At 56.9% G+C, this 57,671-nt stretch carries 51 protein-coding genes and 3 pseudogenes (1 of these 54 running past the window's edge); 25 read left to right on the forward strand and 29 right to left on the reverse strand.

Annotated elements, in window-relative coordinates:
• Positions 1–176: 176 nt before the first annotated feature.
• The 5 genes from topA to PPTH39_RS22725 form a co-directional block, all read right to left on the reverse strand.
• The gene (gene topA, locus PPTH39_RS22700) at positions 177–2,804 is read right to left on the reverse strand and encodes a type I DNA topoisomerase (protein WP_095019369.1); all 2,628 of its coding nucleotides are present in this window, start codon (positions 2,802–2,804) and stop codon (positions 177–179) included.
• A 114-nt stretch (positions 2,805–2,918) separates the two neighbouring features.
• Positions 2,919–3,155: a DUF1653 domain-containing protein gene (locus PPTH39_RS22705; RefSeq protein ID WP_095002213.1), complete on the reverse strand. Its 237-nt coding sequence runs from the start codon at positions 3,153–3,155 to the stop codon at positions 2,919–2,921.
• 87 nt (positions 3,156–3,242) lie between these two features.
• Positions 3,243–4,418: an acetyl-CoA C-acyltransferase FadA gene (gene fadA / locus PPTH39_RS22710; RefSeq protein WP_095002214.1), complete on the reverse strand. Its 1,176-nt coding sequence runs from the start codon at positions 4,416–4,418 to the stop codon at positions 3,243–3,245.
• Between the two features lie 27 nt (positions 4,419–4,445).
• Positions 4,446–6,593: a fatty acid oxidation complex subunit alpha FadB gene (fadB, locus tag PPTH39_RS22715; RefSeq protein WP_095002215.1), complete on the reverse strand. Its 2,148-nt coding sequence runs from the start codon at positions 6,591–6,593 to the stop codon at positions 4,446–4,448.
• A 405-nt stretch (positions 6,594–6,998) separates the two neighbouring features.
• Entirely contained in the window at positions 6,999–7,436 is a 438-nt protein-coding gene (locus PPTH39_RS22725; RefSeq protein WP_088379313.1) for a hypothetical protein, read from the reverse strand.
• Positions 7,437–7,539: 103 nt separating this feature from the next.
• Between PPTH39_RS22725 and PPTH39_RS22730 the strand changes: the two genes are divergently transcribed.
• Complete coding sequence (locus tag PPTH39_RS22730) at positions 7,540–7,980, forward strand: universal stress protein (RefSeq protein ID WP_016780044.1); 441 nt, start codon at positions 7,540–7,542, stop codon at positions 7,978–7,980.
• Positions 7,981–8,056: 76 nt separating this feature from the next.
• On the opposite strand, the gene PPTH39_RS22735 is transcribed toward PPTH39_RS22730, so the two are convergent.
• Entirely contained in the window at positions 8,057–9,973 is a 1,917-nt protein-coding gene (locus tag PPTH39_RS22735; RefSeq protein WP_016780043.1) for an ATP-binding cassette domain-containing protein, read from the reverse strand.
• A gap of 215 nt (positions 9,974–10,188) precedes the next feature.
• Here PPTH39_RS22735 and PPTH39_RS22740 point away from each other — a divergent pair, with 215 nt between their 5' ends.
• On the forward strand, positions 10,189–12,117 hold the full coding sequence (locus tag PPTH39_RS22740; RefSeq protein ID WP_095019371.1) for a transglycosylase SLT domain-containing protein: 1,929 nt from the start codon (positions 10,189–10,191) through the stop codon (positions 12,115–12,117).
• Between the two features lie 53 nt (positions 12,118–12,170).
• Here PPTH39_RS22740 and PPTH39_RS22745 read toward each other — a convergent pair whose 3' ends face one another.
• From PPTH39_RS22745 to yegS, 3 genes are all read right to left on the reverse strand, one after another.
• Positions 12,171–12,977 (reverse strand): MOSC domain-containing protein, encoded by an 807-nt coding sequence (locus tag PPTH39_RS22745; protein ID WP_130872509.1) that lies wholly within the window; start codon positions 12,975–12,977, stop codon positions 12,171–12,173.
• 70 nt (positions 12,978–13,047) lie between these two features.
• Positions 13,048–13,983, reverse strand: a complete 936-nt coding sequence (locus PPTH39_RS22750; RefSeq protein WP_095019373.1) for a chemotaxis protein CheV — start codon at positions 13,981–13,983, stop codon at positions 13,048–13,050.
• A 75-nt stretch (positions 13,984–14,058) separates the two neighbouring features.
• Complete coding sequence (yegS, locus tag PPTH39_RS22755; RefSeq protein WP_130872510.1) at positions 14,059–14,970, reverse strand: lipid kinase YegS; 912 nt, start codon at positions 14,968–14,970, stop codon at positions 14,059–14,061.
• Between the two features lie 157 nt (positions 14,971–15,127).
• Here yegS and PPTH39_RS22760 point away from each other — a divergent pair, with 157 nt between their 5' ends.
• Positions 15,128–16,570, forward strand: coding sequence for a mannose-1-phosphate guanylyltransferase/mannose-6-phosphate isomerase (locus tag PPTH39_RS22760; protein ID WP_130872511.1), 1,443 nt, complete (start codon positions 15,128–15,130; stop codon positions 16,568–16,570).
• 83 nt (positions 16,571–16,653) lie between these two features.
• Here the strand turns inward: PPTH39_RS22760 and PPTH39_RS22765 are convergent, their stop codons facing one another.
• Both PPTH39_RS22765 and moaB read right to left on the reverse strand, forming a co-directional pair.
• Complete coding sequence (locus PPTH39_RS22765) at positions 16,654–17,880, reverse strand: molybdopterin molybdotransferase MoeA (protein WP_095020298.1); 1,227 nt, start codon at positions 17,878–17,880, stop codon at positions 16,654–16,656.
• A complete protein-coding gene (gene moaB, locus PPTH39_RS22770) occupies positions 17,864–18,403 on the reverse strand; it encodes a molybdenum cofactor biosynthesis protein B (RefSeq protein ID WP_095002222.1) in 540 nt (179 codons plus the stop codon). The genes PPTH39_RS22765 and moaB overlap by 17 nt, the downstream gene beginning before the upstream one ends.
• A 78-nt stretch (positions 18,404–18,481) precedes the next feature.
• On the opposite strand from moaB, the gene mobA reads away from it, so the two are divergent.
• Together mobA and PPTH39_RS22780 are read left to right on the forward strand one after the other, a co-directional pair.
• Positions 18,482–19,051, forward strand: coding sequence for a molybdenum cofactor guanylyltransferase MobA (gene mobA / locus PPTH39_RS22775; RefSeq protein ID WP_095023999.1), 570 nt, complete (start codon positions 18,482–18,484; stop codon positions 19,049–19,051).
• A gap of 104 nt (positions 19,052–19,155) precedes the next feature.
• Positions 19,156–19,377 carry a YgdI/YgdR family lipoprotein gene (locus tag PPTH39_RS22780; protein WP_095002224.1) on the forward strand — a complete coding sequence of 74 codons (222 nt, stop codon included), beginning with the start codon at positions 19,156–19,158 and terminating at the stop codon, positions 19,375–19,377.
• Between the two features lie 48 nt (positions 19,378–19,425).
• Here the strand turns inward: PPTH39_RS22780 and PPTH39_RS22785 are convergent, their stop codons facing one another.
• Both PPTH39_RS22785 and PPTH39_RS22790 read right to left on the reverse strand, forming a co-directional pair.
• Positions 19,426–20,316, reverse strand: a complete 891-nt coding sequence (locus tag PPTH39_RS22785; RefSeq protein ID WP_095002225.1) for a pseudouridine synthase — start codon at positions 20,314–20,316, stop codon at positions 19,426–19,428.
• Positions 20,317–20,358: 42 nt separating this feature from the next.
• Entirely contained in the window at positions 20,359–20,595 is a 237-nt protein-coding gene (locus PPTH39_RS22790) for a glutaredoxin family protein (protein WP_095002226.1), read from the reverse strand.
• A gap of 209 nt (positions 20,596–20,804) precedes the next feature.
• Here PPTH39_RS22790 and PPTH39_RS22795 point away from each other — a divergent pair, with 209 nt between their 5' ends.
• From PPTH39_RS22795 to PPTH39_RS22815, 6 genes and pseudogenes are all read left to right on the forward strand, one after another.
• A complete protein-coding gene (locus PPTH39_RS22795; RefSeq protein WP_095002227.1) occupies positions 20,805–22,538 on the forward strand; it encodes a cation:proton antiporter in 1,734 nt (577 codons plus the stop codon).
• Positions 22,539–22,680: 142 nt separating this feature from the next.
• Positions 22,681–22,995 (forward strand): ElaB/YgaM/YqjD family protein, encoded by a 315-nt coding sequence (locus tag PPTH39_RS22800; protein ID WP_095002228.1) that lies wholly within the window; start codon positions 22,681–22,683, stop codon positions 22,993–22,995.
• A 1-nt stretch (position 22,996) separates the two neighbouring features.
• Positions 22,997–23,371 carry a phage holin family protein gene (locus tag PPTH39_RS22805; RefSeq protein WP_095002229.1) on the forward strand — a complete coding sequence of 125 codons (375 nt, stop codon included), beginning with the start codon at positions 22,997–22,999 and terminating at the stop codon, positions 23,369–23,371.
• Positions 23,368–23,706 carry a hypothetical protein gene (locus tag PPTH39_RS22810; protein WP_095002230.1) on the forward strand — a complete coding sequence of 113 codons (339 nt, stop codon included), beginning with the start codon at positions 23,368–23,370 and terminating at the stop codon, positions 23,704–23,706. Before PPTH39_RS22805 ends, PPTH39_RS22810 begins: the two co-directional genes overlap by 4 nt.
• 166 nt (positions 23,707–23,872) lie before the next feature.
• A pseudogene (locus tag PPTH39_RS23940) lies at positions 23,873–23,974 on the forward strand (hypothetical protein); the annotation flags it as partial.
• Between the two features lie 487 nt (positions 23,975–24,461).
• Entirely contained in the window at positions 24,462–25,115 is a 654-nt protein-coding gene (locus PPTH39_RS22815) for a hypothetical protein (RefSeq protein ID WP_095002231.1), read from the forward strand.
• An 87-nt stretch (positions 25,116–25,202) separates the two neighbouring features.
• On the opposite strand, the gene PPTH39_RS22820 is transcribed toward PPTH39_RS22815, so the two are convergent.
• The 3 genes from PPTH39_RS22820 to PPTH39_RS22830 all read right to left on the reverse strand — a co-directional run bounded on the left by PPTH39_RS22820 (position 25,203) and on the right by PPTH39_RS22830 (position 27,973).
• Positions 25,203–26,555, reverse strand: a complete 1,353-nt coding sequence (locus PPTH39_RS22820; protein ID WP_095019392.1) for a deoxyguanosinetriphosphate triphosphohydrolase — start codon at positions 26,553–26,555, stop codon at positions 25,203–25,205.
• A gap of 218 nt (positions 26,556–26,773) precedes the next feature.
• Positions 26,774–27,316 (reverse strand): hypothetical protein, encoded by a 543-nt coding sequence (locus PPTH39_RS22825; protein WP_095026081.1) that lies wholly within the window; start codon positions 27,314–27,316, stop codon positions 26,774–26,776.
• Between the two features lie 93 nt (positions 27,317–27,409).
• A complete protein-coding gene (locus PPTH39_RS22830) occupies positions 27,410–27,973 on the reverse strand; it encodes a hypothetical protein (RefSeq protein ID WP_130872512.1) in 564 nt (187 codons plus the stop codon).
• Between the two features lie 550 nt (positions 27,974–28,523).
• Between PPTH39_RS22830 and PPTH39_RS22835 the strand changes: the two are divergent.
• The 4 genes and pseudogenes from PPTH39_RS22835 to PPTH39_RS22850 all read left to right on the forward strand — a co-directional run.
• A pseudogene (locus tag PPTH39_RS22835) lies at positions 28,524–29,106 on the forward strand (deoxyguanosinetriphosphate triphosphohydrolase); the annotation flags it as partial.
• Positions 29,107–29,372: 266 nt separating this feature from the next.
• Positions 29,373–29,999 (forward strand): annotated as a pseudogene (locus PPTH39_RS22840) (response regulator).
• A gap of 8 nt (positions 30,000–30,007) precedes the next feature.
• A complete protein-coding gene (locus tag PPTH39_RS22845) occupies positions 30,008–33,637 on the forward strand; it encodes a transporter substrate-binding domain-containing protein (RefSeq protein WP_130872513.1) in 3,630 nt (1,209 codons plus the stop codon).
• Between the two features lie 79 nt (positions 33,638–33,716).
• On the forward strand, positions 33,717–36,671 hold the full coding sequence (locus tag PPTH39_RS22850) for an HD domain-containing phosphohydrolase (RefSeq protein WP_130872514.1): 2,955 nt from the start codon (positions 33,717–33,719) through the stop codon (positions 36,669–36,671).
• Positions 36,672–36,677: 6 nt separating this feature from the next.
• On the opposite strand, the gene PPTH39_RS22855 is transcribed toward PPTH39_RS22850, so the two are convergent.
• Both PPTH39_RS22855 and PPTH39_RS22860 read right to left on the reverse strand, forming a co-directional pair.
• Entirely contained in the window at positions 36,678–37,160 is a 483-nt protein-coding gene (locus tag PPTH39_RS22855; protein WP_130872515.1) for a GAF domain-containing protein, read from the reverse strand.
• Positions 37,153–38,046, reverse strand: a complete 894-nt coding sequence (locus PPTH39_RS22860) for an ATP-binding protein (RefSeq protein ID WP_095002237.1) — start codon at positions 38,044–38,046, stop codon at positions 37,153–37,155. The genes PPTH39_RS22855 and PPTH39_RS22860 overlap by 8 nt, the downstream gene beginning before the upstream one ends.
• A 177-nt stretch (positions 38,047–38,223) precedes the next feature.
• Here PPTH39_RS22860 and PPTH39_RS22865 point away from each other — a divergent pair, with 177 nt between their 5' ends.
• Complete coding sequence (locus PPTH39_RS22865) at positions 38,224–40,572, forward strand: hybrid sensor histidine kinase/response regulator (protein WP_130872516.1); 2,349 nt, start codon at positions 38,224–38,226, stop codon at positions 40,570–40,572.
• A gap of 142 nt (positions 40,573–40,714) precedes the next feature.
• Here the strand turns inward: PPTH39_RS22865 and PPTH39_RS22870 are convergent, their stop codons facing one another.
• Together PPTH39_RS22870 and msrB are read right to left on the reverse strand one after the other, a co-directional pair.
• Entirely contained in the window at positions 40,715–41,200 is a 486-nt protein-coding gene (locus tag PPTH39_RS22870) for a glutathione peroxidase (RefSeq protein ID WP_095002239.1), read from the reverse strand.
• Positions 41,201–41,217: 17 nt separating this feature from the next.
• On the reverse strand, positions 41,218–41,613 hold the full coding sequence (msrB, locus tag PPTH39_RS22875; protein WP_130872517.1) for a peptide-methionine (R)-S-oxide reductase MsrB: 396 nt from the start codon (positions 41,611–41,613) through the stop codon (positions 41,218–41,220).
• Positions 41,614–41,835: 222 nt separating this feature from the next.
• Here msrB and PPTH39_RS22880 point away from each other — a divergent pair, with 222 nt between their 5' ends.
• Complete coding sequence (locus PPTH39_RS22880; protein ID WP_095002241.1) at positions 41,836–43,047, forward strand: pyridoxal phosphate-dependent aminotransferase; 1,212 nt, start codon at positions 41,836–41,838, stop codon at positions 43,045–43,047.
• Positions 43,048–43,360: 313 nt separating this feature from the next.
• Complete coding sequence (gene htpX / locus PPTH39_RS22885) at positions 43,361–44,248, forward strand: protease HtpX (RefSeq protein WP_088379295.1); 888 nt, start codon at positions 43,361–43,363, stop codon at positions 44,246–44,248.
• Positions 44,249–44,308: 60 nt separating this feature from the next.
• Here the strand turns inward: htpX and PPTH39_RS22890 are convergent, their stop codons facing one another.
• On the reverse strand, positions 44,309–44,968 hold the full coding sequence (locus PPTH39_RS22890; protein ID WP_130872518.1) for a thiopurine S-methyltransferase: 660 nt from the start codon (positions 44,966–44,968) through the stop codon (positions 44,309–44,311).
• Between the two features lie 101 nt (positions 44,969–45,069).
• On the opposite strand from PPTH39_RS22890, the gene PPTH39_RS22895 reads away from it, so the two are divergent.
• Complete coding sequence (locus tag PPTH39_RS22895) at positions 45,070–45,837, forward strand: DODA-type extradiol aromatic ring-opening family dioxygenase (RefSeq protein ID WP_095019382.1); 768 nt, start codon at positions 45,070–45,072, stop codon at positions 45,835–45,837.
• 99 nt (positions 45,838–45,936) lie between these two features.
• Here PPTH39_RS22895 and PPTH39_RS22900 read toward each other — a convergent pair whose 3' ends face one another.
• A complete protein-coding gene (locus PPTH39_RS22900) occupies positions 45,937–47,607 on the reverse strand; it encodes a DEAD/DEAH box helicase (protein WP_095002244.1) in 1,671 nt (556 codons plus the stop codon).
• Positions 47,608–47,979: 372 nt separating this feature from the next.
• Positions 47,980–48,735 carry a spermidine synthase gene (locus PPTH39_RS22910; RefSeq protein WP_095002245.1) on the reverse strand — a complete coding sequence of 252 codons (756 nt, stop codon included), beginning with the start codon at positions 48,733–48,735 and terminating at the stop codon, positions 47,980–47,982.
• 157 nt (positions 48,736–48,892) lie between these two features.
• On the opposite strand from PPTH39_RS22910, the gene PPTH39_RS22915 reads away from it, so the two are divergent.
• The gene (locus PPTH39_RS22915; RefSeq protein ID WP_095020307.1) at positions 48,893–50,239 is read left to right on the forward strand and encodes a class II 3-deoxy-7-phosphoheptulonate synthase; all 1,347 of its coding nucleotides are present in this window, start codon (positions 48,893–48,895) and stop codon (positions 50,237–50,239) included.
• A 124-nt stretch (positions 50,240–50,363) separates the two neighbouring features.
• Here PPTH39_RS22915 and PPTH39_RS22920 read toward each other — a convergent pair whose 3' ends face one another.
• Positions 50,364–50,543, reverse strand: a complete 180-nt coding sequence (locus PPTH39_RS22920) for a DUF1127 domain-containing protein (protein WP_095002247.1) — start codon at positions 50,541–50,543, stop codon at positions 50,364–50,366.
• A 96-nt stretch (positions 50,544–50,639) separates the two neighbouring features.
• Between PPTH39_RS22920 and PPTH39_RS22925 the strand changes: the two genes are divergently transcribed.
• A complete protein-coding gene (locus tag PPTH39_RS22925; RefSeq protein ID WP_095002248.1) occupies positions 50,640–51,497 on the forward strand; it encodes a LysR substrate-binding domain-containing protein in 858 nt (285 codons plus the stop codon).
• Here PPTH39_RS22925 and PPTH39_RS22930 read toward each other — a convergent pair.
• The 3 genes from PPTH39_RS22930 to earP form a co-directional block, all read right to left on the reverse strand.
• Positions 51,487–52,236 (reverse strand): sulfite exporter TauE/SafE family protein, encoded by a 750-nt coding sequence (locus PPTH39_RS22930; protein ID WP_198417425.1) that lies wholly within the window; start codon positions 52,234–52,236, stop codon positions 51,487–51,489. The genes PPTH39_RS22925 and PPTH39_RS22930 overlap by 11 nt on opposite strands.
• 139 nt (positions 52,237–52,375) lie before the next feature.
• The gene (locus PPTH39_RS22935; RefSeq protein ID WP_016780001.1) at positions 52,376–52,948 is read right to left on the reverse strand and encodes an elongation factor P; all 573 of its coding nucleotides are present in this window, start codon (positions 52,946–52,948) and stop codon (positions 52,376–52,378) included.
• A 49-nt stretch (positions 52,949–52,997) separates the two neighbouring features.
• Positions 52,998–54,131 carry an elongation factor P maturation arginine rhamnosyltransferase EarP gene (gene earP, locus PPTH39_RS22940; RefSeq protein ID WP_130872520.1) on the reverse strand — a complete coding sequence of 378 codons (1,134 nt, stop codon included), beginning with the start codon at positions 54,129–54,131 and terminating at the stop codon, positions 52,998–53,000.
• A 125-nt stretch (positions 54,132–54,256) separates the two neighbouring features.
• Between earP and PPTH39_RS22945 the strand changes: the two genes are divergently transcribed.
• Entirely contained in the window at positions 54,257–54,739 is a 483-nt protein-coding gene (locus PPTH39_RS22945; protein ID WP_095002250.1) for a GreA/GreB family elongation factor, read from the forward strand.
• Between the two features lie 109 nt (positions 54,740–54,848).
• On the opposite strand, the gene PPTH39_RS22950 is transcribed toward PPTH39_RS22945, so the two are convergent.
• On the reverse strand, positions 54,849–55,103 hold the full coding sequence (locus PPTH39_RS22950; RefSeq protein WP_095002251.1) for a hypothetical protein: 255 nt from the start codon (positions 55,101–55,103) through the stop codon (positions 54,849–54,851).
• 166 nt (positions 55,104–55,269) lie between these two features.
• Between PPTH39_RS22950 and PPTH39_RS22955 the strand changes: the two genes are divergently transcribed.
• From PPTH39_RS22955 to PPTH39_RS22965, 3 genes are all read left to right on the forward strand, one after another.
• Complete coding sequence (locus tag PPTH39_RS22955) at positions 55,270–55,587, forward strand: ElaB/YgaM/YqjD family protein (protein WP_095002252.1); 318 nt, start codon at positions 55,270–55,272, stop codon at positions 55,585–55,587.
• Positions 55,588–55,735: 148 nt separating this feature from the next.
• Entirely contained in the window at positions 55,736–56,938 is a 1,203-nt protein-coding gene (locus tag PPTH39_RS22960; protein ID WP_095002253.1) for an MFS transporter, read from the forward strand.
• Between the two features lie 76 nt (positions 56,939–57,014).
• Positions 57,015–57,311, forward strand: a complete 297-nt coding sequence (locus PPTH39_RS22965) for a DUF6388 family protein (protein WP_016779995.1) — start codon at positions 57,015–57,017, stop codon at positions 57,309–57,311.
• A 63-nt stretch (positions 57,312–57,374) separates the two neighbouring features.
• Here PPTH39_RS22965 and PPTH39_RS22970 read toward each other — a convergent pair whose 3' ends face one another.
• Positions 57,375–57,671 carry the 3' portion of a DUF4142 domain-containing protein gene (locus PPTH39_RS22970; RefSeq protein WP_130872521.1) on the reverse strand. Its footprint extends 222 nt past the window's final position, so only the last 297 of its 519 coding nucleotides appear in the window; the start codon falls outside the window, past its right edge; its stop codon occupies positions 57,375–57,377.

The raw sequence follows: 57,671 nt of genomic DNA on the forward strand, positions 1-57,671 counted from the left end.
GAACGTATGTTTGCCGAGGTCGATACCGACCAGTGCTAAATCGCTCATGGTGATGGTCTCCGAAAATAAAACACCCTGCGAAAGCGTAGCCCTCGCAGGGTGTGGGGGTGACCATCTCATTAACCGCGCAAGGCATACAGCCCTTGCGCGGTTTTTTATTCAGCTATCAGCTCGGATCAGGCGTCTTTGTCTTTACGCTTGTCTTCAACCTTCCAGCTCTTGCCATCGTAGAACGCACGCCAGCCAGTCGGCTTGCCATCCACTTCGGTCTGTACGTACTGCTCTTTGGTTTTGCGACTGTAGCGAATCACCGCCGGGCGACCATCCGGGTCTTTCTTCGGTGCTTCACACAGGAAATGGTACTTGGGATCGATCTCGTCCTTGTGCGGAATGATTTCAATCACCAGCGGCGCTCGGGTCTCGCGGTTCTTGGGGAACTGGCTGGCCGCCAGGAACAACCCCGAAGCGCCGTCACGCAGGATATACGTGTCGTTGACCTTCTCGCACTTGAGCTCCGGCATCTTCACCGGATCCATTTTCGGCGGCGCCGCTTCACCGCTTTTCAGCAGTTTGCGGGTGTTTTTGCATTCGGCATTGGTACAGCCGAAGAACTTGCCGAAACGACCGGTTTTGAGCTGCATCTCGCTGCCGCACTTGTCGCATTCAAGGCTCGGCCCTTCGTAGCCCTTGATCCGGTAGTTGCCTTCCTCGATCTCGTAGCCAACGCAATCCGGGTTGTTACCGCAGATATGCAGTTTGTGCTTCTCGTCCAGCAGGTAAGCGTCCATGGCCGTGCTGCAAATCGGGCAACGGTGCTTGCCCAGCAGTACCAGCGACTCGGATTCACCTTCGTCGTCGGCGGCAATTTCATCGCCCGGCACCAGGTTGACCGTGGCCTTGCAGCGTTCTTTCGGCGGCAGACTGTAGCCCGAGCAACCCAGGAATACGCCGGTCGATGCCGTACGAATCTGCATCGGACGACCACATTCCTTGCACGGAATATCTGTCATGACTGGCTGGTTGGCGCGCATACCACCTTCCGGCGCAGCAGCAACTTCAAGCTTCTTCTTGAAGTCGCCGTAGAACTCGTCCAGGACGTTTTTCCAGTCGCGCTCACCTTGCGCAACGTCATCGAGGTTCTCTTCCATGCCGGCGGTAAAACCGTAGTCCATCAGGTCGGAGAAGCTTTCAGACAGGCGCTCGGTAACGATATCGCCCATTTTTTCGGAGTAGAAACGGCGGTTATGCAACGCCACGTAACCACGATCCTGAATGGTCGAGATAATCGCCGCATAGGTCGAAGGACGACCGATGCCACGCTTTTCCATCTCTTTTACCAGGCTGGCCTCGGAGTAACGCGCAGGTGGCTTGGTGAAGTGCTGGCTCGGATCAAGTTCGATCAACTTGAGCTTATCGCCCTGGGCCATGTCCGGCAGCACATCGTCGTCGCCCGGCTTGGCAATTTGCGGCATCACACGGGTGTAACCGTCGAATTTGAGGATGCGACCTTTGGCACGCAGCTCAAAATCACCGGCCGCCACAGTGACGGTGGTCGACAGGTATTTGGCCGGCAGCATCTGGCATGCCACGAATTGGCGCCAGATCAGCTCGTAAAGGCGCTCAGCGTCGCGCTCCATGCCCGTCAGCTTGCTCGGGTGCATGTTGACGTCGGAAGGACGAATCGCTTCGTGAGCCTCCTGTGCGCCTTCCTTGCTGCTGTACACGTTGGCTGCCGGCGGCAGGTAGTCCGCGCCGAACTCGCCTTCAATGTAGGTGCGTGCCATTTCGACCGCATCGGCCGACAGGTTGGTGGAGTCGGTACGCATGTACGTGATGTAGCCCGCTTCATACAAGCGCTGGGCCATCATCATGGTTTTCTTCACCCCGTAGCCCAGGCGATTGCTCGCTGCCTGCTGCAGGGTGGACGTGATAAACGGCGCCGACGGCTTGCTGCTGGTCGGTTTGTCTTCACGCTTGACGATGCTGTAGCTGGAAGCCTTGAGCTTCTCCAGGGCAGCCATGGCCTGGGTTTCGTTCAGCGGCTTGAACGCCTCGCCTTTTTCGCGGGCAACGTCGAAGCGCACCTTGGCACCCTTGGCGGTGCCAAGGTCAGCGTGAATTTCCCAGTATTCTTCGGGGTTGAACGCACGAATTTCGCGCTCACGCTCCACCACCAGCTTCACCGCCACCGATTGCACACGGCCTGCCGACAGGCCACGGGCAACCTTGGCCCACAGCAGCGGCGAAACCATGTAACCCACTACACGGTCGAGAAAACGGCGTGCCTGCTGAGCGTTGACCCGGTTGATATCCAGTTCACCCGGCTTGGAAAAAGCTTCCTGAATCGCCTTTTTGGTGATTTCGTTGAACACCACGCGCTTGTAGCGGCTGTCATCACCCCCGATGGCTTCGCGCAGGTGCCAGGCAATGGCTTCCCCCTCGCGATCCAAGTCGGTTGCGAGATAGATGGTGTCAGCATCCTTGGCGAGCCGGCGCAGCTCTTCGATGACCTTTTCCTTGCCCGGGAGGATCTCGTACTTGGCTTTCCAGCCATGTTCCGGATCGACGCCCATGCGCGAGATCAGCTGCTTTTGAGCTTTCTCTTTTGGCGACAGGGCCGGCGCCTCGCCGGCCGCAGCCTTACCACGCTTGGCAGCAGGTTCTTTGCTGGCGCTAGCCGAACCGCTGGTGGGCAGGTCTCGGATATGGCCGATACTCGACTTCACCACGTACTCGTTACCCAAGTACTTGTTGATGGTCTTGGCCTTAGCCGGGGATTCCACAATGACCAGCGATTTGCCCATGGATCAGAAAATTCCTGAATTCTAGAAGTGAAAGGCGGTTCGCGCCTGACGCGGCACCGCTATATATAGTGGCTACAAGGTGAGGTCAAGCACAGGGTTCTGCGCGACCATGCCTTATGGCCGGGAAAAAACGCTGGGTTCGGCCTGAATCAGGGCAAAGCGCGGGACCTGTTCGCCCTCGACAATGACTGACTCCAGGAACATGCTCAGCGGGCGCACCCAAAAGCCGTAATCGCCATACAGGGCTTGGTAGAACACTACATCCTCTTCGGTTTCGGAGTGGCGAGCCACACTGAATACCCGATATTGAGGGCCTTTGTAATGTTGATAGAGCCCGGGTTGTAGCGGCATGTTGCGGCCCCTCTGCAAAATAAAAAAATAAAAACGCTTAAAAACAAAAACCGGGGCACAAGGCCCCGGCTTCCATCATCGCAACGCTTAGACGCGTTCGAAGACGGTGGAAATGCCCTGGCCAAGACCAATGCACATGGTGGACAACCCGAAGGTGCCGCCATTTTGCTTCATTACATTGAGCAAAGTGCCAGAGATACGAGCGCCCGAACATCCAAACGGGTGACCCAGAGCGATGGCACCGCCGTGCAGGTTAACCTTCTCATTCATCTTGTCGAGCACTTTCAAATCTTTCAGCACTGGCAGGGCCTGTGCAGCGAAAGCTTCGTTAAGCTCGATGAAGTCGATATCAGCCATATTCAAGCCCGCACGCTTCAACGCTTTTTGCGTAGCCGGTACTGGACCATAGCCCATGATCGCAGGATCCACACCGGCAACGGCCATGGAGCGGATAACGGCCAAAGGCTCCAGGCCCAGGTCTTTTGCACGCTGAGCCGACATCACGATCATGCACGAAGCACCATCGGTGATCTGCGACGACGTGCCCGCAGTCACTGTACCGCCTTTAGGGTTGAAAGCAGGTTTCAACGCCGCCAGGCTTTCCAGGGTGGTATCTGGACGAATAGTTTCATCGTAGTCGAAAATCTTCAGGAAGCCGTTTTCGTCATATCCCTGCATCGGGATGATTTCGTCTTTGAACTTGCCTTCAATCGTCGCCTTGTGCGCCAACTGGTGCGAGCGCACTGCAAATGCGTCCTGCTGTTCGCGGGTGATGCCGTGCATCTTGCCCAGCATTTCAGCGGTCAAACCCATCATGCCCGAGGCTTTCGCTGCGTACAGCGACATGTGCGGGTTAGGGTCAACGCCGTGCATCATGCTCACGTGGCCCATATGCTCGACGCCGCCAACCACGAAAACGTCACCGTTGCCGGTCATGATCGCTTGCGCAGCCGTGTGCAGGGCGCTCATGGACGAGCCGCACAGGCGGCTTACGGTCTGTGCAGCGCTGGTGTGCGGGATCTGGGTCATCAGCGACGCCATGCGCGCGATGTTCCAGCCCTGCTCCAGGGTCTGGTTCACACAGCCCCAGATCACGTCTTCCACTTCGCTCGGGTCAACCTTGTTGTTGCGCTCCAGCACTTTGCTGATCAGGTGCGCAGACATGTCTTCAGCACGGGTGTTGCGGTGCATGCCACCCTTGGAGCGGCCCATCGGGGTGCGACCGAAGTCTACAATCACCACGTCTCTAGGATTCAAGCTCATAATTTCACTCTCACTCTAATGGGGCGCTTAACCGAAGAAGCTCTGGCCGTTCTTGGCCATCTCACGCAGCTTCGCAGTCGGGTGGTACAGCGCGCCCAGTTCAGCGTACTGATCGGCCAGGGCCACGAACTCTGCAACACCGATCGAATCGATGTAGCGCAGTGCGCCGCCACGGAACAGCGGGAAGCCAATACCGTAGACCAGACCCATATCGGCCTCGGCTGCGGTTTCAACGATGCCGTCTTCCAGGCAGCGTACGGTTTCCAGACACAACGGAATCATCATCCAGTTGATGATGTCCTCGTCGGTCACGTCGCGCTGCTCGTAAACAATTGGCTTGAGCACTTCAAGTACGCTGGAATCAACGACTTTCTTCTGCTTGCCCTTTTTGTCAGCCTCGTAGGCATAGAAGCCTTTGCCGTTTTTCTGACCCAGGCGCTTGGCCTCGTACAGAGCGTCGATCGCCGAGCGGCGGTCGTCTTTCATGCGATCCGGGAAGCCTTCAGCCATCACGTCGCGACCGTGGTGGCCGGTGTCGATGCCGACCACGTCCATCAGGTACGCCGGGCCCATTGGCCAGCCGAATTTTTCCATTACTTTGTCGATGCGCACAAAGTCGACACCGGCACTGACCAGACGGGCAAAACCGCCGAAGTACGGGAACAATACGCGGTTGACCAAAAAGCCCGGGCAGTCGTTGACCACGATCGGGTTCTTGCCCATTTTCTTGGCGTAGGCAACGGTGGTGGCAACAGCCAGGTCGCTGGACTTCTCGCCACGAATCACTTCAACCAGCGGCATCATGTGCACCGGGTTGAAGAAGTGCATGCCGACGAAATTTTCCGGACGCTTGAGGGCCTTGGCCAGCAGGCTGATGGAAATGGTCGAAGTGTTGGAAGCCAGGATGGCGTCTTCGCGAACATGGTTTTCCACTTCCGCCAGTACCGCTTGCTTGACCTTCGGGTTCTCGACTACCGCTTCGACCACCAGGTCGACGTTGCCGAAATCGCCGTAGGACAGAGTAGGACGAATACCGTTCAGTACTTCGGCCATTTTCGCCGGAGTCATGCGACCTTTATCAACGCGACCCACCAGCAACTTGGCGGCTTCAGCCAGCCCTTGCTCGATGCCGTGTTCGTTGATGTCCTTCATCAGGATCGGCGTGCCTTTGGAGGCCGACTGATAGGCAATACCGCCACCCATGATGCCTGCACCCAGAACGGCGGCCTGCTTCACGTCTTTGGCGATTTTGTCGTAGATCTTGGCTTTTTTCTTCAGTTCCTGATCGTTCAGGAACAGGCCGATCAGACAGTTTGAAGCGGAGGTCTTGGCCAGTTTGGCAAAACCTGCAGCTTCCACTTCCAGCGCCTTGTCACGACCGAAGTTCGCGGCTTTCTGGATGGTCTTGATCGCTTCAACCGGGGCCGGGTAGTTCGGGCCGGCCTGGCCAGCCACGAAACCTTTGGCGGTTTCGAACGCCATCATTTGTTCGATTGCGTTGAGCTTGAGCTTTTCCAGCTTCGGCTGACGCTTGGCCTTGTAGTCCAGCTCACCACTGATGGCGCGCTTGATCAGGTCCAGGGCAGCTGCGCCCAGCTTGTCAGCGGTGACCACAGCATCAACGGCACCTACTTTCAGAGCGTCTTCTGCGCGGTTTTCCTTGCCGGAGGCAATCCATTCAACCGCGTTATCAACGCCGATCAGGCGTGGCAGACGCACGGTGCCGCCAAAGCCCGGGTAGATACCCAGCTTGACTTCCGGCAGGCCGATCTTGGCGCTGTCAGCCATGACCCGGAAGTCGGCTGCCAGGCACATTTCCAGACCGCCGCCCAACGCGATGCCATTGATGGCAGCGACGGTAGGTACGTTGAGGTCTTCGAAATCGCTGAAGATTCTGTTGGCTTCCAGGTTGCCGGCAATCAGCTCGGCATCCGGCAATTTGAAGTTTTCAACGAATTCGGTGATGTCGGCGCCGACGATAAACACGTCTTTACCGCTGGAAACGATGACACCCTTGACCGAAGCATCTGCCTTGATCGCATCTACTGCCTGACGCAATTCGTTCAGGGTTAGACGGTTGAACTTGTTGACGGACTCACCCTTGAGGTCGAACTTGAGTTCGACGATGCCACTTTCAAGAGCCGTAACCGTGATGGCTTTACCTTCGTAAATCATCAACTGATCTCCAGGATATGGAAGCTGAACAGTACACGTCAGAAGCTAGCGTCTGGCTGTCACTGACCTTTGCGTCAATGCTGTTGCCAATCCGCCAGGCACACCCGCCAACGCGATAATCGGGATTGAACAAGCATCGTCCGACACGACAAACACTCAATTCATACGCCCGTTTGATTTGGGTGTCGACACCTTCACGGAAAAGCGATCGATTGTCAATTGTCCAAAACAATGATGACAAAACGACCCGGCAGTCAGTTTAGACACCTGCGCTATGAGCGCCCGAAACCATTGCGGCGCCTTGCAGGTGAAAAGTGTGGGAGCGGGCTTGCTCGCGATTCAGGCGCCGCGGTTTGTCTGCCACACCCCGCCGATTCCATCGCGGGAAGCCCGCCCCCACAAGGGTCATGCCAGCGCCTTGAGCACCTCGTCAATGGCCTTGAGCACCTGAGCCTCGCCCTTCTCGCCCCAGACCAGCACAATCATTTGTTTATCGGCCTCAACCTTGTAGACATTGGCTGGCAGCTTGCGAAACTGCGCCAGCAGGCGCTCGTCCTCGCATTCTTCCTGCCAGCGATTGAGCCATTTTCCCGGTGCCGATTGCCAATAGCACCAAACATCAGGTTTAGTACTGCGGCGCGGACGGTGGTACTGCGCGCAGGAACCGGGCGGTTGCGGCTCAAGCCAGTGCGGCCACTCCTGAGGCGCCAGCTGCATGGACAACCCCATGCGCCGCGCCTCCATGCGCAGGTCCATCCGACCACTTTGCCCCCGGGACGGGCGCAACCACGCCAGGGGACTCAGAACCAGTGCCAGGATTGACACCACTATCCATACCGTCATATCTGTACTCTCACTGCTTGATAAACGCATGACCCAGACTTGAACCAAGGCTCTGGAAAAGGGCCATACTCATAATTAATCGCCATCTACAGGAGCACCCCACATGCCCTACGAACATATCCTGGTCGCCGTCGACCTGACCGACGAATGTGACCCCGTGATCAACCGCGCCAGTGAAAGCGCCAAGGCCAACGGCGCCAAATTGTCACTGATCCATATCGTCGAACCGATGGCGATGGCGTTCGGCGGCGATGTGCCAATGGATCTCTCGCAACTGCAGCAGCAACAATTCGACCAGGCCAAGGAACGCCTTGAACGCCTGATCGCCAAATACCCGCAGCTGCACAAGGACTACTGCCACCTGAACTACGGCCAGCCGCGCCAGGAAATCCATGCCCTGGCCAAAGCGCAAAACTGCGACCTGATCGTGGTTGGCAGCCACGGCCGCCACGGCCTCGCCCTGCTGCTGGGCTCGACCGCCAACGACGTACTGCATGGTGCACCGTGCGACGTGCTGGCGGTCAGCCTGAAAAAACCTGACTGAGTTTATCTGCAGCAACCACAAAAAAGCCCGGCCCCTTATAAAAGGGCCGGGCTTTTTCAGTTCAGCACGGGGTCAATCAGGCATCCAGCTCGGCCCAGCGCTCAACCAGCTGCTCAAGCTCGGCTTGCAATGTTTCAAGCTTGGCAATCACTTCCGCGGTTTTGGCCGCAGGCAGTTGATAGAAACCAGCGTCAGCCATTTCTGCTTCAACCGCAGCAATGGCCTGTTCCTTGGCGTCGATATCGGCCGGCAGGGCTTCCAGCTCACGCTGCAGCTTGTAGCTGAGTTTCTTTTTCGCCGCAGGAGCAGGCTGAGCAGCCACAGGTGCCGGTGCAGCCTCGACCACGGCCGAGTTGAGGTCGGCTTTGCCCGACTTGCTCTCGGTCACGCCCAGCAGGCGCGGTGAACCGCCCTGACGCAGCCAGTCCTGATAACCGCCCACGTACTCGCGAACCTTGCCTTCGCCCTGGAAAACCAGGGTGCTGGTCACCACGTTATCGAGGAATGCCCGGTCGTGACTGACCATCAGCACAGTGCCCTTGAAGGTCAGCAGCACCTCCTCAAGCAGCTCCAGGGTTTCAACGTCGAGGTCGTTGGTCGGCTCATCGAGCACCAGCAGGTTGGCCGGCTTGCTGAACAGCTTGGCCAGCAACAGACGCGCACGCTCACCACCCGACAGCGCCTTGACCGGCGTGCGGGCACGCTGAGGGCTGAACAGGAAGTCACCCAGGTAGCTGAGCACGTGACGGCTCTGGCCGTCGATATCGATAAAGTCGCGGCCTTCGGCCACGTTGTCGATCACGGTTTTTTCCAGATCCAGCTGATGGCGCAGCTGATCGAAGTAAGCCACGTCGATACGCGTGCCCTCTTCAACCGTACCTTCAGTTGGCACCAGGCCGCCCAGCATCAGCTTGAGCAGCGTGGTTTTACCGGTACCGTTGGCACCCAGCAGACCGATACGGTCGCCGCGCTGCAGCACCATCGAGAAGTCCTTGAGCAGGAACGGACCACCCGGGTGAGCAAAGCTGACGTTTTCCAGCACCATCACTTGCTTGCCGGACTTGTCTGCCGTGTCCAGCTGGATATTCGCCTTGCCGGTACGCTCGCGACGTTCGCTGCGCTCTACGCGCAGTTCTTTCAGGGCGCGCACGCGGCCTTCGTTACGGGTGCGGCGGGCCTTGATGCCCTGGCGGATCCAGACTTCTTCCTGAGCCAGACGCTTGTCGAACAGCGCATTGGCGGTTTCTTCCGCGGCCAGGGTAGCTTCCTTGTGCACCAGGAAACTGGCGTAGTCGCCATTCCAGTCGATCAGGCCGCCACGGTCCAGCTCCAGAATCCGGGTGGCCAGGTTCTGCAGGAATGAACGGTCATGGGTAATAAACAGAACCGCGCCCTGGAAGTCCTTGAGGGCCTCTTCCAGCCACGCGATTGCGCCGATATCCAGGTGGTTGGTCGGTTCGTCGAGCAGCAGCAGATCCGGTTCGGAAACCAGAGCCTGTGCAAGCAGGACGCGACGACGCCAGCCGCCGGACAATTCGGCCAGGGTTTTGTCGGCAGGCAATTGCAGGCGGCTCAGGGTGCTGTCCACCAATTGCTGCAAGCGCCAGCCATCACGGGCTTCGAGGTCTTGCTGGACGTGCATCAGCTTGTCCAGGTCAGCATCGGTGACGATGTTCTGGCTCAAGTGATGGTACTGGGCCAGTAACTCGCCAACACCGTCCAGGCCTTCGGCCACAACGTCGAATACAGTCCGCTCGTCGGCAACCGGCAACTCTTGCGGCAATTCGCCAATCTTGAGGCCGGGCGCGCGCCAAACAGAGCCGTCATCGGGTTTTTGATCACCTTTAACCAGCTTCATCATGCTGGACTTGCCGGTACCGTTGCGGCCGATGATGCACACCCGCTCTCCACGGGCGATCTGCCAGGACACCTTGTCCAACAACGGCATAGAGCCGAAAGCAAGGGACACATCGCTGAATTTGAGCAGGGTCATGAGCTTCTCCAAAAACTGGGCGCGCATTCTACCTGATTTGAACCCCCGGGCGGCCGGGTATTTCTTGTACGGTGCCGTCTTGCCTTCATTTAGTGCCAAGTTGCTATGGTTGGCCGCCAAGACGTTCACGCGTCGCTGGCAAAAGGCTAAGCTACGAAATAATCAGTGCAGGTTCGGCCTGCGCTCGTCACGTTTTTTATCAGTACGGAAGCCTCATGCGCAGTCGTCTCTTCAACTTTTTATCCTGCCTGCTTCTCACCAGCTGCGCCGTGCAAGCCGCCCATGGCGCAGACCTGACCCAACAACGCCAGCTCTACGACCAGGCCAAGCGCGCCTTGGCCAAAGGCGATTCCGGCCCTTACTTTCAAAATTCCGCAGCCTTGCGCAGCTACCCGCTTACGCCGTATCTGGCCTATGACGAGTTGACCGCACGCCTGAAGTCCGCAAGCAACACAGAAATCGAACAGTTTCTCGCCGCACATGGCGACCTGCCGCAAGCCAACTGGATGAAACTGCGCTGGCTGCGCTGGCTGGCAGACCGTGGCGACTGGGCCACTTTCGCAAAGTACTACGACCCCAAGCTCAACTTCACCGAGCTGGACTGCCTCAACGGCCAATATGAGTTGCAACACAACCGCAAGGCCGAGGGTTATGCCAGCGCAGAAAAACTCTGGATGGTCGGCAAGGCGCAACCGGCCGCCTGCGATGCCCTGTTCAGCCAATGGGCCGCGGCAGGCCAACTGACCGAGCAAAAACGCTGGCAGCGGGTCAAACTGGCCGCTGAAGCACGTAATTACGCCCTGGCCACGCAACTCGCCAACGGCCTCAATACGCTTGGCCCACAAGCCCGGCTGATGATTGACGTGGCGCAAAAACCCGACATGCTCAGCCAGCCGTCACGTTTTGCCCCGGCCAGCGAGGCCATGTCTGACGCCGTAGGCCTGGGCCTGCGCCGCCTGGCACGTCAGGACCCGGAAAAAGCCGCGTCCCTGCTCGACACCTACGCCACCAACATGCATTTTTCCCGCGATGAAAAAGTCGCCATCGCCCGGGAAATCGGCCTGACGTTCGCCCGCCGCTACGACAGCCGCGGCCTGGACATCATGACCCAGTACGACCCCGAACTGCGGGACAATACCGTCACCGAGTGGCGCCTGCGTCTGCTGCTGCGTCTGGGCCGCTGGGAAGATGCCTACCAGCTCACCCGCAAACTCCCACAAGACTTGGCAACCACCAGCCGCTGGCGCTACTGGCAGGCCCGCAGCCTTGAACTGGCCGAACCCAAAAACCCGCAAGCTCAGGTCCTGTTCAAAAAAGTCGCCAACGAACGTGATTTCTACGGGTTCCTGGCCGCTGACCGGGCGCAAACCCCTTATCAACTCAACAACCGGCCGCTGGTGCTCAGCCCGCAACTGATCAAAAAAGTGCGCAATACGCCAGGCGTGCAGCGCGCACTTGAATTCCATGACCGCGGCCAGGTGGTCGATGGTCGTCGTGAGTGGTATTACGTCAGTCGCCTGTTCAGCCGTGACGAAATGGTCGCCCAGGCCAAGCTGGCTTACGACCTCAAGTGGTATTTCCCGGCTATCCGCACCATCAGCCAGGCCCAGTACTGGGATGACCTGGACATTCGCTTCCCGATGGCCCACCGCGATACTCTGGTGCGCGAAGCCAAACTCCGCGGCTTGCACTCCAGCTGGGTATTCGCCATCACCCGTCAGGAAAGTGCCTTTATGGATGACGCCCGCTCCGGCGTTGGCGCCAGCGGCCTGATGCAGTTGATGCCCGCCACCGCCAAAGAGACCGCACGAAAATTCAGCATCCCGCTGGCCTCGCCGCAGCAAGTGCTTAACCCCGACAAGAACATCCAGCTGGGTGCTGCTTACCTGAGCCAGGTGCATGGCCAGTTCAACGGCAACCGGGTGCTGGCTTCAGCGGCTTACAACGCCGGGCCGGGACGTGTGCGCCAGTGGCTCAAGGGTGCCAACCACCTGGGCTTCGACGTGTGGATCGAGAGCATCCCGTTCGACGAAACCCGCCAGTACGTGCAGAACGTGTTGTCTTATTCGGTGATCTACGGGCAAAAGCTCAATGCGCCACAGCCTGTAGTGGACTGGCATGAGCGCTATTTTGATGATCAGTGACAGGTAGCCTGTAGCAGCTGCCGAAGGAACGAGGCAGCTGCTACAGGGCTTGGCTACTCCAGGATTGTTACCGGCATGCCGACTTCCAGAACGCCATTACCCTCGTTAACCAGGTTCTGACCGAACATGGTGCCGTTTTCCTGCTTGCGGTAGGTCATCAGGGTCGCCAGCGGTTCGCGCTGTTCATCACGCACCCCTGTATGCGGATCAACAGTAGTGAGGATGCAGCGCGAGCAGGACTTGACCACGCGGAACTCGACATCGCCGATGCGGATACGCTTCCAGCCGTCTTCGGCAAAGGCTTCGCTGCCTTCGATCACCAGGTTGGGGCGAAAGCGCAGCATGTCCATCGGCCGGCCGATCTTGTGCGAAATATCATCCAGCGATGCCTGGCCAATCAGCAAAAGCGGATAACCATCGGCGAACGCAACCTGGTCATCATCCCGGCCGTAGCCCGACTCCGTGGTGCGCGCCCTTTGCAGTGGCACATGCACCAGCCGCACCGGCTTTTCTACAAAGCGGCTTAGCCAGTCAGCAGCAGCATCCCCTGCATCCGGTACACGCAAGGTGTCGCGCCATATCGTCACGCCACGCAGGTCGGTGTCGGCATCCGGCACTGCGAGCTCCAGTGCCTCGAACCCTTCGGCATTCAAGGTCAAGCCACCGGCGCCATTCCACAGCGCAGACAGCTGACTCATTTTGGGGTCGGCACGCTGGGTCAGAAACCGCCCGCTGGCTTCATCCACCAACATCCAGCGTCGATCGCCCACCAGCCCCAGCTTGTCCAGCGTGGCCAGAGGCAAGCTTTCACCCTTGCCGGATTTAAGTGGAAAACGATAAAGCGCGCTTAGACGCAGCATGACTCAGCTCCCTGCGGGGTTAAAAAAGCCACAGTATACGAGCCGATCACTGATGCAAAGGTGCGGGACTTCAAGCAGGTTGTTGGTCCAGTATCAGGCGCTGACGTACGACATCCACCAGCTTGTCCGGCTGGAATTTGGACAGAAAATTGTCGCACCCGACCTTTTTCACCATCGACTCGTTAAAGCTGCCGGACAACGAGGTATGCAACACCACATACAGCGCGCGCAAACGCGGGTCATTACGGATTTCAGTGGTCAACCGGTAACCGTCCATTTCCGGCATTTCGGCATCGGTGAAGATCATCAGCAACTTGTCGGTCATTACCTGCCCGGTATCGGCCCAGCCCTTGAGCATGTTCAGCGCCTTCAAACCATCGCTGGCAATATGCATCTTGACCCCCAGTTGCGAAAGCGTTTCACGCAGTTGCGCCAGCGCTACACTGGAATCGTCGACCAGCAGCACTTCACGCCCGCGCACTTGCTCGAAGATCGGATCGGCAAGCTTCTCGCGCGAGACTTTGGCGTTGTACGGCACGATTTCGGCAAGAACTTTTTCCACGTCGATGATCTCGACCAATTGCTCCTCGACCTTACTGATGGCCGTCAGGTAATGACTGCGCCCGGCACTGGCGGGCGGAGGCAGGATGGCCTCCCAGTTCATATTGACGATACGGTCAACCCCACCCACCAGGAAGGCCTGCACCGAGCGGTTGTACTCGGTGACGATAATGGTGCTGTCCGGGCCCGGCACCAGCGCACGCATGCCGATGGCCTGGGACAGGTCGATCACCGGCAGGGTTTTACCGCGCAGGTTGACCACGCCGCACACATGGGGATGGCGGTGCGGCATCAAGGTCAGTTTTGGCAATTGCAGGACTTCTTGCACCTTGAACACGTTGATCGCGAACAACTGCCTGCCGGCCAGACGAAACATGAGAAGTTCCAGTCGGTTTTCACCGACCAGTTGAGTGCGCTGGTCTACCGTGTCGAGAATGCCGGCCATGAGTAACTCCTGGGGTAGGTACTTGATGCCTGACCTTATCGGCCGGATTCCCAGGACCTTGATATCGTTTAGCTATCAACTAACCCGCAGTTCTGACTGGCCCAGCAAAGGCGACCCCTGGGGCAAGTGGACCTTCAAAGCGCCCTTGCGCACGGCAAAGCGCATCGCATCGCCCGCAAGCGGCTCACCATCGAGGTTGATCGCCAGCCCTTCGGCGGCCTTGATCTCGACCCAGGGCAAACGCGCGCGGACAAACAGGTTATCCAGCCCCCAGCCTTCGGTCATCAGGCTTTTGAGCGTGCCGACGATTTCCGTGGGTGCAGGCAAAATGCTGATATCCAGCATGCCATCATCGACCAGCGCCTCAGGGCACAGGACTTGCCCGCCCCCGGCCTGACGACCGTTGCCGATGCCCAGCGCCAGCAACTCGCCTTGCCAGTGAAAGTCCGGCCCCTGTAGCTCGGCATAGGCCGCGTGCAGCTCAGTAAAGCGCGACAGCCCGGTAAACAGATAGGCAGCGCCGCCCAGGACCTTTTTCAGGTCTTCGGAGGTATTGGCGGTGACCTGGCTACCAAAGCCACCGGTGGCCATGTTCAAAAACAACTGGCCGTCGACTTCACCCAGATCGATGGGACAGGCTGGCACATCGAGCAAGGCCAGGGCTTGAGCGGGCTCCAGGGACACACCGGCCGCCCGGGCAAAGTCATTGGCGGTGCCCAACGGCAACAGCACCAGGCTGGCCTCGGTATCGGCCAGTGCCATCGCCTCGCAAATATCACGCAAAGTGCCATCGCCGCCACCGGCAATCAGCCGGGTGTAGCCGCCCTCCAGCGCCTCGCGTACCAGACGCTGCGCATCCCCGGCCTCCCAGGTCAGCCGCACCGCCAGTTCCCACCCCGCCGCCCGCTGCTGCTCAACGGCAGCGCGCACGTCTTCGTTGAGCGCCTGCTTGCCGTGCAAAATCAAAAAAGCCTTACCTGCACTCATATTCCATCCCTCGACATAACGGTCTGATTGCTTGGACAACAGCCAGACCGAAAAGGCCCATGCACCCGTGATTTAACCTTCACGGCTCGATCAAAAGCGCAGAACCGGTCAGACTTCAACACCTGTAAGTTGTCCAATGATTCTAGAGGCGTTCTGTATGAGCACACTGGTTCCCTGCATCATCGCCGGTGGCGCTGGCACCCGGCTATGGCCAGTGTCGCGCGAGGCCATGCCCAAGCCCTTTATGTGCCTGCCCGATGGTCAGAGCCTGCTGCAAAAGACCTTTGCCCGCGCATCCGGCCTGCGTGACGCTGGCCCGTTGCTGACCGTAACCAACAGGGAGGTGTTTTTTCGCACGCTTGATGATTACCGCGCACAGAACATGGACGACATCGAGCTGGACTTTATCCTCGAGCCATTTGGCCGCAATACTGCCCCGGCGATTGCCGCAGCCGCCTTGCAGATTGCGCAGCGCTACGGCGGTGATACGCAGTTGCTGGTGCTCCCCGCCGACCATCTGATCACCGATATTGCCGCCTTCGGCCGGGCCGTCGACAACGCCCGCAAACTGGCCGACGAGGGCTGGCTGGTGACCTTTGGCATACTGCCAACCCGGGCCGAAATCGGCTTTGGTTATATAGAAAAAGGCCAGAAGCTGAACCAGGATGGCTTTGAAGTGGCGCAGTTTGTTGAAAAACCGGACACCAAAACGGCCCAGGGCTACCTCGACGGCGGCCTGCATCTGTGGAACAGCGGCATGTTCTGCATGCGCGCCGACAGCGTACTGCAAGAATTCAGGGCCCATGCGCCTCTGGTACTGGATGCCGTGACCCACTGCCTTGATCACAGCCAGATGTTTGAGGGCAAACAACAACGCCACCTCGAACTGGACAGCCAGAGTTTCGCCCTGGTGCCCGATATCTCCATAGACTACGCCGTGATGGAGCGCTCGCAAAAAGTTGCCGTGGTGCCCTGCCAGCTGGGCTGGAGTGACATAGGCTCATGGCAGGCGGTGCGCGAGCTGACCCCGGCCGACGCCAATGGCAACCAGTGTACTGGCGAAAACGTACTGCACGATGTACACAACTGCTACATCGATTCGCCGAAACGGTTGGTGGGCGGGGTCGGACTAAACGACCTGATCATTATCGATACGCCGGATGCTCTGCTCGTGGCCGACGCCCGACGCAGCCAGGACGTCAGGCACATCGCCCGAACACTCAGACTCCAGGGCCACGACGCCTATCGCCTGCACCGCACTGTGACCCGCCCGTGGGGCACCTACACCGTGCTGGAGGAAGGTCCGGGGTTCAAGATCAAACGCATCGTGGTCAAGCCCGGAGCCGCGCTGTCCCTGCAGGTGCACCAACGGCGCAGCGAACACTGGATCGTGGTCAGTGGCAGGGCCGAAGTGAACAATGATGGCCTGGACTTCACCCTCGAAACCAACGAGTCCACCTTTATCAAACCCGGCAGCCCACACCGGCTGGGCAACACCGGGGAGGCTGAACTGGTCATGATCGAAGTGCAAAGCGGCGAGTATGTGGGCGAAGACGACATCGTGCGCCTGACTGATATCTATGGGCGCGCGCCTGTCTGAGATCATTGTGGGAGCGGGCTTGCTCGCGATGGCGATCACCCGCAATCGCGAGCAAGCCCGCCCCCACGGGTGACGCAACAGTGCTAGCCCAGCACTTCACTCAACGGGATAAACCCCACCCGGTCGCCTTCGGCCAGGGTGCAATCCTCAAGGACTTCCACCAGCCCTTCAGCCCATGCCGCGCTGCGCAACACGCCTGAACTCTGGTTTTTGTAAATCACCGCACGCCCTTGCTCCAAACGCCCGCGCAGGTACTCGCGACGATTGCCCGGCTTGGGCCAGACAAATCCTGCAGGCACCTGGAACTTCAGCGGTTCGACAGCCTGCACGCCTTGCAGGCGCAGCAGATAAGGCCGTGCCAGCAACGCGAACGTCACCAGAGTCGAGGCAGGGTTACCTGGCAGGCCGATCACCGGCACACCGCGAAAATGCCCGCAGGTCAGGGGTTTGCCCGGCTTGATTGCCAACTTCCACAGCGCCAGCTCGCCCTCTTCGCGCAACGCAATGCCCAAAAAGTCTGCCTCACCGACCGACACTCCGCCGGTGGATAAAATCAGGTCAACCGTTCCCAACTCACCCAAGCGTTGGCGGGTTGCGGGCAAGTCATCAGGCAGAATCCCCCCATCGACCACTTCACAACCCATGCGCGCCAACCAGCTGCACAGCACTATGCGGTTGCTGTTGTAGATTTGCCCCGGGCCTAACGGCTGCCCGGGCTCGATCAGTTCATCGCCAGTGGATAACACCGCCACCTTGACCCGTCGCATCACTCGCAGCTCGGCGCAGCCCAGGGATGCTGCCAGCCCCTGCTCGATCGGCCCCAAGCGCGTCCCCGCAGTAAGGACTACCTCACCAATGGTGGTTTCCTGCCCTTTAGGACGAATGTTCTGACCTGCACGCAAGGCATGGGTAAATACCACTCGTCCGTCGGCCTGCACCACAGCATTTTCCTGCATTTCGACGCAGTCCGCGCCCGCAGGTACCGGGGCACCAGTAAAAATGCGTGCACAGGTGCCTGGCGCCAGTGGCTCCGGGGCAGTACCGGCAAAAATTCGCTGGCTAACGGTTAGCGGTTCCCCGGACCAGTCGCCCAGGTTCAACGCATAACCGTCCATTGCACTGTTGGGCCAAGGGGGAAGATCAAGGCTTGCAATCAAGTCGTGGGCCAGTACGCGGCCATCCCCTGCGCCCACCGGAACCGATTCGGTGTCAAGGATCGGCGCCGACTCAGCCAGTGCCAGCAAACGCTCAAGTGCCACCTCGACGGGCATCAGCGCGCCAGTTCGGCCCGGCTTATCCACGGGTTTCACAGGCCGGTGCCTGCTTCAAGTGGGCGACGAAGTTGCAGGGGCGATGACGGGAATCCAGTTGCTCGGCCAATATCCCGTCCCAACCGGTGCGTACAGCGTTGGTCGAACCCGGCAGGCAGCACACCAGCGTACCGTTGGCCAAGCCGGCAAGAGCCCGGGACTGCACGGTCGAAGTGCCGATATCGGCCACGGAGATCTGGCGGAACAGTTCACCAAAGCCATCTACTTGCTTGTCCAGCAGACAACTGACGGCTTCTGGCGTGCTGTCCCGTGCAGTAAAACCTGTGCCGCCGGTAATCAGCACCACCTGCACCCCATCGTCGGCGATCCAGGTGGCGACCTGGGCGCGGATTTTATACAGGTCATCCTTGAGCAACACCCGTGCCGCCAGGTTGTGCCCGGCATCACGCAGGCGATCGACAAAAACCTGACCCGAAGTGTCCGTTTCCAGAGTTCGAGTGTCACTGACGGTAAGAACGGCGATATTCAAAGGTACGAAAGGTGCATCAACCTTGGCTTTCATAGACGAGGTCCAGTTGTAGGAGAAACAGCCCGGTGTTATATCACAGCGCTTCTTTTGCCTGGTTGCGCGGAGTGCCATATGAACCGGTTTCAATGCTCCATCTTGCTGCTGGCAGGTGGCCGTGGCCAGCGCATGGGCGGTCAGGACAAGGGGCTGGTGAGATGGCAGGGTCAGCCGCTGATCGCGTATGCCCAGCGCGTCACCCGCCCGCTGACCGATGACCTGATCATTTCCTGCAATCGCAACCACGAACAGTACACCCGCCTGGCCGATCAACTGGTCAGTGATGGCAATGATGACTTTGCCGGGCCGTTGGCGGGGATCCGCGCCGGGCTGGCCGTGGCCCGCCACTCACACTTGCTGGTGTTGCCCTGCGATGTACCGAAAATCGACCGCGGGTTGCTCGATGCCCTGCTGGGCGCTGCCGCTCAACATCCCGATCAGCCGCTGATGGTGCGCCACGGGGAGCACTGGGAACCGCTGTTGTGCGTGATCCCCACAGCCCTGAAAGATGCATTCGAGGCAGCCTGGCAGGCAGGTGAACGCAGCCCGCGCAAAATCATGCTCCAGCTCAATGCACGGGCCTGGCAATGCGCCGAAAATGACCCGCGGCTGGCCAATTTCAATACCCCGGACTGGCTGAAATAATCCGCGCCAGTGTCTGCCTGGGGCTAGCAATGGAACTTGCAGACGATGTATACGTCTCAAGGACAGTAATCATTAACAGCACATTCACTTGTTGGAGATACACAATGACTCACCGGACTCTCGCCGCCCTGATGCTCGCTGCTGGCATGGCCGCCCTTGCCGGCTGCTCCTCGCCTTCGGTGATCACCCTGAACGACGGTCGCGAAATCCAGACTGTCGACGCACCAAAATACGATGACGACTCAGGCTTCTACCAGTTCAAGCAACTGGACGGTAAAGAAACCCGCATCAACAAAGACCAGATTCGTACCGTTAAAGAGCTGTAATACCGCTCTCTGGTCTTAAAACAAAACCCGCCTAGTGCGGGTTTTGTTTTACCAGTCCAGATGAATCCTGCTCTCGAAAAAGCGCGCTTCTCCCGTGAGCGGATCAACAAAGCGCAAACTCTGGGCCAGCAGTTTCAGCGGCTCGGCATAGTCATCGACAGCGTCCCTGATCACGTCCGGGTAGAACGGGTCATTGCATATCCCTGCCCCCAGCGCCGCCATATGCACCCGCAACTGATGCTTTTTCCCGGTGACGGGGTACAACGCATAACGCCACAACTCACCGTTTTTCTCACAAACGTCGACCAGGGTCTCGGTATTGCTGACGCCCGGCCCTTCTTTCATGCGGAAAAAAGGCTCGCCCTCCACCAGGCGGCTTTTATGCACCAGCGGCAGCTCAAGTTCAGGCAATGCGCGAGCAATGGCCTCATAGCGTTTGTCGATCTTGCGCGTGGGAAACAACGACTGATACGCCGAACGAGTGTCCGGATTGGCAGAAAACAGCACGAGGCCCGCCGTGTGCCGGTCGATACGGTGCAGGGGCACCAGATGGGGGTTGCCCAGGGTGCGGATCAAGCGCCGCAGCAGTGTTTGCTCGACATACTCACCGCCCGGGGTCACCGGCAGGAAGTGCGGTTTGTCCGCCACCACCAGATGCTCATCGGCATACAGGATGGTTTCCTGCACCGGAATGGGCGTTTCGTTGGGCACTTCGCGAAAGTAATGAATGCGCAGGCCTTCCCGGTACGCCAGCTGCGGGCTGATAGGCGCACCGTCGGCATCCAGCACCCGGCCACGGGCGATACGGTCAAGCCACTGTTCGCGGCTGATGGCACTGAAGTGTTCACTCAGGCAGTCGAGCACCGTCAACCATCTGCCTGGCGGCAGGTGCAAGGTACTGGCTTGATGCTCAGCGGCGATGAAAGGCTGGGACGACATAAAGGGTCTCGAGCGGAAAATGCAGCCGGTGATTATGCAGGTTTATCCAAGAAAATTGACCACCTGCGCAGTATCAAACGGCCAGCCCAACTCCTGGCCCGTATCGACCCGGCGCAATACCGGAATACGCAAGCCGTAGCTTTCAAACAACGAGTCGCTGTCAGCAATATCGACCAGCTCGACCATCAACCCATGCTCGACCAAGGGCATTAAAACCGCTTCGGCCAGTTCACACAGGTGACAACCCAAGGTGCCGAACAATTGGCATTCGGGAGGCATAAATAACGACCTTAGAAATAAAGTGTTTATCTTAAGAGCCTGGCCCGGTGACGTCGACCCGTAGCAGGTACCCGCAGCCGTATGCCTGATTTGCCAATACAATCGCTCTATTCCCCTGCTTGCGACTACGCTTGACCCACATCAGCGACAGACCTTCGTATTTGCCGGATGCTCGCGACCTTTTTCCCGACCTGCCAAGGAAGCCTTTCGTGTTTGCCAATCTGTTAATTATCCTTGCCTCGTCACTGGTGGTCATTGCCCTGTTCCGGCGCCTGAAGCTGCCGCCGGTGCTGGGTTACCTGTGTGTCGGCCTGTTTGTAGGTCCCACCGCCCTCGACTGGATCAATGACAGCCCCGACCTGCCTGACCTGGCAGAGCTTGGAGTGGTGTTTTTGCTGTTTTCCCTGGGGCTGGAGTTCTCGCTGCCCAAGATGCTCAAGCTGCGTCGGGTGGTATTTGGCCTGGGCAGCCTGCAAGTGCTGTGTTCGGCAGTGGCGCTGGGCGGCCTGCTGTATGCCTTTGGCATGAGCCTTAACGGCGCGTTCCTGCTCGGTGCCGGACTCGCCCTGTCATCCACGGCGATCGTAAGTAAAGAGCTGACTAGCCTGGGGGAAATCTTCAGCCGTCACGGTCAGAATGCCATTGGCGTACTGCTGTTTCAGGACGTGGTCGCGGTACTGTTGCTGACCCTGGTGCCGGTGTTCGCCGGCAGCAGCGACCAGGCCTGGTATTGGGCCTTGCCGGTTACCTTGGGCAAGACTGTGATCCTGTTTCTGGGGCTGCTGTTTGCCAGTCGCTTCCTGCTGCCGCGCCTGTTCCACGAGGTGGCCGCGTCGCGCTCGGCAGAGCTGTTTGTGTTGCTGGCGCTGGTGATCGTGCTGCTCACCGCCTGGCTCACCCACCTGCTGGGCCTGTCCCCTGCGCTCGGCGCCTTCCTGGCCGGCATGCTACTGGGTGAAAGCCACTATCGACACCAGATTGAAGCCGATATCCGACCTTTCCGGGACATTCTGCTGGGTCTGTTTTTCGTCAGCATCGGCATGCTGATCGACCTGCAGCTTTTCATTCACCACGGTTTCCTGATTTTAGGCCTGACCCTGGTCCTGATGCTGATCAAGGGTGCCGTGGTCGCGATTCTGGTCAAGTTGCGTGGCAGCGACGGAGAAACCGCCTGGCGCAGTGGCCTGGCCCTGGCCCAGGGCGGTGAGTTCTGCTTTGCCCTGATGGCGCAGATGCAGAGCAACTCGCTGATCCCGGCGGATATGGCTGCCTATCTGCTGGCCGCCACGTTCTGCTCGATGCTGCTGACACCCCTGCTGCTGCGCGCCGCGCCACTTATCGCAGCCAGCCTGCACCGGCAATCCTATGAAGAGGCGGAGCTGGAAGAAATCGCCAGCCAAAACGCCGAACTGCACGGGCACGTGGTGATGTGCGGCTATGGCCGCGTGGGCCAGTCCATTGGCCGTTTCCTGCGCAGCGAACACAAGGACTTTGTCGCGCTGGACTACGACCCCGATCGCATTGAGGAAGCAGCTAAAGCGGACAGCTGCGTGCACTACGGCGACGCCCGCCGGGGTGATCTGCTGCGCGCTGTAGGCCTGGATCGTGCGCGACTGCTGGTGATTGCCGTGGACAACACCGAGGTGGCCATGAGCGTACTCAAGGAAGCCCGGCTGATTACCCTCGAAGTGCCTATCCTGGTCAGGACCCGCGATGACAGCCAGCTCACCGAGCTGAAGGCCGCCGGGGCAACTGAAGTGGTACCGGAATTGCTCGAGTCGAGCCTGATGCTCGCCTCCCATGCCTTGATTTTGCTGGGCCTGTCAGAAAAAATCGTGCAACGCCGGGTCGACCAGGTACGCCATGACCGCTATCACCTGCTCGAAGGCTGTTTTGAAAGCGAAGACGCGCGGGAAGCTGCAATCCCCCGCGAAAACGACTGATTTAAGGTAAGGTTTTGCCTCTGTACACAAAAGACATCTCTGGCATTGCCCATCCAACCGCGCAAGCAATGCCAAGGAAACGAGTGAACCTTCACCGAAGGCCTACACTCGAACGATTATCAAGCCACTAATGGAGTGAATCATGGCCCGTAAAACAGCAAAGAATGCTCAAGAAATCCTGATGGCCGATTTCCAGACGCTGGTACTCGATGCCGAAAAGCTGCTGGAACACACCGCGTCCCTGGCCGGTGACCAGGCTGAAGAACTGCGCGCCCAGATAAAGGACAGCCTGTTCAAGGCTCGCGCAACCCTGGAAGAAACCAAGGAATCGTTGAAAGACCGCAGTCAGGCGGCTGTGGTGGCCACCGAAGATTATGTGCAGGCTAACCCTTGGCAGTCTGTGGGCATCGCGGCCGGTATCGGCTTTGTTCTGGGCCTGCTGGCAACCCGGCGCTGATATGACAGACGAATCCGGTTCCCCCCGTTCCTCACCGCGGCGCTTGGGTGCCGCATTCCTGGGTCTGTTGCACAGCCATGTCGAATTGCTGGGCATCGAACTGCAAGAGCAGAAGGCACGCACCGTCAGCCTGTTGTTGTTTGCCGGGCTGGCACTGGTGTTCGCGCTGTTGCTGCTGATCGGACTGTCGGCGCTGGTGATGATCCTGCTCTGGGACAGCTACCGCATCCCCGGCATTATCGGGCTTTGTGTGTTTTATACGCTGGCCGCGGTGTTCTGCGGGCTGCGCCTCAACGCAGCGATATTCGATGAATCCTCTCCTTTCAATGCCACGCTTGAAGAGCTGGCCAAAGACCGCGAGCGTTTGTTGCCATGAGCCTGCCTGAATTGCCGAAAAATGCTTCACGCCAGGAGTTGCGCAAAACCTTGATCCGCCTGCGCATGGAAATGCACCGGCAGGAGATTCGTCATGAGTCGCAACAACTGCTGCAACCCCTGCAAAAAATGCGCGGGATGACCAGCAACTGGCAGGAAACCCTGGGGATCAAGCATGCACCCTTGTGGGGTGTGGGGATTGTCACCCTGCTCGGGTTCCTGACCGGCAGAGGCGCCAAAAGCAAAAACACCGGGGGCACGTCACGCTGGATCAGCTTGACCACTGGCTTGATACCACTGATCAAGATGGTGATCCAGGCCTCGCGCAAGCCCTGAACAGAAAGCCTCCCCCCTCCTTCTGTGGGAGCGGGCTTGCTCGCGATGGCATCGACGCGGTTTGACTGAAACACCGCGCTGCCTGCATCGTGAGCAAGCCCGCTACCACAGATGGCGCTCCTGATCATGCCTCCACTTGCGTCATCCGTTCTGAAACGAGAAGCTGCTGGGGCGCAAAACACAGGTCCATCCGGTCAACAGCAACGACCATATCCACACCCGCCTCACCCACTCCCTCGAAGTCAGTTGCGTCGGCCGCTCCCTGGGTGACAAGAAGCACCGGTTCGGCGGCTACCGAGCGAACTGTATTTAGGCTCCGCAGCCAAAAACGACCTTATTACAGGGTCAACAGCCAACTAGTTACAAATAAGAATATATAAGAACAAGAAGACGAAATTGTACCACTTAGGAATAACCTCGGTTTTTGTCAGGACAATTATAGAGCCGATACACCACCCTTCGAACAGCCCGTTCGAACTGACTAGGGATTTACGGTTGTTTGCATCACCAGCAAAACAAAGACACTAGCCATCGCCTGCCTATAAGTCACCTGCTCTACGCCTCTGGCGCAGCAGAGAAACCCTATCCTGTTAGCCTCTAACGAACGCATAAAAGAATGAAGCCTCTACAGCCGCTTGATCAGGCTTTGGAAATTTGATAAGTTCCTGGCCCTCATCAAATAATGGCATTATGCCAGCCTCCCGCTTAATTTTTTGAGTTAGCCGTTTTTATTGTTAGCAAGCTAAGGAATAGCCATGAGTAGAAGGCCCGCGTTCGATTGTGCAGCAGTCATTTTAAGGGACAAAACAGTCACCTCCCACACAAGCGGCTCAGTTACAACCACTAAGCAAGGCAACAACGTTTCAGTCAGTAACAATATAGGAACTCATGTCAAGCTTGAGGCATTGCTTGAGTTTCAGAACGGTGACTTGCTGCCAGCGATCCTCATTGACGAGAGTTTACATGCTCCTGTTGGCAAAAAAATTCTAATGGCTTTTAAAAGTGGTGAACCCGTCGCCTATCAAGTGACCCCGAATGGAGAGATTTACACACTCGGGTATATTAGCGAAAGAGAAACTTTTACTTTTCAAGACTTTATAATGTTTGCATTGCCGGGCGTAGGCACCTTTTTTAGCCTGGCCTCACTTGCAGTTACGCAAACGTATTACGAGCACGGGGAATTCAAAACCTATAACGGCAACAAAATTGTTGTCGCCGCCGGACTCGCAGTTACTGCCCTTAGCGTATACATTGCCAAAGGATGGTTTGGCTATGTAGTAGGAACAGCCCTTACTGCCGTTGGATTTTCCATCTCTGCCATTATTGGAAACTCCAAAGCAAATGAGGGACGCAAGTTAATGCTTCGTGAAATAAAAAATGAATTCGACAAATTAAAAGCTGAATTGTGATACAAAAGGCCACTTAGGTGGCCTTTTCAATGAGAAGCACATTTGCAATCACATAATAAAACAGCTGGCTATTATGTACACGCAGGCTCAACGCTCCCCGCCCATACCATTAAACTGTCGAGCCAAGTGCATGGCATAGTTATCGGTCATGCCACTCACGTAATCCAGAACCTGCATCATTGCACCGTACTCCTTGGAAACACCCCCACTGGCGTCTAAATTATTCAAGTCCAGCCCAAGAAGCTCTACCACCCTTCTCGTCTTCGAATCAGCTACACCGCCCTTTCTGACATATTCCAAAGCAGCAGAGCAGCTAACGTTTAGCAGCGTAGATATAGTGCTATAAGCCCCTATTTCTAACTCAACCTTCCTGGGATGCTGGAAGATTTCATCGCGAGCAAGACCTTTGGCGGCGGCTACACACTCACGGACATTCTTATCACAAAGTTCTAAAATACCTAGAACCTTGCCAGTCATGATTTCATTATGGTTATTCATGAAAGCAGTCGCTCCAGCATCTACAAAAGCTGAAATAACTTTCCCACGAATCATAGAGAGCCTACGGCCAACCTTCATGCCTTGAATTTCTTTGACCAACTGATTCTTCTGGTGATCATCAAGGACAAGGCACAGTATTTCAAAGACCTTATCCCACTCAAGGATACCCATCTCTACACCATCCTCTAAATCAAGAATGGCGTAGCAAAAATCATCAGACACTTCCATCAAGTTAGCCAGTGGATGGCGACACCGCCAACCATCACCCAGCTTTAACAAGCCAGTAGCGTCCGCCACTTCATTGAACAAACCCAATTCAGAACAGTAAATACCATATTTGTTCTGAATAGGTCTTTGCCCATTAACAGCATCACCAGCAAGCCAAGGATACTTAATGAAAGCGCCAAGCGACGCATAAGTAAGACGCATCCCCCCTTCATAGGGATGATATTCCGAGGTCGTTAAAACCCTAAACCCTTGTGCATTGCCTTCAAATCTACGTAAATCAGTAGCTTCATTAAAAGGCAATTGTTCTATTATCTTCGCCCCAACATCATTGGTGAACCAGTGACGAATAGCTTCTTCACCTGTATGCCCAAAGGGAGGGTTGCCAATGTCATGAGCGAGACAAGCAGTCTGGACAATATCACCAATATCAGAAGCTGAATGTTGCTCAGGAATAAGTCTTTCATTCAGAAGTTCTTGGCCTACTCTCACCCCCAGGGTACGGCCTACACAAGCCACTTCCAAGCTGTGTGTGAGACGGTTATGAACGTGGTCATTAGTGGCAAGAGGATGAACCTGAGTCTTTCTGGCAAGGCGTCTGAAAGCTCCGGAGAAAATAACCTTGTCGTGGTCTGAGTGGAAAGGTGAACGGCCTAGCTCAGATTTAGGAGGACGACCGCCAAGACGGGTGTTATTCAGCAACTTGTCCCAACTCATGCTTTCCATGCTTACCTCTCAAACCATTTATACAACATCCAGCATAGCTTACTTAAACAATATTTCAAAACACACTTTAACCCGTATCAACTTATATTATCGCAAAGCCCGAGCATCAACCCGAACAATAGCCATCCACCTACGACACAAACAATGCCACCAATTTAAATACGAATACAAAAAAAGACTATCTAAATAGTCTTTTTTATACTTATTTATTAAAAAAATGTACCGTCATCCATTGCCGACTCCAACTGATCCTTGTAATAACTCTCATTGAATTTCTCAACTTTATTGTAAGTCATTAACTTGTCCGGCTTACGATATTCGTCATCGCTTGCAAATGCTTGGAAGGTGCTGTCATCAACCATCCGGATATGCAGTTGAAGTTCTCTCGATTCGTAACCATAAAACTCAACAAATCCCGGAATTTGACTTTGACGGGCAATCATCAAAGCTTCTTTAACCGGCTTATCATAAAGGTAGTAAGTAGCTTTTACCATTATAGCCCCACCCGTTTCAGTGTCATTTTTACCGAAACGAGTGTTTACATAAGGTTCAAAAACCACACCACCATTCATGTCTTTTGATTGACCAAGCCATCTGTAACCTTCAAGAGCCTTAGTGATTGACTTGATAGGTCCAGCATACTGAACACTGGTTCTATCTTTATCAAGTTCTGCACGCTCAAATGTTTCTGCACTAGCAACAGAAGATGAAGTAGCCAATACTACTGCGAAGCACAATCCAATTATTTTCACTTATCTCTCCTTTTTAGTTAATCGGCTACACAGCCCAATAAAGCTTTAAACAATAAACAAGACTGCTCGATTAGCCCTTCTTATCTCTCTTTACTAGAAAATCATACCACTATCTCTCGCGGATTTAAGCTTGTCTTTATAATTGCTCTTATTAAACTCTTCAACTTTTTTGTAAGTCATTAGGTTTTTCGCTGGATTTTGATATTGGTCATCGCTAGAAAAAGCTTGAAAGGTGTCAGCACCCACCATTCTTATGTGAAGTTGAAGCTCTCTTGAGTCCAAACTATAAAACTCAACAAACCCCGCAACTTGGCTTTGACGGGCAATCATCAAAGCTTCTTTAACCGGCTTATCATAAAGGTAGTAAGTAGCTCTTACCATTATAGCCCCACCCGTTTCAGTGTCATTTTTACCAAAACTATTATTTACATGGGGTTCAAAAACCACGCCACCATTCATGTCATCTGATTGACCAAGCCACTTATAACCTTCAAGCGATTTAGTGACTGACTTAATAGGGCCAGCGTACTGAACACTGGTTCTATCTTTATCAAGTTCTACTCGCTCAAAGGTTTCTGCTGATGCTGCAAACGACGAAACCGCAATCAACGACGCAAATACAACACTTATAATTTTATCCATTTTTTCCTTTTCCATTTAATAGATTGCATAAACCAATCAACGCTAGAACGGACAAATCCTATCACAAAACGATTGATTGTAAAATGCCACTACCCCCTACACAAAAATAAATTCACAACCTGCTAATAACTTCTCCACTGCTATACCTGACAGACAACCAGCAACAGGAAATTTAACAACCCCTTACAGCTAGCATCCCCCCCTGACTAAAGTACAGATTACAAACACCCCAGCTCACTCGACAAGCTATAACAGTTAGAGAAAAATCACGACTTATAAACACCCCCCTAACAGCCCAACCTGACTAAACAAAAGGAACTGGGTATTTTGCCGCCTATAGCCAGTCAACAGGAAGTAAATAGAGTTCACCGCACATAAAAAACACTTATTACTTAAGGAAAACCTTACATAAACCAACCCACCAAACACATATATACTCTAAACCTGAAGACCCTCAACGGCAGATCATGGCCTCTTCAAAATATCCAAAACTGCAATGATGTAACTAGCCTTGTCCATTTATCACCAAGAGAGGTTCCCAAACGCAAACGCAGCTTCTCCATGTGTCGAGTCCCTGCTGCTGAACCTGGTGGGCGATGATTTGCCTGAAACTTTTCGCCTGCTTGGCCCCAACGACTCACGACGGCGAAAACGGGCAATACTGCGCGGCAAGGCCATCGAACATCTGACCAACGCCGCTGCCCGGGCTTTTGTCGAACAACAGCAAGCACTGCTGGCACCAGGGGATCTGGTCGAGCATATGCACGGCACGGCCACGTTGCGTGCTGGACAACAAAGACATGGCACGCAAAAAAATCTTCCAGGACAAATGCAAAACCTTGCATGAAATGGATGCCTATACGTCCCTGGAAATCCTCCTCAATGCATTCTGTGGCGCCGCGCTTTCGCAGCATTGCGGTCGTACCCCATCGTTCAAAAACCGTCGAACCCTCGATTTGCTGGGCAACAATGCTCCCGACCCACAGTGGCCATTACATCGATCGTTTATGCGCATCAACGACTTTATTGCCGGCATGACCGACAGTTATGCCACTGAAATGGCCAGAGCAATGACAGGTCACTCCACCCCCCGCCTGACAACCGCTGCCCTCCCCTGCCAAACAGGGAGGGCACGCAGCTCCACTTGATCAAACACTATGTTTACCACATGAAGTAGCAATTAAGACTTTTCCATATACAAGAAAGAAATATACTCGCGCGCCCAGCTTTAAACTCAAAAAATCTTTAAACGCACATTTAAATACGCCTCTCCCCTTGTGTAATTAGTGAGCCATCGCCTTATTTTGCGTAGGATAATTCCCATACTACGTTTGTAGGCTCCCCGGTTCCTGCCCCAGCTCTTACATCTGAGCTAAGGTCGCGCTTTCTATTCAGCACCTTATGGGGAATCAATATGAACACCGTATTTATTGTCGACGACCATCCTGTAATCCGGCTCGCAATTCGCATGTTGTTAGAACATGAAGGTTATGAAATAGTCGGAGAAACCGACAATGGAGTAGACGCCATGCAGATGATCCGCGAGTGCACTCCTGATCTGGTAATTCTTGATATCAGCATCCCCAAACTCGATGGCCTGGAAGTGCTGTCACGCTTCAGCTCAATAAGCCCAGCCCTCAAGACGCTGGTTCTCACATCGCAGTCACCGACACTTTTCGCCATGCGCTGCATGCAATCCGGTGCAGCCGGGTATGTGTGCAAACAAGAAGAGCTGAGTGAGCTTACCAGTGCAATAAAAGCGGTATTTTCTGGCTACAACTATTTTCCAAGCCAGGCATTGACTTCTGAAACAAACGATCACAACAACTAATCTGAAATCGAGTTATTCAAACTTGTCAACGACAGGGAACTTATGGTTCTGAAGCTGTTCGCACAAGGCAAAACAAACAAGGACATTGCAGCCGGCATGTTTTTAAGCAACAAAACCGTGAGCACTTACAAAAAGCGCCTCATGCAAAAACTGAAAGCCCATTCGCTGGTGGAACTTATCGAGCTGGCAAAACGTAATGGTCTTGTATGAAAAACAGGATGCCCGCACGATTAATCAAGTACCTGTCACTTTTTGCGGGGTTAGTTCTGTGCGTGCCCGTGCTGGCCGCCCCGGTCCGCAGTGAAACCCTTACGTTGCTCAGCCGCTCGAGTTCCGGCCACATTGAAGTCCCCCTGGACAACACTCAACGATACTGGCTGCAAAATAAGCGCGAACTCGTGATCGGCACCTCTGCTGCCGACTATCCACCGTTCGACATGACCGATAGCGGTCGGGACTACGAAGGCCTCACCGCAGATTACGCCGGCCTTCTGCGCAAAGCCCTCAAGCTGTCGATCAGGATCCAGCGCTTTGCCTCCAGAGAAGCAGCCATCAAGGCACTCGAGGACGGCCAGATTGACCTGCTGGGTACTTCCAACGGTTTTGAGGCCGCGAACCAGCACCTTGTACTTTCCATTCCCTATGCCATCGACCAACCCGTACTGGTGACCCGAGAGGGAGAAACACGCTCACTCTCCCAAGGCCTCGCCGGTTTGCGCTTGAGTATGGTGTACCACTATCTGCCCCAGGAGGAAGTAAAGGCGCTTTATCCCCAGGCAATCATCCAGTCTTATCCGTCCTATCAAAATGCCATTAATGCCGTGGCTTTCGATCAGGCGGATATTTTTCTGGGGGACACTGTGTCGACCCATTACATGATCAACAAGGGGTACCTGAAAAACATCAAGATGGCCAATTTTGGCAAACACGAAGCCCATGGATTCAGCTTTGCAGTGCGTCGGGACAACTCGCCCCTGCTAGGCATCATCAACGCCACACTCAAGGCCGTACCCAACAGTGAACAAGAAAGCATTGCCAAACGCTGGAGCGCTGGCAGTGACATTCTACTGTCCGATCAGAAGCTGCAGCTTACTCAGCGAGAAGCCCGTTGGCTGCTCAAGCATCCTGTGGTCAAGGTAGTGGTCAACGAAACCATGGCACCCCTGACATTTTTTGATGCCAGCGGGGATTTCCGAGGCATTACTGCCGACCTGCTGGAGATGATCCGTCTGCGCACGGGGCTGCGCTTCGAAATACAACGCGCGAACAGCCTCGACACCATGACCCGAATGATCAGTCGGCACGAAACCGACATTATCTCGGCCATCAATCCTTCAGCCTCACGAGAAAGCGCCCTCAGTTTCACCCGTCCTTATCTGGTGAACTCCTTTGTCCTGCTTACGGCAAAAGGTGATGGGCAACCTGCGAGCCTTGAACAACTTGCGGGTAAAAAACTGGCCTTGACCCGAGGCAATCCCCTGACCGATTACCTGCGCAGTCAATACCCGCAGATAACACTGGTAGAAACCGGGGATATCTATCGCGCCACAGAACTGCTGGCCGAAGAGAAAGTGCAAGGTGCAGTCAGTACGCTGGTCATCGCCAACTACCTGCTGGCCTCGGGGTTGTTTCAGGACCGGTTACAAATCAGTGCCACCATCGGCACCCAACCCGCCATGTTTTCCCTCGCCACTGCCCGGGATGCCAGCGAGTTGTCCTCAATCCTCAACAAGGCGTTGTTGAGTATCGCGCCTGATGAGCTGGGCATTATCAACAGCCGCTGGCGGGGCTATGTGCCGGCATCTGACAGTTACTGGCACAATTACCATCGCCTGTTCTACCAGTTCATCATTGGCACCAGCCTTTTACTGTTGCTGTCCCTGATCTGGAATGCCTATATGCGGCGCCAGATCCGGCAACGAAAATCGGCCGAACGTGCACTCAGCGATCAGTTCGAGTTCATGCGTGCGCTCGTCAACGGTACGCCTCATCCTATTTATGTGCGTGATCGCGAAGGTGTTCTGAAAACCTGCAATGACAGCTACTTGAATGCCTTTTCAGCCAGGCGCGAAGAAGTCATCGGCAAGACCGTGATGCAAACCTGCGACCTCCTGAGCAACGAATGTGAAGCCCGTGACTATCAGGCCGACTACCTGCGTGTCATGCGTGAAGGTACTCCGCTGGTGACTGATCGCCCGCTGAGAATCGGCGAAAAAACGCTCACTATCTATCACTGGATTCTTCCCTATCGGGACTCCCTGGGCGAAGTACAGGGCATCATCGGTGGCTGGATTGATATCAGTGAACGTCATCAGCTACTGGATGAGCTGCGTACGGCCAAGGAGCTTGCAGATGATGCCAACCGGGCCAAAAGCACCTTCCTGGCAACCATGAGCCATGAAATCCGTACACCGATGAACGCAGTGATCGGTTTGCTTGAACTGACGCTCAAGCGCGCCGACCATGGGCATCTCGACCGCCCGTCCATTGAAGTTGCTTATAACTCGGCCAAAGACCTGCTGGAGCTGATAGGCGATATTCTTGATATTGCCCGTATAGAGTCCGGCCGCCTGAACCTGTCCCCGGAACGCGTCAATCTGCACCAACTGGCACACTCCGTGATGCGGATTTTTGATGGCCTGGCGCGGCAAAAAAACCTCACGCTCGACCTGCGTTTCGATGCAACAGACGATCTACCCGACGTACTGATCGATCCGCTTCGTCTCAAGCAAATCCTGACCAACCTGATCAGCAATGCGATCAAGTTCACCCAACAAGGCCGGGTGACGCTTGAAATCAACTTGCTGCCAGCCGGCACCCCTGAGCGGACTGAACTGCACTTGAGCGTCAAAGACACTGGCATCGGCATCGGCATCAGCGAGCGTGATCAGGCACGCCTGTTTGAGCCCTTCGCCCAGGCACAGAACAGCGGGCAACTGGCGCTCAATGGTGCCGGTCTTGGCCTTGTCATCTGCCGTAGCCTGTGCGAAATGATGGGCGGCACCCTGGTACTGAGCAGCCAGGAAAGTGCAGGTACCCAGGTTCAGATAAAACTTGAAGTGCCAACCCTGACGCCGTCCCAGTGCCCCCCCGCACAAGAACCCTCAATCAACCCTGCCGCTCATCCGCTTAACGTACTGGTGGTGGATGATCACCCGGCCAACCGCTTGCTGATGTGCCAGCAACTTGGATTTTTAGGGCACAGGTTTACCACCGAGCACGACGGCGCCGCAGGTTTGAAAACCTGGAAGACAGGCAAATTCGACCTGGTCATTGCAGACTGCAACATGCCTGTCCTGAATGGCTATGAACTGACTCGAGCCATACGCAAGCATGAGCTGGCCTCCAGCCAACGGCCATGTACCGTGCTGGGGTTTACTGCAAATGCCCAACCGGAAGAGCGGCAACGCTGCAAGCAGGCAGGAATGGACGACTGCCTGTTCAAACCCATCAGCCTGACCCTGTTGAGTCAACGACTGGCCATGCTTGAGCCGCTATTCCACTGCCCGGAAGCCTTCAACGCCGACGCTCTCAGCCCGCTTACAGGAGGCGACAAGGAACGAACAAGACTCTTGCTGGAAGAACTGCTCCGCAGCAACTGCCAGGATCTCAAGACGCTGCTTGAGTTACCTGACAACGGCGAATTGCAGGCGTTTGTCGAAATTGCCCACAGGATAAAAGGCGCTGCCCGCATTGTGGGCGCCCAAAGCCTGATCAACAACTGCGAGGCACTGGAGCAAGCCACGCCCGCTAACCTCGTGCAGGCCCGCGAGCAAGTGCAGGTCTCCATGCGTGCACTGGGACAGGCGCTGGCCCTGCAACTTGAATCGTTGACGAAGCACACCTGAGCGCCAATCAAAGGCAGGTTGGCGCGGTTTTACTATGCTGATAGATACCAGCACGCCTACATCAGCGGAGAATCAGCCCATGCGCAACAGTGCGCTCTCCCATCGGCGCCAGTACCCGCTGCATGCTCACATAAGTGCGATGTTTACATTTTTGTTGCTATTGCTGGGCGTTGTACTGGGCGTATTCAATTACCAGCAAACCACCCGCATCATTCTCGACAGCAGCCAAAAGTTGTTCAGCTACATAGAACAGGATGTTCAGGATGACCTGCTGGATGCCTATCAACCCATACGGCATGCGCTCAACCTGCTAATTCTTGATTCTGCGGCCACAACCGACCAGGTCGAGCTTCGAACAGGCCTGCTGCAGCCCTTTGTACAAGCACTCGAAGACAACCACACACTGTCAGCTCTATACCTGGGCGATGACAACGGCAACTTTTTCCTGGTCCGGCCTTTACGCAATCAAGAGATCCGGCGCCAGTTAAAAGCCCCACCCCAAGCTAGCTTCGAAGTATGGTCGATAACACGTGCAGCCCGGCAAGGCACGGTTAATTCAAAAAAACTGTATCTGGATGCAAATCTGAAACAGCTCGAACAGCGCAACATCCCCAATGAGCTCTATGACCCCCGCGTGCGCAGCTGGTTTATTGCGCAGGATGCCGACAAAAATCAGACCACCACCAGCCCCTACCTGTTTTTTACCACCCACGAAGTTGGTACTACACTCGCCAAACGCAGTACTGCCAATACGGTGATGGGTGCCGATGTAACGCTGTCTCAACTGTCCGCCACCCTGGCCGACCATCAAACAACGCCTGGTACACAGATTGTTCTGTACGGCGACAATGGCCGGGCCATCGCTTACCCGGACTTCAACAAATTATTGAACGCCATGGACCCCACCAAACTGCCCAAAGTCTCGGAGCTGAATCCGGCCCTTGGACTGCTGATCAATCAAGGGGCAGATGCTCAGCAGCGCCTGGACGACGGCCAGCGCCAATGGGTCGTTTCGCGGTTCAAGGTGGACGATGGCAGTGCCAATGGCTTGCAATTGGCAATGATGGTCCCGCAAGACGAGCTGTTGGCCGATGCCTATCAGTTGCGCTGGCAAGGGGCCCTGGTGACATTGGGCGCCCTGGTGCTGTGCCTGCCCATGGGGTGGGTGACCTCCAGGTTGCTGGTGAGGCCCTTGCGCGAATTGGTGCGTGAAGCCGATGCGGTTCGACGGTTCGATTTCAACTATCCATTCACACGACAATCGCCCGTGCTCGAAATCGATCAGATGCAGGCATCCATGGGCCGCATGAAAGAAACCCTCGCCAGCTTTTTTGAAATCACCTCCAGCCTTTCGGCCCATACCCGATTTGAACCCTTGCTGCAGTCCGTACTGTTCGAGACTCTCAAGATTGCTCAGGCAGAGGCCGGGCTGATCTACCTGACAAAAAACGACAGTACTCAACTGGAGTTAAAAGGCCTGATCATCAACGGCCAGCCCCAGGATCTGGCAACCCAGCCCGCGCCCGTGCTGAACCCTGACGACAGCCAGAGCCCCGAGTGGTTACGGGCGCTTTTCGAAGGTCATGACAGTGTCGCCCGCTCACTCACCCTTGAACAGGCGGGTGACTTGCAGTCTGTGATGGATGAACTGGGCAGCCAGAGTGTCCACCTGATCGGCATTCGCCTGCACAACCGCCAGGGCGAAACGGTGGGTATTCTTGTGCTGGTATTGAACGACAGTGGTTCGACTGACGATCAGGACCACTTGCGGGCCGACCGGATTGCCTTTATCCAGGCGGTGTCCGGTACAGCTGCCGTTGCTATTGAAAGCCAGCGCCTGCAGGCTCGGCAGAAACAGTTGCTGGATGCATTGATCCAATTGCTGGCGGGGGCTATAGACGCCAAAAGCCCGTACACCGCCAGCCATTGCCAACGGGTTCCAATCCTGACATTGATGCTGGCACAGGCGGCTGCTGCGAGCCGGCAGCCACCCTTTGAGCAGTACGCTCCCACGGATGAGCAATGGGAGGCGCTGCGTATCGCCGCCTGGCTGCACGACTGCGGCAAGGTCACAACACCGGAATATGTGGTCGACAAGGCCACCAAGCTGGAAACCCTGTACGACCGCATTCACGAAATCCGCACCCGCTTTGAAGTGCTCAAGCGCGATGCCTGGGTCAATTACTGGCAGGCACGGGCCCTGGGTGGCGACGATCAACAGCTGGCGCACCTGCGAGATGCCTGCCTGCTTGAGCTGGATGATGACTTCGCTTTTGTCGCCCAGTGCAATCTGGGCGGGGAAGCCATGATGGAGGCAGACCTGCAGCGTTTGAACGCCATTGCGCGCCGCACCTGGACCCGCACGTTGGATGATCGCCTGGGCGTTTCCTGGGAAGAAAACAAACGCCAGTCCACCCGCCAGGAGCAAGCCTTGCCGGTGACCGAGTCGCTGCTGGCCGACAAGCCCGAGCACCTGTTCACTCGCCCCGAGGCCGACCTGATTGACCCCGAAAACCCCTGGGGCTTCAAACTCGAAGTACCACCCTACAAATTCAACCGTGGCGAGCTGTACAACCTCAGTACCCGGCGCGGCACCTTGACCCGCGAAGAGCGCTACATCATCAATAACCACATCGTGCAAACCATCCTGATGCTCAGCAGCCTGCCGCTACCTGCCTACCTGAGCAACATTGCCGAAATTGCCGGGGGGCATCACGAAAAAATGGATGGCAGCGGTTATCCAAAACGCCTGAAACGCGAGGAAATGAGCCTGGAGGCACGGATGATGGCAATTGCCGATATTTTCGAGGCATTGACCGCGTCGGATCGCCCCTATAAACGCAGCAAAACCTTGAGTGAGGCGCTGAACATCATGGCCGCCATGTGCCATGACGCCCATATTGATCCGCAACTGTTCGCGCTGTTCATGCACGAACAGATTTACCTGCAATACGCCCGGCAGTTTCTTGACCCTCAACAAATCGATACGGTCGATATCGATGCGCTGATGCTCAAGGCCGGGCTGAAAAACTGATGCGGATCAGCACTCGCTCAAGCGCAAAAAGATGGCCGCCAGCGCTTCAATGCCCAACTGATCCTGCTCGCTGAAGCGCCCGATGCTCGGGCTGTCCAGATCCAGCACGCCGATCAGGCGACCATCCTTGATCAACGGCACGACCAACTCACTGTTGGAGGCACTGTCGCAAGCGATGTGCCCGGCAAATGCATGCACGTCTTCAACTCGCTGCGTTTGCCGGCTCGCCGCTGCAGCCCCGCAGACGCCACGCCCAAACGGGATACGAACACAGGCAATTTGCCCCTGAAACGGGCCCAGTACCAGCTCCTCATTACGATTGATGTAAAACCCGGCCCAGTTCAGATCATCGAGCTGGTGATACAAAAACGCCGAGAACTGTGCAGCGTTGGCAATAAAGTCACGCTCATCTGCCAACAACGACTCCAACTGAGCCTGCAACAGGCCATAGCCGTTCAGGCCTGCACCTGTGGCGTTCAAATCAATCATTCACTTGCTCCAACAATTTCAAACCCACCCAATAACGCGCGAACTGATAGGCACAACGGCCGTTGCGGTTGCCACGCCCGGTTGCCCAGCGCACCGCCAGAATATCCAGTGCCTCGTCGCGCTGCCACTGCAAACCGGCTTTGGTGGCCAATACATCGATCCAGTGCTCAACCACGCTCAGGAAATGGTCCTGGGTGAACGGATAAAACGACAGCCACAGGCCGAAGCGATCAGACAAGGCGATCTTGTCTTCCACAGCTTCATTGGGATGCAACTCACCGTCGACATTCTTCCAGTTCTCGTTATCGCTTTCCTTTTCGGGCACCAGATGACGGCGGTTCGACGTGGCGTAAAGCAGGACGTTATCCGGCGCTTGCTCAAGGGAACCATCGAGCACGCTTTTGAGCACCCGGTAATCGCTTTCACCCGCCTCAAATGACAAGTCATCGCAAAACAGCACAAAGCGCTGGGGCAAACCTTGCAATTGCTCGACCACCCGCGGCAGGTCGGCCAGATGGTCACGCTCGATCTCGATCAGGCGCAGGCCCGCATTGCCATACTCGGCAAGCAGTGCGCGGATGATCGAAGACTTGCCAGTACCGCGCGAACCCCAAAGCAGAGCGTGGTTGGCCGGCAAACCATCAAGGAACTGTTTGGTATTGCGACCCAGTTGATCCCGCTGGTTATCGACGCCGATCAGGTCCGAAAGGCGCATATCAAGGCTGACTTGCAATGGCATCAGGTAACCCGAACGCCCCTCCCGCTGCCAACGGGCCGCCAGGCATTGATGCCATTCGATCGGCTCACGCTGAGCAGGCAGCAAGGGTTCAAGACGTGCGAGGACCGCTTCGGCCCGTTGCAGAAAGGCATCCAGATTAGAATTCACAACATTTCCTCAGACTGATACACAATGATGGCATATTGATATGATCTACATTCAGCTCAAACCACATTACGACTCACATCGCCAGGTCGCAAATACCGCAGTAATGCCTGCCGGTTGACCCACGAATCGACTACTCTTGCACGCCGCAAGGAAATGGAAACAGGTGCAACACCCCCAATGGACATAAAACTCACCCACCGCCTGTCTTTCAAGCAAGCCAAACTGACTGTGCTGGTCGGTCTGATATTGGGGACCCTGCTTAGCCTGCTGCAAATCGGCATCGATTATGCCAGTGAAAACGCCGCCATCGATCGCGAAATCCAGTCGCTACTCGAGATCAGTCACAACCCGGCATCACGCATTGCCTACAACCTTGATTCGGAGCTTGCCCAAGAGCTTTTGCAAGGGCTGGTGCGCTCACCGGCGATCACCGCCGCACAACTGCTCGACAACGACTATCTGGTGCTCTCGGCGGTGCAGGATCTGCCTGAAACCGGCCGTTATCGGGCGCTGAGCGACTCTCTGTTCGGTGCCAACCGCTCATTTGACCAGCGACTGTACTTCAATCACCTCCCCGAACAAAGCATGGGGGTCTTGCACCTTGAGGTGGATACCTACCCCTTCGGCAAGCGGTTTTTGCAGCGGGCGGAAGTCACACTGCTCAGCGGTTTTATTCGCAGCATCGTGCTCACCTTTATTCTTCTGGGCCTGTTTTACGTCATGCTGACCAAGCCGCTGGTGCGAGTGATTCGTGAGATCAGCGATGGCAAGCCCGCAGATCCGGGGCAGTCGAAAGTGCACTGCCCCAGCGGTCACGAAAACGATGAAATTGGCGTACTGGTGAACGCTGCCAATCAGCAGTTCGAGGCCATGGCCCGTGAAATGGAATACCGGCGCCGCGCCGAAAACACCCTGACCGAGTACCTGGCACAGCTGGAAACCATTGTTTCTGTGCGCACCCAGGAACTGGAGGCCAGCAACGAGCAACTGCGCCACTCCAATGAAGAGCTTGAGGCTGCGCGCACTACTGCCCTGGAAATGGCCCAGGCACGCTCAGCGTTTCTGGCCAATATGAGCCATGAAATACGCACCCCGCTCAATGGTTTGCTCGGGATGCTGGCGCTGTGCCTGGACAGCCCGCTGAATGCCGAGCAACACCAGCAATTGTCGATTGCCCATGACTCCGGCAAGGTTCTGGTCGAGCTGCTCAATGACATTCTCGACCTGTCGAAATTCGACGCGGGCCAACTGGAGCTTGAACATATTGCCTTCGACCTCGGCACGCTGATCGAAGATACCGCCAACCTGCTGTCACAGAACGCCGCACCCAGCGTGGAACTGACCTGCCTGATCGATCCGCAGTTTCCGGCACTGGTCATGGGGGACCCGACCCGGGTCCGACAGATCGTCAGCAATTTGTTGTCCAACGCGCTGAAATTCACCCGATTCGGGCGGGTGGATGTACGGCTCAGCGCGCAAGGCGATCAGGTACGTATCGAGGTTTGCGACACCGGCATCGGCATCGCCCAGGAGGCCCAGGCCAGAATTTTCAGCCCCTTCACTCAGGCAGAGGCCGGCATCACCCGCCAGTATGGTGGCACCGGGCTTGGTCTGACCCTGACCAACAGTCTGTGCGCAGTCATGCACGGACGCCTGACCATCAGCTCGGAAGTCGGTTTTGGCAGCCAGTTCTGCGCCGAACTCCCCCTGCCCTGCCATACCCCCGCCATCCAGCCAAAGCCGTTGTCCGGCCGGGTTATTGTGGTGAGTGCAGCGAGCAGCGGGCTGAGCGAAATGCTTGGCAGTTTTTTGCCCCTGTGGGGGCTGGACTACACACGCTACTCCCAGGACGACTCACTGACCGACACCCATCCACAGTTACTGATTACCGACTGTGCCGAGTGCCTGTTTGGCCTGCGCCCGGCCATCAGTGCGCCGATCCTGCTGGTGACCGCGTATGGCAACTTTATGCCCGGTGACCAGGTCAATGCGCTGGCACCCCTGCAACAAAAAGCCCGGCCCCTGTCGCGTCAGGCACTGTACAAGACCTTGCAACATTTGTTGCTCAAGGACGACAGCGAGGTACAGGGCACTCAAACCGTGAATACTCCTGCGGTACACCGCGCGCGAATCCTGCTGGTCGAAGACAATCCGGTCAACCAGCTGGTGGCCAAGGGCATGTTGAGCAAGCTGGGCTGTGAAGTGGTGGTTGCGAGCCACGGCGGCGAGGCGCTGAGTCGGCTGGAGCAGAAGACCTTTGACCTGGTGTTGATGGACTGCAACATGCCAGTCATGGATGGCTACGAAGCCACACGGCAAATCCGCCATCGCGGGCGCTGGCCCAAGTTGCCCATCGTCGCCCTGACCGCCAATGCCATGCCCGAAGAGCGTGAGCGCTGCCGTTCGGCGGGGATGAACGATTATCTGGCCAAGCCGTTTCGGCGCGAAGAGCTGGCGGCGTTGATTGAGGTATGGGTGCCGCAAAGGCGAGACAGAGACACCAACCGTGTTGCCGCCGACGAGTAGAACGAGGCCGCGATCGAGCGCGAAGCGGTCGCAAAATGATGCACCAGGGTGCACCAGACAGACACGGTTTGCAGGATTTGCGACGGCTGCGCCGCCGATCGCAGCCTCGTACCACTCGTCACCGGCTACAGATAGAGCGATTTTAACCCAGTAACGCTTCGATATCGGCCTTGAGCGCCTCAGGCTTGGTGGTCGGGGCATAGCGCTTTACGCTTTTGCCATCGCCACTGACCAGGAATTTGGTGAAGTTCCATTTGATTCCCTGCGAGCCCAACAGCCCTGGCGCACGCCTCTTGAGCTGGACAAACAACGGATGAGCCTGTGGGCCATTGACCTCGACCTTCTTGAACAGCGGGAAGCTCACACCAAAATTCAGCTCGCAAAACCCGGAAATGGCCGCTTCGTCGCCCGGCTCCTGCTTGCCAAACTGGTTACAGGGGAAGCCCAGAATCACCAGCCCCTGATCCCTGTACTGCTGCCACAACGCCTCCAGCCCTTTGTACTGCGGAGTAAAGCCGCACTTGCTGGCCGTATTGACCACCAGCAGCGCCTTGCCGCCGAAATCGCCAAGGGCCTTTTGCTCACCGACCAGTGTGGTACAGGCAATATCGAGCAGGTTATCGTTCATGGCAACACCTCAAAAAGTCAGACGCGAGGGACCAGGTCCAGGCACACCGAGTTGATACAGTAGCGCAGCCCGGTCGGGGGCGGACCGTCAGGGAACACATGGCCCAGATGCGCATCACATTTGGCGCAGACCACTTCGGTACGCACCATGCCGTGGCTGACGTCACGGATCTCGACCATCGCACTGTCGCCAATGGGCCGGGAAAAGCTCGGCCAGCCGCAGCCAGAGTCAAACTTGGCGCGGGAGTCAAACAGCGGCGCGTTGCAGCAGATACAGTGATAGACACCGTCAGTTTTGGTGGCGTTGTATTTCCCCGAAAACGGCCGTTCGGTGCCTTTGAGGCGGCACACGTTGTATTGCTCCGGGTCGAGCATGGCCTTCCATTCGTCCAGGGTTTTGTTCAACTTTTCCATGGTTCTGCCTCTGTCACTGAAAAACCCCGACCGGTGGCTTTTCCAGGGATCGGGTGGCACGTATGATTGCGCCTCGTTAATCACCAGTCTGGCACCCGCCCTAGCTGCATTCAAACGGATTCTTGAAGCAAAGCGGTGTTAGCCACTGTGTGCAAACACAGAATTTCCCAGTGCAGTGGTCATCACATCGCCTGGATCGTTCATTTTCGGGATCACATCGCCATGCAGGTCAGCAAATCAAACAAGCTCGCCAACGTCTGTTATGACATTCGCGGCCCGGTGCTCAAGCACGCCAAACGACTGGAGGAGGAAGGCCATCGCATCCTCAAGCTGAACATCGGCAACCCGGCACCTTTTGGTTTTGAAGCGCCGGACGAAATCCTCCAGGACGTGATCCGCAACCTGCCGACAGCCCAGGGCTACAGCGACTCCAAAGGCCTGTTCAGCGCCCGCAAGGCAGTCATGCAGTACTACCAGCAAAAGCAGGTGGAAGGTGTCGGCATCGAAGACATCTACCTGGGCAACGGCGTGTCCGAGCTGATCGTGATGTCGCTGCAGGCGCTGCTCAACAATGGCGACGAAGTTCTCGTACCAGCACCGGACTACCCGCTGTGGACCGCTGCCGTGACGCTGGCTGGCGGCCATCCGGTGCACTACCTGTGCGACGAGCAAGCCAACTGGTGGCCTGATCTTGAGGACATAAAAGCCAGGATCACTCCAAACACCAAAGCCATGGTCATCATCAACCCGAACAACCCGACGGGTGCGGTGTACTCCAAGGAAGTCCTGCTGGGCATGCTCGAGATTGCCCGCCAGCACAATCTGGTGGTGTTCTCGGACGAGATCTACGACAAGATCCTCTACGACGACGCGGTGCATATCTGCACCGCTTCACTGGCCCCTGACGTGTTGTGCCTGACCTTCAACGGCCTGTCCAAGTCGTACCGGGTTGCGGGTTTCCGCTCGGGCTGGATTGCCATCTCCGGGCCCAAGCAAAACGCTCAGGGCTATATCGAAGGCATCGACATGCTGGCCAACATGCGCCTGTGCGCCAACGTGCCCAGCCAGCACGCCATTCAAACCGCATTGGGCGGCTACCAGAGCATCAATGATCTGGTACTGCCCAACGGACGCCTCCTTGAGCAACGGAACCGCACCTGGGAACTGCTCAACGCGATCCCCGGTGTCAGTTGCGTGAAACCGATGGGGGCGTTGTATGCGTTCCCGCGTATCGACCCGAAAGTGTGCCCGATCCTCAACGACGAGAAATTCGTGCTGGACCTCCTGCTCTCGGAAAAACTGCTGGTGGTACAAGGTACCGCCTTCAACTGGCCGTGGCCGGATCACTTCCGTGTCGTGACCCTGCCTCGTGTCGACGAGCTGGACATGGCCATTGGCCGGATCGGTAACTTTCTGAAGACTTATCGTCAGTAGTTTCTGAACATGTTGTGCGACCAATCAAAAGTCGCACAACATGTGTCTGATGAAACATTCTTCATTCTGCGTCTTTACGGACCTCCCCCGCCTTCAATAGCCTCATGAAAACCATAAAGCCCTTTATTTACTGGCGCTCAGTGGAACTTCTGGCCAAAAAAAACGCTCCTTCATATTAGGAAATTCCCAGCAAACTACTAAAATCAGGCTGCAGGACACAGTTTGAAATAGTCACCTGGTTGAATAGCCTGTGGCAGCACCTTATATACCCCGCATACGGCAACACCCTTAAGACGAGGAGATTCATACAACCATGATGCGCATTCTGCTGTTTTTGGCCACTAACCTGGCGGTCGTGCTGATTGCCAGCATCACCCTGAGCCTGTTCGGCTTTGACGGGTTCATGGCGGCCAACGGGGTTGATCTGAACCTCAGTCAGCTGTTGGTGTTCTGTGCGGTCTTTGGTTTTGCAGGGTCTCTGTTCTCGCTATTCATATCCAAATGGATGGCGAAGATGAGCACCAGCACCCAGGTGATTACACAACCTCGTACTCGTCATGAACAATGGTTGATGCAAACCGTTGAACAACTGTCCCGCGAAGCCGGGATCAAGATGCCTGAAGTGGGGATTTTCCCGGCATACGAGGCTAACGCCTTTGCCACGGGCTGGAATAAAAACGATGCACTGGTCGCAGTCAGCCAGGGCTTGCTCGAGCGTTTTTCGCCCGATGAAGTAAAAGCGGTACTGGCCCACGAAATCGGCCACGTTGCCAACGGCGACATGGTCACCCTGGCGCTGGTGCAGGGCGTGGTGAACACCTTTGTCATGTTCTTTGCCCGGATCATCGGCAACTTTGTCGACAAGGTGGTGTTCAAGAACGACGAGGGCCGCGGCATTGCCTACTACGTTGCGACCATCTTCGCCGAACTGGTCCTGGGTTTCCTCGCCAGCGCCATTGTTATGTGGTTCTCGCGTAAACGTGAATTCCGGGCTGACGAAGCCGGTGCACAGCTCGCCGGCACCTCGGCAATGATCAGCGCCCTGCAGCGCTTGCGCTCCGAGCAGGGTCTGCCGGTGCACATGCCGGACACCATGGCGGCTTTCGGCATCAACGGCGGCCTCAAACAAGGCCTGGCGCGGATGTTCATGAGCCACCCGCCACTGGAAGAACGTATCGACGCACTGCGTCGCCGCGGCTAACCCCACGGCAAACATAAAAAGGGCGACCCAGGTCGCCCTTTTTTGTGCCCGGGTTTTGCTTCAGGCGATTTTGCTCAGGCGATACACTCGCTCCACCAGTCGCGTCACACCGCCCTTGAGGAACTTCCACTCCTGATCGAGTACATCCGGCTGCTCGAGCACTTCCAGCGCCCAGGCAGGCGACAGCAGGCTTTGTACCTCGGCGTCCGGCACCGAGAACGGCGGGCCGTTCATTTGCGACTGATCGTAATCCAGGGTAATCAACAGCCCCCGACAGCCTGGCGGCAGAATCCGGCTCAGGTGCCGAGCATAGGCCGCACGCATCTCGGGAGGGAATGCGATGGTTGCAGCGCGGTCATACAACCCCACACAGGAGGCCAGGTCAGCCTCAGTCAGGGCAAACACATCACCGCAGAGGATCTTCACAGGACCCGCCTCGTACACCTTGAAGGCGCCCTGCTGACGAATCTGTGGCTCGACCTGTTGTTCACTGAAAAACTGCTCCACGGCCGTCTGCGTCAGCTCCACGCCCAGCACTTCATGACCGTTGGCCGCCAGCCAGCTCATATCCAGGCTTTTGCCGCATAGCGGCACCAGCACACGACCGCCCTCCTCCACCCCCAGTGCCGGCCAAAGGCGCTGAAGGTAAGGGTTGACCTGCGACAGGTGAAAGCCAATCTGATTGCGATCCCAGCGGTCGTGCCAAAATTCGGGCTGCATGATTCACCTTTAAATTCGATAGATAAGCACTAAAACTTATATTGGATTTAGATCAATGATCAGGATGAAGATGATGCATCTCAACTTCGAGGACATCTTTCATGCTCCCCAGCCTGTTTATCTCCCACGGCTCCCCCATGCTAGCACTGGAACCGGGCGCCAGTGGCCCGGCGCTCAAACGCCTGGCGGCCGAACTGCCGCGCCCCAAGGCCATAGTGCTGGTGTCTGCGCACTGGGAAAGCCCCGACCTGCGGGTCGCCAGCCACCCGTCACCGGAAACCTGGCATGACTTTGGCGGCTTCCCGCCAGCACTGTTTGCCGTGCAATACCCTGCGCCCGGCGACCCGAAGTTGGCCGCGAACATTGTGGAATTGCTGGCAGACAACGGCTTGCCGGCGCGACTGGACGCCAGACGCCCTTTTGACCATGGCGCCTGGGTGCCACTGTCCTTGATGTACCCGGATGCGGATATCCCGGTGGTGCAGGTTTCGTTGCCCAGCCAGTTGGGCCCGGCGGGCCAGACCAGGGTAGGCCATGCACTGGCGGTCTTGCGCAGCGAGGGGATTCTGGTCATCGGCTCGGGCAGCATCACCCACAACCTGCGCGAACTGGACTGGCACGCAGGCCCTGAGAGCATTGAACCCTGGGCCAAGGCGTTTCGTGACTGGATGATCGACAAACTGGCGGCTGATGACGAAACCGCGCTGCATGCCTACCGCACACAGGCGCCTTTCGCCGCTAAAAACCACCCCAGCGACGAGCACCTGCTGCCGTTGTATTTTGCCCGTGCCGCGGGCGGCCAGTTCAGCATTGCCCACCAGGGCTGGACACTGGGTGCGTTGGGGATGGATATCTACCGGTTTGGCTAGCGCCCCGCTCCCATAAAGGCCAGCAAATACAAATCCCGGACAAAAAAAATCCCCGCACCAGGCGGGGATTTTTTTAGCGATCAATCACTGCAGGAGTGATTAATCTTCGCGGTAGCGACGCAGTTTCAACTGCTTGCCAGCAACGCGGGTGTCTTTCAGTTTGGCCAGCAAACCTTCCAGACCGGCTTCCGGCAGTTCTACCAGGCTGAAGCTGTCACGCACCTGGATGCGACCGATAGCTTCACGAGCCAGACCACCCTCGTTGAGGATAGCGCCCAGCAGGTTCTTGGCAGCGATACCGTCACGCGCACCCAGCGCGGTACGGCAACGTGCACGGCCTTCAGCCAATGGAACCGGAGCACGACGCTCGCGATCACCACGATCAGGACGGTCACCCGAACGCTCGGAACGCTCACGCGGTGCACTGTTAGGCACCAGTGGACGTTCACGCTCGATGGCTGCCAGGGTCAGGGCCTGACCGTTGGTTGCCTTGCGCAGCAGAGCAGCGGCCAGGGCACGCGGGCTGCAGCCGATATCGGCAATCAGGCGATCCAGCAGATCACCGTGAGTCGATTCAGCGTCAGCGACCAGCGGCGTCAGGCTGTTGGTCAACTTCTTGATGCGGGCATCAAGAACAGCCTGGGCATCCGGCAGACGGACTTCCGCAACTTTCTGACCGGTTACACGCTCGATCACTTGCAGCATGCGGCGCTCACGCGGAGTCACCAGCAGCAGTGCGCGACCTTCGCGACCGGCACGGCCAGTACGGCCGATACGGTGAACGTAGGACTCTGGATCGTAAGGCATGTCAACGTTGAACACGTGAGTGATACGTGGAACATCAAGACCACGTGCCGCTACGTCGGTTGCCACAACGATGTCCAGACGGCCATCCTTGAGCGAGTCGATAACGCGCTCACGCTGGTTCTGGGCAATGTCACCGTTCAGCGCAGCAGCTTTGTAGCCTTTGGCTTCAAGGGCGCTGGCCAGATCCAGGGTCGCTTGCTTGGTGCGAACGAACATGATCAGGGCGTCGAAATCTTCAACTTCCAGCAGGCTCAATACAGCCGAGGTCTTCTGGTCAGCGTGAACCAACAGGTGAGCCTGTTCGATCGCGGTAACGGTCTGAGTCTTGGTCTGGATCTTCACGTGTTGCGGATCGCGCAGATGGCGTTCGGCAATGGCACGGATCGACTGCGGCAAGGTTGCCGAGAACAATACGGTCTGACGGGTTGGCGGAAGTGCCTTGAAGATAACTTCAAGATCGTCCATGAAACCCAGTTTCAACATTTCGTCAGCTTCGTCCAGAACCAGGTGGTTCACGGTCGACAGCACTTTTTCGTCACGACGCAGGTGGTCGCACAGACGGCCCGGAGTGGCGACAACGATCTGTGCGCCATTACGGATTGCTTTCAGTTGTGGACCCATAGGGGCGCCGCCGTAAACGGCCACAACGGTAACGCCCGGCATTTGCTTGGCGTAGGTTTCGAAAGCGGTTGCTACTTGCAGCGCCAACTCACGGGTTGGCGCCAGGATCAGGGCTTGCGGCTCGCGCTTAGCAGGATCGATGCGGTGCAGGATCGGCAGGGCGAACGCGGCGGTTTTACCCGTACCGGTTTGCGCCTGACCAATCATGTCGTGACCGGCCATGATGATCGGGATCGATTGCTGCTGAATAGCCGAAGGTTCTTCGTAGCCAGTCGCGATGACAGCAGAAAGAATGTTCGGATTAAGATTAAAAGCGGCGAAGCCGCCGGTTTCCTGGGTCATGGGTCTGCCTCTAAGTGCATCCGCAAAGACCCATGCTCCAAAGCTGCGCATGCCGTGTAAGACTCAAGAGTCGCCCTGGCTGCTTTGTCGGCGGGGATTTGCGAAAACGTTTAAATGAATGGAGCGTTCAGGGTTGTCCGCGAAACGGACGAGCAGCCGAAGCGTGCTTCGGGAAATGCGACACCTAAACGTGGCCCGGCTAAAGGCCGGCGCGCACTATACCGGATTTATCAAAAAAAAGAAGGGGTTTTTTGCCACAAAATCGTCTGTATCCCTCTGTGGACCGGGCTTTAACGTTTTTTTTCGTCCTTGAAAAAGCTTTTCGTGCCGGGCCACTCTGGGTGAAACGCTAAAACGTTTCACCGCTTGGCATCAAGTCGCCGGGCGAATTGCCTTGATCAGGGACTCCAGCGAATAACCCAGACGCGGAGCCAGGACTTGTGCCCGGACTGTCAGCGCGTCGATATCGAGTGCCTGTTCCAGATCAGCAGGTACCATCAGGATGACATTACCCTCCTTGACCGGCAGCTCCCAATAATGGCGGTGATACAGGCCGCGCAGCAACGCAGCCCCCAGCGGCTTGCCATCGTCGGTGGCCCACTGGTTGATGATCAGCCAGCCATTGGGGGCCAGCTTCTTTTGGCAGTTTTCAAGGAATGTCCAGGCCAGGTGACCCGCTGCCGGTCCAAGATCGTTGTACAGATCGACAAAAATCAGGTCCGCGGGCTCGGCGCTGTCCAGCAGCTCCAGAGCATCACCGATACGAATATACAAACGCGGATCATCATCCAGGCCCAGGTATTCGATGGCCAGACGCGGCACATCCGGGCGCAGCTCGATGGCTTCGACATCTTCCAGGGGCAAAAACTTGAGACAGGCCTGGGTCAGGGTTCCGGCACCCAACCCCAGAAACAGTGCGCTTTCCGGAGCGTCATGGCACAACGCACCAATCAGCATGGCGCGGGTGTAGTCGTATTCCAGCCAGCTGGGGTCAGCAGTGAACACGCAGCTTTGCTCGATCGCATCGCCGAATTCGAGGAAACGGTAGTCAGCCACTTCCAGCACTCGAATCATGCCGAAGTCATCATGAACTTCGGCGAGCAGACGCTCTACGCGCTCCTCAGACATTTCCTCTCCTTGCCGCGCCCCGGTACTACCCGCGGCGCTGAAAAAACAGCCACTCGATATCGAGCGCAAAGGCGCGATTGTCGGCCATTGCGGCGCAACAGGTCACGCACTAATTGCTGCTAACATGGGCCATCTCCAACAAATACTAGAGTCTGCGATGAGCCCAATCTGGACCCCTGACAGCTGGCGCGCCCTGCCGATCCAGCAACAACCCCACTACCCTGACGCGGCGCACCTGCTGCGCGTCGAGCAAAGCCTGGCCAGTTACCCGCCACTGGTATTTGCCGGCGAAGCCCGGGAACTGCGCCGACAGTTTGCCGAGGTCACTCAAGGCAGGGCGTTTCTGCTTCAGGGCGGTGATTGTGCCGAGAGTTTTGCGGAGTTTTCGGCAGCCAAGATTCGCGACACGTTCAAGGTCCTGCTGCAAATGGCCATTGTCATGACCTTCGCGGCAGGGTGCCCGGTGGTCAAGGTCGGGCGCATGGCCGGGCAATTCGCCAAGCCGCGCTCGGCCAATGACGAAACCATCAACGGTGTGACCTTGCCCGCCTATCGTGGCGATATCGTCAACGGCATCGGTTTTGATGAAAAAAGCCGCGTGCCAGACCCTGAACGCCTGCTGCAATCCTATCACCAGTCCACCGCCACCCTGAACCTGCTGCGCGCCTTTGCCCAGGGCGGCTTTGCCGACCTGCACCAGGTGCACAAGTGGAACCTGGACTTCATCGCCAACTCGGCCCTGGCAGAGAAATACAGCCAGCTGGCCGACCGTATCGATGAAACCCTCGCCTTTATGCGTGCCTGCGGCATGGACAGCTCGCCGCAACTGCGCGAAACCAGCTTCTTTACTGCCCACGAAGCGTTGCTGCTGAATTACGAAGAAGCCTTCGTACGCCGCGACAGCCTGACCAACGATTACTACGATTGCTCGGCACACATGCTCTGGATCGGCGACCGCACACGCCAGCTGGACGGCGCCCATGTCGAGTTCCTGCGCGGGGTCAACAACCCGATCGGGGTCAAGGTCGGCCCGAGCATGAACAACGAAGACCTGATCCGCCTGATCGATATCCTCAACCCGGACAACGACCCGGGCCGCCTCAACCTGATCGTGCGCATGGGTGCCGACAAAGTGGGCGATCACCTGCCGCAGCTGATCCGCGCGGTAGAAGGCGAAGGCAAGCAGGTGCTGTGGAGTTGCGACCCGATGCACGCCAACACCATCAAGGCCAGCAGCGGCTACAAGACCCGTGATTTCGCGCAAATACTGGGTGAAGTGAAACAGTTCTTCCAGGTTCACGATGCCGAAGGCAGTTACGCAGGTGGCATTCATATCGAAATGACCGGCCAGAACGTGACCGAATGCATCGGCGGTGCCAATCCGATTACCGAAGACGGCCTGTCGGACCGCTACCACACCCACTGCGACCCGCGGATGAATGCCGATCAGTCACTGGAACTGGCGTTTTTGATTGCCGAGACGCTGAAGCAGGTCAAACGCTGAAGAGCACCCTAACCCTCTCCCGGAGGGAGAGGGGACTGACCGCACGCGGGTTCAAGAACACCGACAAACAGCTCCCTCTCCCTTAGGGTGAGGGCTGGGGTGAGGGGCAGCAAACACCCCGCCCTCACCTGTTAAACGGATCATCCCAAAAAGCCCGATGGCTTTCGGCCTCGATATCCGCCCTGCTCAACCCAAGGTCCTTGAGCGCCGCATCACTGATCTGCCGCAAGCACGCCCGCTCCCGCGACAGTTGATACCAGCGCGAAATCCGGGCAATCCACACTACGCCTATTTGACCTTTCATCACTTGAGCCCTCCTGTGGTATGGCTCAAGTGTCTGCGTGGGCATAAGATCAATCCAACGAATGTTTCTTATGCGATACATCTGCGAGATTGATCAATGGCTGAATTTCCCAGCATCGACACCGACCTGCTGCGCACCTTTGCCGCCATCGCCGATCACGGCGGCTTCACCCGCGCCGCCGAAGCGGTCAATCGCACCCAGTCGGCGGTCAGCATGCAGATGAAGCGCCTGGAAGAAGACGTGCTGCAATGTGCGCTGTTCCAGCGCGAAGGGCGCACTGTCAGCCTGACCCAGGAAGGCGTGGTGCTGCTCGGCTATGCCCGGCGCATCCTCAAGCTGCACAGCGAAGTGTTCAACACCCTGCGCCAACCACAGATGGTGGGCACGGTGAAGATAGGTTCGCCGGATGATTACGTGATGCGTTTTTTGCCCGGCGTATTGTCGCGCTTTGCCCAGGACTACCCGCTGATCAACGTCGAGGTACATTGCGAGCCGTCATCCCAGCTGTTGCAGCGTAATGATCTGGACCTGACGATCGTGACCCGCAAACCCGGTACCGAAATGGGCCAGATCCTGCGCCAGGAACGCTTTGTCTGGATGGTGGCCCAAGGCTTTTCGCCCCATGAACAAACACCCCTGCCCCTGGCAATGTTCAATACCGACTGTTTTTGCCGGACCTGGGCCTGTAATGCCCTGGATATTCAACAACGTGAATACCGGGTTGCCTACACCAGTGCCAGCCTCGCGGCGATCAACGCCGTGGTCAGCACCGGGCTCGCCGTCACCGCCCAGCTACAAAGCCTGCTGACGCCCGATCTGCGCATCATCGGCGCGGCCGAGAACCTGCCGGAGCTTCCCTCAGCCAGTATTGTGCTGTTACGCAAAGCCAACAGCGCGTCGTCACCGATCATTGAGTGCTTTGCCGAATACATCGTCGAAGGCTTCAAGCTTTGAGCGCCAGCAACCCCGCGCACAGCAGCAAGAAAGCACAATACAGGCCGCGCAACAGGCGCTCCGGCAAAGCGTGAGCCAGCCTGACACCCCAACTGATGCTTAACAGCCCACCAATGGCCATCGGCACGCCCATGGCCCAGTTGACCTCGTCATGCACTGCATACGTCAGCAAAGTCACCGCCGTACTTGGCGCAGCAAGGGCCAGTGACAGGCCCTGGACCACAACTTGAGTGGTGCCGAACACACTGGTCAGCACGGGCGCCGCCACCACGGCGCCACCGACACCAAACAGCCCGCCGGTCGTGCCTGCCACGGCACCCAGCACCCCGAACCACGGCCAGCCATAGCGTGAACCGGCCACAGGCGGGGCTGGCGAGGTGTACATTTTGATCAGGTTATAGAGGGTGATCGCCAGCAAAAAGACGATAAAGCCCCAGCGAATGATCCGCGCATCCACGCCAACGGCGAGCATCGCGCCCAACCAGGCGAAGCAAAAACTCATCAGCACCAGCGGCAATGCCTGACGCAAATTGATCCTGTTGCGTTGCTGATAGCGGTACAACGCCAAGAACACATTGGGCACCGACATGGCCAGGGCCGTGCCTTGCGCCAATTGCTGGTCCAGACCGAACCACAACCCCAATACCGGGATCGCGATCAGACCGCCTCCAATTCCGAACAACCCGCCCAGCGCCCCCATGGCGATACCCAAGGCTGCATACATTACAAAATCGATCAGCATTACCACCCCTCGTTGTGAGCACCCATGCTAACCAGTCCCCGGCGCCGGGCAAAGCGCAGAACCGGGGCTTTTTCATCGAGCAAAAAAAAGCCCGGCATCAAGGCCGGGCTTTTTCATCGTGCGGTTAACGCAAGGTTTAAACCTTGGCGCGGCCCTTGTAGGAACCACCGTCACGGGTATCGATTTCGATCCAGTCACCGATTTCAACGAAATCAGCAACGCTCAGCTCGGTACCGTTTTTCAGTTTGGCAGGCTTCATCACCTTGCCCGAAGTGTCGCCGCGAGCGGAACCTTCGGTGTAGTCAACCTGACGCACGATAGTGGTCGGCAGCTCTACGGATACCAGACGGTCTTCGAAGAAGATCGCTTCGCAAACGTCGGTCATGCCTTCTTCAACGAATGGCAGAACGGCTTCGATGTCTTCAGCGTTCAGCTCGTACATGGTGTAGTCAGTGGTGTCCATGAACGTGTAGGTGTCGCCGCTGATGAAGGACAGGGTAGCTTCTTTGCGATCCAGGATCACGTCTTCCAGCTTGTCGTCAGCGCTGTATACGATTTCGGTCTTGTAGCCAGTCAGCAGGTTTTTCAGCTTGGTCTTCATGATCGCGCTGTTACGACCGGACTTGGTGAATTCAGCTTTCTGAACCAACCAAGGGTCGTTTTCGAGCTTGATGACTGTACCGGGTTTAAGCTCTTTACCAGTTTTCATTACGAATATCCGAATTTGGATTGAGATTTACAAAAATCTAGGTCGCGTATCATATCCAATTTCTATAAAACAGTACTAGCGCTTGCGCAAGATCAGCCTGTAATGACTGTTCCAGACAACACTGTTCAGCGTGTGCAGCGATTTCAGGCCAGCATTGGAGCACCCCATTCCAGCTTTCGCCCATCTCGGCGCCAGCATTCCAGGCATGCCAAAGCCCGGTAACCGCCCGGGCTGCCTGTGGTGAAAGGCCTTTGACGTAGAGGTCGAGGAATGCGTTGAGCTTGACCCAGTGCGCGTCTTCTTCCTGCTCATAGATATGCCACAGCAGGGGGCGCCCCGCCCATTGCGCCCGCACAAACGAGTCTTCACCGCGCACTGCGTTGAAATCACAGCTCCATAACAGGTGGTCGTAATCCTCTTGCCTGACGAACGGCAACGCCTGAACGGTCAACGCCCCGCGCTGTTCGACCGCACCCAGGGGTAACTGCTCAATACCCAGCCACTGCAGCAGATCACCCATGATCCGTCCTTGCGGCACCAGCAGGTGGGTCGGCCCGGCCCCCGCCGCCATTGCATCCAGCCAGCTGGCCAGGCCGGTATTTTCATAGGCAAATAATGAAATCAGCCGCGCATTGTGCGCCGGGCAAACCCCCAGCCCCTGCAAAAATGCCTGCTTGGCCTGCGGGTCCTGCTCAAAGGCGTGGCGGCGCTGCAACAAGTCTGCCTCACGCAACAGCCCGCCAGTACCGGCATCAAACCCCGGAAAGAAAAACATCCGTTTCAAACCGTCAGGCCGCATCGATGGCAGGCCGTGGCAGCCGCTGACCCAGTCTTCGGCACTCAAGTACTCGAGATTGATCCACAACGCCGGTTTTTCGCGAGCCTTCATCGCCTGCAGATAGCCTTCAGGCAGTTTGCAGGCAAAGGCCTCGACCACCACGTCGGCAACCTCCGTCGCCGGCCACTGCGCCGGCCACTGGCAAACCTCAACCCCCTGCTGCCATTGCTGCGCAGCGCCGACATCCGCCTCGGGGCACAACGGCACAAACGCACGCAAGTCATCGACCCACAACCGTACGCCCTGCTGATGCTCGGCCACCAACTGCCGGGCCAGACGCCAGGTCACCCCGATGTCGCCGTAATTATCGACCACGCTGCAAAAAATATCCCAGGAGGCTTTCATACCGGGCTCCAACATTCAAAAGGGGGGATTGTCCGCATAATTGGCTGCGTACAGAAGTCTTGAGGCGGATTAATCTGCGCGGCACTCGTGCGACAATCGACGTTCGTCACTATCAAGCTGCGACCATGAACAAGACTGCTGTGCACCTGCTGATGCTGGAGAAACTCGAAATCGACCTCGATGTCCTCCAGCGCGCGGCGCAAACCGCCTATGAAGCGGCCACCCATGCGGAAAACATCGCCGAGAACAAATACGACACCCTCGGCCTGGAAGCGTCATATCTGGCCACAGGACAGGCACGCCGGGTTGAGGAAATTCGCCAGGCGTTGAAAAACTGCCGGGCCATGACCCTTGCGCCGTACAACCCGGCGCAGGGCATTCAGATCGGAGCGCTGGTCAGGCTGGAAGCCGAAAATGGCAGCGAACAGTGGCTGTTCCTCGCCCCCGATGCCGCCGGGCTCAAGCTCGACCACAGCGGGCAGACGGTCACCGTCATCACCCCGCGCTCACCCCTGGGGGCCGCCTTGCAGGGCAAACAGCTTGATGATGAAGTGCAGATCAATGTGGGCGGTGCGGTACAGGTGTTTAGCGTTTGCGAAACGCTCTAGACAACTGTGGGAGCGGGCTTGCTCGCGATAGTATCGCCCCGGTCACGCAGATAAACCGCGGCAGCTGAATCGCGAGCAAGCCCGCTCCTACCAAAGTTTGATGCATGCCTTACTTGGCAGCAGCCACCATGCGGTTCAACTCACTGCGCACCATGTTGGCGTATTCCGGCGGTGACATGGCGTCCAGTTCCGAGCGCACCCATTCAGCCCACTTGCCCTTGCGCTTGGCACGTTCACCAAACAAACGCGCCGCATCCCCTTTGGCCTTGCCCAGGTTGCTCTGCCAAAGGTCGTACAAACGGGATTTTTCATCTTCAAGCGCTGCACGCTCTGCGAGAGGCTTGTTGGCGAGGTTGAAGCTCATGTGAATTTCCTGCGGTGTTAATTAGGTGACATCTTACACCCTACAAAGAAGTGTCTCAGTCTGGTTTTTGACTACGCTGTCAGCTCAGGCGCAAATCAGATGCAACTTTTTAGCATTGGGTTGACTCCATTACATATCACCCCTTTAACCCGCAAGGAGTACCGCAATGGCTCGAAAAAATGCCGTACAAGCTGAAGATCAAATCAAGGATCAAGCGTTCAGCGAACTGCAAGACCTGATTGCCGAATCTGAAAAACTGCTCAAGGACAGCGTGTCCCTGGTCGGTGAAGAAGGCGAAACCCTGCGTGCCCAGGTGAGCCTCAAGCTCAAGCAGGCACTGGATTCAGTGACCAACGTGCGCGAGCGCACCAAGCCTGTGGTCGACGCCACGGAAAGCTACATCGGTGGCCATCCATGGCAGACCGTGGCCATCTCGGCCGGTTTCGGTCTGGTCGTTGGCCTGCTGCTGGGGCGTCGCAACTAACATCGGCTGCCACTGTTGCCTGCACAGCCCCTGGTGTTTATTGCCAGGGGCTGTGCGGTTTAAAATTTAAAACCGCCGACATATTCAGTGACATTCTCCGCTGACATTCTGATACTTCGTCGCATTCCCCATGCCAACGAGACAGTCAATGTCCACGTCTACTGCTGCAACAAAACCTCTTAGCACCGCCCTGATTCTGCTGATGGCCACCGCCACCGGCCTGGCTGTTGCCAGCAACTATTACGCCCAACCCCTGCTGCACACCATCGCCCAGCAACTGGGCTTGAGCATGGGCAGCGCCGGTACCGTGGTTATCACTGCCCAGCTCAGCTATGGCGCTGGCCTGTTACTGCTGGTGCCGCTGGGTGATCTGTTCGAACAACGCCGACTGATCGTCACCATGACCGTGCTCAGCGCCCTGGGCCTTCTGCTAAGCGCATTTGCCCCTTCGTTGACGTGGCTGTTGATCGGCACGGCACTGACCGGACTGTTTTCGGTATCGGCCCAGGTGCTGGTGCCCATGGCGGCCAGCCTGACCGACCCGCAAAGCCGTGGTCGGGTCGTTGGGACACTGATGAGTGGCCTGTTGCTGGGCATTTTGCTGGCCCGCACCGTAGCGGGCGCGCTGTCATCGGCAGGTGACTGGCGCACCATTTACCTGGTGGCTGCCGCCTTGATGCTGATCAGTGCCATCTCGCTGTATTGCGCCCTGCCCAACCACCATCAAAGCGCCGGGCTGAGCTACCCAAAACTGCTGAAGTCGGTGTTTACTCTGTTTATCGAAGAACCCGTACTGCGCCTGCGCGCCCTGCTGGGCCTGCTGACCTTCTCGCTGTTCGCCCTGTTCTGGACCCCCCTGGCCTTTTTGCTGGCGGTACCACCCTACAGCTACTCGGACGCGGTGATCGGTCTGTTCGGCCTGGCCGGCGCCGTCGGTGCGGTAGCGGCCAACTGGGCCGGACGCATGGCTGATCGCGGCAAGGGGCAACAGGCCACCACCGCTGGCCTGCTGGTGCTACTGGCCTGCTGGCTGCCCATGGCATTTGCCGGGCATTCATTGGTGGCTTTGCTGATCGGTGTGCTGGCCCTGGATTTTGCCGTGCAACTGGTCCATGTGAGCAACCAGAACGCGGTGTTCAAAGTCCGCCCGGCAGCCCGCAACCGCCTGAATGCTGGCTACATCACCTGTTATTTCATTGGCGGCGCACTGGGTTCACTGGTAGGTGCGCAGACCTACCCGGCCTATGGCTGGGACGGTATTGTCGTGGTCGGCGCCGTGGTCGCGACACTGGCATTGGCGGTATGGGGCTACAGCCTGCAGCGCGAAAGCAAGCTGCAACCGGTGGGCTAAGCAGCTATATGGCACTTTTCATCGTAATGCGAACTCGCTAGCATGCGAAAAATGCCCTGACCATCCGAGACGCCATATGATCCCTAAAGAATCCCGTAACGAACTGGCCCTGGATACTTTTATCAAGGCGCACCCTGAACTGATCGAAGAAATGAAAGAGCTGAGCGCCGAGGACCGCCAGCAACAGATTTTGTGGGCCTTTGAGGACGAAGCCGAAAGCCGCGGCCTGGAAGCCTGGGAACTGGCCCTGGAACTGATCGCCCGCTCCCCCGAAGAACTCAAGAGCATGCGCCTTGAAGTGCATCAGGAAGTCGCCGAAGCCCTGGACATGAGCTGGGAAGAGTACTGCGGGTTCAACGAAATCGCGGTCTGAGCCACGCCACGTTGCATAAAACGCCCGGTCGATCACTCACCGGGCGTTTTTGCACTTAAAGGATCAGGACTTGTGGTGGGCATCCACCAGTTTTTGCGCCATCAGCAGATGCATTTCCAGCTTGGGCAGATACTTTTCGGCAAACGCCTGCAACTCCGGTGACTCGGGATTTTGCGCCTGCTCCTTGTACAACTCGATGGCCTGTTCATGGGCCTTGACCTGATTGGCCGCATAGGCCGCGTCGAACGAATCGCCCTCCTGCACTTGCAGCATCAGCTTTTTCGCCTTGTCGAGTATCTGCTCATCGCTGGACACCTGCAGGCCCAGTCGGCTGGCAAGATCCTTCAAATCCCGATTGGC

The organism is Pseudomonas bubulae, assembly GCF_900618535.1.
In the GTDB taxonomy this organism is placed as follows: domain Bacteria; phylum Pseudomonadota; class Gammaproteobacteria; order Pseudomonadales; family Pseudomonadaceae; genus Aquipseudomonas; species Aquipseudomonas bubulae.

Coding starts and splice junctions, on each gene's coding strand:
- PPTH39_RS22895 (WP_095019382.1), top strand. CDS start 45,070: ATGCTCCCCAGCCTGTTTATCTCCCACGGCTCCCCCATGCTAGCACTG.
- PPTH39_RS22785 (WP_095002225.1), bottom strand. CDS start 20,316: ATGTCGTCCCAGCCTTTCATCGCCGCTGAGCATCAAGCCAGTACCTTG.
- earP (WP_130872520.1), bottom strand. CDS start 54,131: ATGAAAGCCTCCTGGGATATTTTTTGCAGCGTGGTCGATAATTACGGC.
- yegS (WP_130872510.1), bottom strand. CDS start 14,970: ATGAGTGCAGGTAAGGCTTTTTTGATTTTGCACGGCAAGCAGGCGCTC.
- PPTH39_RS22870 (WP_095002239.1), bottom strand. CDS start 41,200: ATGAACGATAACCTGCTCGATATTGCCTGTACCACACTGGTCGGTGAG.
- moaB (WP_095002222.1), bottom strand. CDS start 18,403: ATGAAAGCCAAGGTTGATGCACCTTTCGTACCTTTGAATATCGCCGTT.
- PPTH39_RS22955 (WP_095002252.1), top strand. CDS start 55,270: ATGGCTCGAAAAAATGCCGTACAAGCTGAAGATCAAATCAAGGATCAA.
- PPTH39_RS22845 (WP_130872513.1), top strand. CDS start 30,008: ATGCCCGCACGATTAATCAAGTACCTGTCACTTTTTGCGGGGTTAGTT.
- PPTH39_RS22790 (WP_095002226.1), bottom strand. CDS start 20,595: ATGCCTCCCGAATGCCAATTGTTCGGCACCTTGGGTTGTCACCTGTGT.
- PPTH39_RS22960 (WP_095002253.1), top strand. CDS start 55,736: ATGTCCACGTCTACTGCTGCAACAAAACCTCTTAGCACCGCCCTGATT.
- PPTH39_RS22735 (WP_016780043.1), bottom strand. CDS start 9,973: ATGACCCTGCTCAAATTCAGCGATGTGTCCCTTGCTTTCGGCTCTATG.
- PPTH39_RS22915 (WP_095020307.1), top strand. CDS start 48,893: ATGAGCCCAATCTGGACCCCTGACAGCTGGCGCGCCCTGCCGATCCAG.
- PPTH39_RS22935 (WP_016780001.1), bottom strand. CDS start 52,948: ATGAAAACTGGTAAAGAGCTTAAACCCGGTACAGTCATCAAGCTCGAA.
- PPTH39_RS22815 (WP_095002231.1), top strand. CDS start 24,462: ATGAGTAGAAGGCCCGCGTTCGATTGTGCAGCAGTCATTTTAAGGGAC.
- PPTH39_RS22730 (WP_016780044.1), top strand. CDS start 7,540: ATGCCCTACGAACATATCCTGGTCGCCGTCGACCTGACCGACGAATGT.
- PPTH39_RS22805 (WP_095002229.1), top strand. CDS start 22,997: ATGACAGACGAATCCGGTTCCCCCCGTTCCTCACCGCGGCGCTTGGGT.
- PPTH39_RS22855 (WP_130872515.1), bottom strand. CDS start 37,160: ATGATTGATTTGAACGCCACAGGTGCAGGCCTGAACGGCTATGGCCTG.
- PPTH39_RS22950 (WP_095002251.1), bottom strand. CDS start 55,103: ATGAGCTTCAACCTCGCCAACAAGCCTCTCGCAGAGCGTGCAGCGCTT.
- PPTH39_RS22865 (WP_130872516.1), top strand. CDS start 38,224: ATGGACATAAAACTCACCCACCGCCTGTCTTTCAAGCAAGCCAAACTG.
- PPTH39_RS22750 (WP_095019373.1), bottom strand. CDS start 13,983: ATGGCCGGCATTCTCGACACGGTAGACCAGCGCACTCAACTGGTCGGT.
- PPTH39_RS22830 (WP_130872512.1), bottom strand. CDS start 27,973: ATGGAAAAGGAAAAAATGGATAAAATTATAAGTGTTGTATTTGCGTCG.
- PPTH39_RS22725 (WP_088379313.1), bottom strand. CDS start 7,436: ATGACGGTATGGATAGTGGTGTCAATCCTGGCACTGGTTCTGAGTCCC.
- fadA (WP_095002214.1), bottom strand. CDS start 4,418: ATGAGCTTGAATCCTAGAGACGTGGTGATTGTAGACTTCGGTCGCACC.
- PPTH39_RS22910 (WP_095002245.1), bottom strand. CDS start 48,735: ATGTCTGAGGAGCGCGTAGAGCGTCTGCTCGCCGAAGTTCATGATGAC.
- msrB (WP_130872517.1), bottom strand. CDS start 41,613: ATGGAAAAGTTGAACAAAACCCTGGACGAATGGAAGGCCATGCTCGAC.
- PPTH39_RS22745 (WP_130872509.1), bottom strand. CDS start 12,977: ATGCTGCGTCTAAGCGCGCTTTATCGTTTTCCACTTAAATCCGGCAAG.
- PPTH39_RS22945 (WP_095002250.1), top strand. CDS start 54,257: ATGAACAAGACTGCTGTGCACCTGCTGATGCTGGAGAAACTCGAAATC.
- PPTH39_RS22820 (WP_095019392.1), bottom strand. CDS start 26,555: ATGAGTTGGGACAAGTTGCTGAATAACACCCGTCTTGGCGGTCGTCCT.
- PPTH39_RS22780 (WP_095002224.1), top strand. CDS start 19,156: ATGACTCACCGGACTCTCGCCGCCCTGATGCTCGCTGCTGGCATGGCC.
- mobA (WP_095023999.1), top strand. CDS start 18,482: ATGAACCGGTTTCAATGCTCCATCTTGCTGCTGGCAGGTGGCCGTGGC.
- htpX (WP_088379295.1), top strand. CDS start 43,361: ATGATGCGCATTCTGCTGTTTTTGGCCACTAACCTGGCGGTCGTGCTG.
- PPTH39_RS22800 (WP_095002228.1), top strand. CDS start 22,681: ATGGCCCGTAAAACAGCAAAGAATGCTCAAGAAATCCTGATGGCCGAT.
- PPTH39_RS22880 (WP_095002241.1), top strand. CDS start 41,836: ATGCAGGTCAGCAAATCAAACAAGCTCGCCAACGTCTGTTATGACATT.
- PPTH39_RS22705 (WP_095002213.1), bottom strand. CDS start 3,155: ATGCCGCTACAACCCGGGCTCTATCAACATTACAAAGGCCCTCAATAT.
- PPTH39_RS22925 (WP_095002248.1), top strand. CDS start 50,640: ATGGCTGAATTTCCCAGCATCGACACCGACCTGCTGCGCACCTTTGCC.
- PPTH39_RS22920 (WP_095002247.1), bottom strand. CDS start 50,543: ATGAAAGGTCAAATAGGCGTAGTGTGGATTGCCCGGATTTCGCGCTGG.
- PPTH39_RS22890 (WP_130872518.1), bottom strand. CDS start 44,968: ATGCAGCCCGAATTTTGGCACGACCGCTGGGATCGCAATCAGATTGGC.
- PPTH39_RS22900 (WP_095002244.1), bottom strand. CDS start 47,607: ATGACCCAGGAAACCGGCGGCTTCGCCGCTTTTAATCTTAATCCGAAC.
- PPTH39_RS22760 (WP_130872511.1), top strand. CDS start 15,128: ATGAGCACACTGGTTCCCTGCATCATCGCCGGTGGCGCTGGCACCCGG.
- fadB (WP_095002215.1), bottom strand. CDS start 6,593: ATGATTTACGAAGGTAAAGCCATCACGGTTACGGCTCTTGAAAGTGGC.
- PPTH39_RS22850 (WP_130872514.1), top strand. CDS start 33,717: ATGCGCAACAGTGCGCTCTCCCATCGGCGCCAGTACCCGCTGCATGCT.
- PPTH39_RS22810 (WP_095002230.1), top strand. CDS start 23,368: ATGAGCCTGCCTGAATTGCCGAAAAATGCTTCACGCCAGGAGTTGCGC.
- PPTH39_RS22965 (WP_016779995.1), top strand. CDS start 57,015: ATGATCCCTAAAGAATCCCGTAACGAACTGGCCCTGGATACTTTTATC.
- topA (WP_095019369.1), bottom strand. CDS start 2,804: ATGGGCAAATCGCTGGTCATTGTGGAATCCCCGGCTAAGGCCAAGACC.
- PPTH39_RS22740 (WP_095019371.1), top strand. CDS start 10,189: ATGCGCAGTCGTCTCTTCAACTTTTTATCCTGCCTGCTTCTCACCAGC.